This window comes from Terrabacter sp. Soil810 (assembly GCF_001429645.1).
Taxonomy (GTDB): domain Bacteria; phylum Actinomycetota; class Actinomycetes; order Actinomycetales; family Dermatophilaceae; genus Terrabacter.
In genome coordinates, this window is record NZ_LMSW01000001.1 from 115,344 (window position 1) to 172,517 (window position 57,174).

Genomic DNA, 57,174 nt, shown 5'->3' on the forward strand with positions numbered 1-57,174 from the left:
CAACCGTCGAGTGGCCACGTACGGCCCATCGCCATCCTGATCGTCGAGAGCCCGCCGGCGCCGTGCCGGACGTGGCCTCTCGACGATCGGAAGGCGGCGTGTCGTGGCCTGTCGACGTTCGGGACGCGGCGTGTCGTGGCCTCTCGACGGTGGGAGTCAGGGTCAGGGGCGCTTGAGACTGCGGCTGCGACCGCGGAACTCGGCGATGATCTGACCGTCTGACTCCCTCTTCACCGTCACGTCCGTGATGCCGCTGCGCCCGAACGCCGAGCGCACGTGCCCCTCGGCGACGAGCACGTCACCGAGCCGCCCCGGGGCGGTGAAGGAGATGTCGGCCCCGGCCGCCACCGTGAGGCTCCCCCGCGAGTTGCAGGCGAGCGCGAAGCACGAGTCGGCCAGGGTGAAGATGTAGCCGCCGTGGCAGATGGCGTGACCGTTGACCATGTCGTCGCGGATCGCCATCCGCACGACGGCATGGTCCTGATCGAGGACGACGGCCTCCATGCCGAGCCGGCGCGAGGCCTCGTCGTCGGCCCACATCTGCCGGGCGAAGGCGACCCCCGCCTCCGGGTCCGCCCGGTCGTGGGCCCCGCCACCGGGCAGTTGGGTCTCGCTCACGAGATGCTCCCGTCGGTCAGGGCCGGGCTCGGGCGGTAGCGGCCGCCCGGGTAGGCCTCGTCGAGCTCGGCGACCTGCCGGGCGACGACGTCGAAGCCGATCTCGCGGCCCCAGGCGATGGGGCCCTTCGGGTAGCGGGTGCCGAGGCGCATCGCGGTGTCGACGTCGTCGGCGCTCGCCTCGCCGCGCGCGACGAGGTCGACGGCCTCGTTGACGAGCATCGCGAGAGTCCGCGCGAGCGGGTCGGTCGCGATCGGTCCGCCGACGAGGCGCTCGGCGAGCCCGAGGTCGGGCTCCGCCCCCGTCACCGAGCCGTCGGCGGCATACGCGTAGACCCCCGAGCCCGTCTTCCGGCCGAGCCGCCCGGCCTCGACGAGGTCGCGCTGGAAGGCCGTCGGCGCGTAACGCTCGTCGCGGCCCGTCTGCTCCCACACCGACGTGCCGACCGCGAGGTTGACGTCCTGCCCGATGAAGTCGGTGAGCTCGAGCGGCCCCATCGGGAAGCCGCCCTTCTCGCGGAGCGCCCAGTCGACGGTGGCCGCGTCGGCGACGCCGCTCTCGACGATGCGCTGCGCCTCTCCGTAGAAGGGTCGAGCGACGCGGTTGACGATGAAGCCCGGGGTCGAGCTGCACCGCACCGGGGTCTTGCCCCAGGCCGACATGAGCGCGGTGACGTGCTCGACGTAGGCCCGGGCGGTGCGCGAGCCGTGCACGACCTCGACGAGCTTCATGACGGGCGGCGGGTTGAAGAAGTGCAGCCCGAGCGTGCGCTCGGGGTCGGAGACGTCGGCGGCGATGTCGTCGATGTCGATGCTCGACGTGTTGGTCGCGAGCACCGTCGTCGGCGGCTGGCGGTCGGCGAGGTCGGCGAAGATCCGACGCTTGAGGTCGAGGTCCTCCGGCACGGCCTCGATGACGAGACCGCACTCGGGCAGCTCGTCGAGCGACTCGACGGGGGTGATCCGGGCCAGCACTGCGGCCGCGTCGTCGGCGGACAGCCGTCCCTTGTCGACGAGGCGCGACAGGGCGGCGCCGACCTTCTCGACGGCGCTTGCCGCCGCGCCCGGCACCGCGTCGACGAGGGTCACGTCGTGGCCGGCGGTCGCCGCGACCTGGGCGATGCCGGCCCCCATTGCTCCTGCCCCGATGACTCCGACGGGGCCGAACGCCGACTCGTCAGCATGGTCTTCAGTGGCCTCGGTGGTGTCCGTGTCCATGCCCGCCATCCTGCCGCGTCGCCCACCCGGTGTGCGCGGCGGGCGGTCGCGGGCCGCGCGTGACGGCATACGGCCGCACTGTCGGCCGGGACTAGCATCGACCCGTGACTGCACCGGCAACGACGCCCACCCACCCCCTGCTCGACGCGCACGCGGGAGTCCTCGACGAGATCCGTCAGGCCCTGGCGAGCCGCAGCTGGTACTCCCGCTATCCCGAGTCGCCCAGCCCTCGCGTCTACGGCGAGTCCGCCGCCGCCGAGGGGCTGGCCGCCCACGAGGCGCACCTGGGCGGGGCGTATGCCGCCCTGTCGGGCCAGCCGACCGACGGCACCTTCGTGGGCAGCGAGGTGTCGCCCTACGGGCCGACGCTCGGCATCACCTACCCGGCGCTCGACGTCGACGCCGGTCTCGCGGCGGCCCGCGCAGCGATGCCGGCGTGGCGTGACGCGGGTCCGCAGGTGCGGGCCGCGGTCTGCGTCGAGATCGTCGACCGCATCAACAAGCGCAGCTTCGAGATCGCCAACGCCGTCATGCACACGTCCGGCCAGCCGTTCGTCATGTCGTTCCAGGCCGGTGGGCCGCATGCGCAGGACCGCGCCGTCGAGGCGGTCGCGGCCGGGCTCGTCGAGCAGGAGCGCGTGCCCGCGTCGGTCGTCTGGGAGAAGCCCGGTCGCGACCGCGAGGGCAACCCCGCGGCGACGCGGATGCAGAAGGACTACCGCCTCGTCCCGCGCGGCGTGGCCCTCGTCATCGGCTGCAACACGTTCCCGACGTGGAACGCCTACCCCGGCATCTTCGCCTCGCTCGTCACCGGCAACCCCGTCGTCGTCAAGCCGCACCCGCGCGCCGTGCTGCCGCTCGCGATCTCGGTCGAGGTCGCCCGTGAAGTGCTCGCGGAGGCCGGTTTCGACCCGGCTCTGGTGCAGCTCGCCGCGGAGGCCGACGGCCAGGGGCTCGCCAAGACCCTCGCAGAGCGAGACGAGGTGGCGATCATCGACTACACCGGCGGCCCGACGTTCGGTGCCTGGCTCGAGCAGTCGGCGGCCGCGCACGGCAAGCTGGTCTACACCGAGAAGGCCGGCCTCAACTCGATCGTCGTCGACTCGACGGACGACCTGCGCGGGATGCTCGGCAACCTCGCCTTCAGCCTGACGCTCTACTCCGGCCAGATGTGCACGGCGCCGCAGAACCTCTACGTGCCCGAGAGCGGCGTCGACACCGACGAGGGGCACCTGTCCTTCGACGAGTTCGGTGACCGGCTCGCCGGTGCCGTCGGTCGGCTCACAGGCGACGACGCCAAGGCCGTCGAGCTGCTCGGCGCCACGGTCAACGACCAGGTGCGTGGCAACGCCGACTCGCTCGCGTCCATCGCCGAGGACGCCGACGGCCGCGTCGTGCTCGACTCGCGGCGCGTCACGCACCCGACGTGGTCCGATGCCGTCGTGCGCGCCCCGGGGCTCGTCGCCGTGGACGTGGCCCGTGAGGACGTCTACACGCAGGAGTGCTTCGGCCCGGTCGGCTTCCTCATCCGGACGGCCTCCACGGAGCAGTCGCTCGCGCAGCTCGCCGACACCGTGCGCGAGCACGGTGCCATGACCGCGGCCGTCTACTCGACGAGCGACACCGTGCTGGACGCGGCGCGCGACGCGGCCGCCGAGGGCGGAGTCGCCCTGTCCGAGAACCTGACCGGGCAGGTCTTCGTCAACCAGACGGCCGCCTTCTCCGACTTCCACGGCACCGGTGCCAACCCGGCGGCGAACGCGGCCTACACCGACGCCGCCTACGTCGCGAACCGCTTCCGCGTCATCACGTCGCGCCGTCACGTCTGAGGCGCCGTGGTCCTCGCTCCAGCTCAGCTCGACCGGGCGACCTTGCAACGCAAGGTGGTTCGGACTCTCGTCGGGTCGCAGATCCTCAGCGGCGTCGGCATGGCGTGCGGCATCGCCGTCGGCGCGCTCCTCGCCGAGGACCTCAGCGGCACCGAGGCGCTCGCCGGCGTCGGCACGACCGCCCAGGTGCTCGGCACCGCGCTGCTGACGATCCCCGTCGCCCGCGCGACGGCCGCCAAGGGGCGTCGGGTCGGCCTCCGGTGGGGTCTGGCCGTGGCCTTCGTGGGTGCCGCTCTCGTGATCGTGGCCGCCGTGCTGCGGTCGTTCCCGCTCTTCGTCGTCGGCATGTTCCTCTTCGGCGGCGGGACGACGGCCAACAACCAGACGAGGTATGCCGCGGCCGACCTGGCCGCCCCGGCCCGCCGGGGGCGCGACCTGTCGATCGTCGTGTGGGCCACGACGATCGGCTCGGTGGTCGGGCCGAACCTCGTCGGACCGGGCAAGGCGCTGGCTCACGCCCTCGGGCTGCCCGAGCTGGCGGGGACCTTCCTCTTCTCGCTCGTCGGCTTCGTGCTGGCCTGGCTCGTCGTCGACCGGCTGCTGCGTCCTGACCCGCTCCTCACGGCCCGTGCCCTCGACGCCGTAGCCCGCGAGGAGAGCCGGCGAGCCGCGGCCGCAGAGCGGACGGCTGAGCGGAGGGGTGAGCGGACGGCCCAGCCGACGGCTGAGGCGGGTCCTGCTCGTCGGGTCCAGCCGGTCGACGTCGTGGCCGACCCCGCGTCCGGCGGCGTGGCCGACGTGCCCAACCACGACGGGTCGATGCGCCGTGGCCTGTCCGTCGTGCGCACGAACCCTCGCGCCCTGCAGGCGATGCTCATCATGGCCCTGGGCCACCTCGTCATGGTGAGCGTCATGGTGATGACCCCGATCCACATGAAGCACGGGCACGCCGAGCTCGAGGTCATCGGCTTCGTCATCTCGATCCACATCCTCGGGATGTTCGCGCTGTCTCCGCTCGTGGGCGCGGCCGTCGACCGCTGGAGTCCTGCACCCGTCGCGATGACCGGCGGTGTGGTCCTCACGCTCGCGTCGCTGCTCGCGTCGCGCTCGCAGGCCGGCTGGTCCGGCCTGCTGCTCGTCGCGCTCTTCCTGCTCGGCGTGGGCTGGTCGTGCACGCTCGTCTCGGGCTCGACCCTGCTGACCTCGGTGGTGACGACCGACGAGCGGCCCGCGACGCAAGGCCTCGCCGACGTGCTCATGGGTCTCGCCGGGGCCGGGGGTGGCGTGGCAGCCGGCATCGTCGTCGGCTCGCTCGGCTACTCCGCTCTCGCCACCGGGTCAGCCGCCGTCGGCGTCGTGATCCTCGTCGTCGGCGCGGCGCGTGTGAGGCGCTCCGGAGTCGACATCGACTGATCAGCGTCCCCAGCGGCCCGGGACCCCTCGAGCAGGCAGCGGAGTGCGTCGTGGACGGGGCCCCGGCGGGCGACGGGCGGACTACTCGGGCCTCACCCGAGCACCGTCTCGATCAGCGTCGGCACGTCGTCGGGACGGTAGGGCGCGTCGGTCATGACCCGGGAGTAGACGATGGCGCCGGCCAGGGCGACGGCGGCGGTGCCGGGGTCGACCCTCGCGGGGAAGCTCCCGTCCGCCACGCCGTCGGCGATGGCCTGCACGAGTGCCTGCCGCCGCGTCGCGGCGTAGGCGTGGTGGAAGGCGCGCACGTGCTCGTCGTGCTCGGCTGCCTCGATCAGCGCCGGGGTGCAGCCCGTGATCGCGGGGTCCGCGAAGGCCGCGGAGAGGTGGCGGAGCAGCCGGTCGACCCGGTCGAGCGGCGACGCCGGAACGAGAGCGGCGTCGCCGGGGGGCTGGACGTTCAGGGTCTCCAGGGCGTCGGCGACCAGCGCGAGCTTGCCGGGCCAGTGGCGGTAGATGGTGCTCTTGGCCACGCCGCTGCGCTTGGCCACCGACTCGATCGTGAAGGCCCCGTAGCCGCGTGCTGCGAGCTCCGCCAGCGCCTCCCGCTTGACCAGCTCGTGGGTGCGCTCGATGCGCGGATCCGGCGCTCGAGCCGGGCGTTCGCTGGTCACGCACCCAATCGTACGCTGTCGTTTCACTGTGAAACGCAACCGTTGCACAAGTGGGCGGGGCGGCGTAGCGTCGTCTGGGTCAGGGCATTCGACCTGAGGACGGAGGCGAGAGTTATGGCCGTCGGGGTGCGCTACATCGTCGACGACGTCGCGGCCGCCGTGGAGTTCTACACCGGGCTCCTGGGGTTCGACGTCGAGATGGGTCCGTTGCCGGGTTTCGCCATTCTTGGGCGGGACGACCTGCGTCTCCTGCTCAACCAGCCCGGCGCCGGCGGGGCCGGGCACGCGGGAGAGCAGCCCGGAGCCCCACCGTCCCCGGGCGGGTGGAGCCGGTTCCAGCTCGTGACCGAGGACCTCGACGCGGAGGTCGACCGGCTGCGCGGGGCGGGCGCGACGTTCCGAGGCGCCGTGGCCGAGGGAGCCGGGGGGCGCCAGATCCTCGTGGAGGACCCGTCCGGCAACCCGGTCGAGCTGTTCGAGCCGGCCCGGAGGTGAGCGAGCGGGGCGCCGCGACCGACGTCAGACGAGCAGGGTCAGCACCAGGCCGACGAGCGGCAACGTGCCCTGGGTCAGCGCGGCGCGCAGGTAGCGCCGCCCCGTCGTGACGAGGACGGCCGCGGCGGCGACCATCGAGCCCGTGCAGAAGAGGGCGAGCGTTCGACCGGCCGTGTCGTGGTCGGTCCACCAGAGCACCAGCCCGAGCGCCGCGCCGATGCCGAGGAAGAGGTTGTAGAAGCCCTGGTTGTACGCCATCGGCCGGGTCACGTCGGCGGCCGCCTGGTCGGCGACGCCGAAGCGCTTCCACACCTCAGGCCGGGTCCAGCCGACGCTCTCCATCCAGAAGATGAAGAAGTGCAGGAGTGCGGCCAGCCCGACGAACACGCTCGCGGCGATCTTCATGATCGGATCGTAGGGCCACGTCGTGTGTCCCGGTGGCCCCATCTGTCCCATCCGTGTGACAGCGGGGCGACTCGACGGGCCAGAGGGTCAGGCGGTGATGCGCAGGGTGCTCGTGCGGTCGGGCTTGACGAGCACCTCGATGCGGTCGGCGACCCGCGACTTCAGCTCGGTGACGTGGCTGACGATGCCGACGGTGCGGCCGCCCTCGCGCAGCCCCTCGAGCGTGTGCATGACGTCGTCGAGGACGTCGGGGTCGAGCGTGCCGAAGCCCTCGTCGACGAAGAGCGTGCCGAGGTCGACGCCGCCGGACTCGGCCCGCACGACCTCGGCGAGGGCGAGGGCGAGCGACAGCGAGACGTAGAAGGTCTCGCCGCCCGACAGCGTGCCGACCTCGCGGACCTGGTTGGTGTGCATGTCGTGGACGCGCACGCCGAGGCCCGACTTGGCGTTGCCCTTCTTGGCGTCCGTGTGCTCGAGCGTGTAGCGACCGCCGGAGAAGCGCCCGAGCTCGGTGTTGGCGGCCGAGAGCACCTCGGTGAAGCGGCGGATCAGGACGTACTTCGCGAGGTCGAGGTTGAGCTGGTTGTCGCCGTTGCCCGCGACGAGCTGGCCGACCCGCACGGCGTCGGCGGTCTCGGCGATGACGGCGGCGTTGCGTGCCATCGCGTCACGGATGTCGGTGACCCGTCGCTTGGTGCGCGTCACCTGGTCCCGGAGGCTGCCGTGCTCGTTGCTCGCTGCCTCCATGTCCTTCTTGGCCGCAGCGGCGAGGGCCTCGAGCTGCTCGATGTCGTCGAAGAGGGCGTCGAGCTGCACGTCGGCGAGCTCGGGCCCGGTGAGCCCGGCGCGCACCTGGGTGCAGGCCCGCTCGAACTCGGCGATCTCGCGCGTCTTGGCGTTGATCCACTCGGCGCCGCGGTCGGCCGCCATCCACTCGGCGACGTCGGCGAAGCCGAACTGAGCCAGGTCGGCGTCGCGCGCCGCGGTGTCCTCGGCCACGGACGAGGCAGCGACGTCGCGCTGGCCGAGCGCGTCGACGAGCGCGTCGAGTCGGGCCGCGTCGGCGACGAGGGCATCGCGTCGGGCCGTGACGCTGGGGTGGCCGTCGCGCGCCTGCTCGACGACCGCCGTCTCCTCGGTGATGCGGCCGTCGAGGTCGACGACGGACTGCTCGACCCGAGCGAGGTCGGCGCCCAGCCGACCCGCCTCGGCCGAGAGCGTGTCGACGCGGTCGCGCAGCTCGGCCACGCGCGCCACCCCGGCCTCGACGTCGGCTCGGGCCTGCACCGACGCAGCGAGCTCACGCGCGGCCGCTTCGGCCTGGGATCGGGCCGTGGCCACGTCGAGCCCGTCGCAGCGTGCCGCGAGCTCGCGCACCTCGGACCGGAGGGCACCGAGCGCCTCGGCCGCTCGGCCGGACTGCTCGCGCAGCCCGACGACGCGGGACTCCTCGGCCTCGATCTGCTCGGGAGTGACCGCGTCGAGCGTCCGGTGAGCCGGTGACGGGTGCTCGACCGAGCCGCACACCGGGCACGGGTCGCCCTCGACGAGCGAGAGCCCGAGCTCGCCGGCGATGCCGTCGATGCGGGCCCGACGCAGCTCGGCCAGCGAGGTCTCGGCCGACGCCACGGTCCCGAGTGCCTCGGTCGCGGCGGACTCCGCCCGGGGCACCCGGGCGCTCGCGGCCGTGTGGGCCACCGCCGCCTCGAGCCGACCCCTGGCCCGCTCACCCTCGGCGGCGCGCCCGTCGAGCAGCGCCGCGAGCCGGCGTGCCTCGGTGAGCGCCTCCTCGTGCGTCGTGATCGTGACGGGGAGCGCCTCGAGCTCGGTCGTCACCGACGCCACCGACCGGCGTAGGCCGTCGAGCCCCTCACGCCGTCGCGCCAGCTCGGCGATGCGGCCGGCCAGGGCACTCTCGAGGGTGATGGCCCCGGTGAGGGAGCCGACGACCTCGCGGGCCTGCGCGGCGGCCTCGCGCAGCGCGGCCGGTCCGCGGTCGCGCAGGCCCGGGTCGACGCGGGCGCGGGCCTGGGCCAGGGCCGCCTCGGCGCGCTTGAGCGTCGCCTCGGACAGGGCCAGGGTGCGCACGGCACCGGCGACGGGACGTGCCTGGCGCGCCCGCGCCACCTCGTCGCCGAGCTGCTGGAAGGTCACCGCCTGCTTGCCGAGGTCGTGCTCCCGCTGCTGGAGCAGGAGCAGCCGCTCGCGGCGCTGCATGCGCAGCCGGGCGTCGCTGACCATGTCGGCCATCTGTTTGTGGGTCTCGATGGCCTCGCGGCTCGCCTTGCCCGCGTGCCGCTCGCGGGTCGTCAGCTCGTCGACGACCTGGGCCAGCTCGGCGTCGAGGGCCTCGGGCGTCGTGCGGCTCAGGGCCTCGAGCTCGTCGCGTCGCGACGTCTCGAGGCCGGCCGACACCGCGAGCGCGTGCATCGCGAGGCGGATCTCGTCGACCGCGGACTGACGGCGGGCCTGGGCGGCCCGCCCGGCCTCGACGATCTCGTCCTGGACCCGGCGGAAGAACGCCGTGCCGAAGACCTTCTCGAGGAGCTTGCCCTTGTCCTCGGACCGGGCACGCAGGAACGTCGCGAACTCGCCCTGCGGCAGGATCACGGTCTGCACGAACTGGTCGCGCGTGAGCCCGACGGCGCGGGTGATCTCGTCGTCGCAGTCGCCGATGTTGGTCGAGAGCAGCTCGCCGCCCTCGAGGTCGTCGGGTGTCTGGAGGCGCCAGAGCTTGATGGTCGGCTGCTGCACCGTGGTGCCCTCGCCGCGCGACTTGGGCCGCTCGAAGCGGGGGGTGCGCTGGACGCGGTAGAGACCCGACTGCGTCTCGAAGACGAGCACGACCACCGGCACGGTGCGCGGGTCGGCGTGGTGGGAGTGGATGCGCTCGACGTCGGCCGAGGCCTGGGCCACCTTGCCGTAGAGCGCGAAGGTGATGGCGTCGATGATGGTCGACTTGCCCGAGCCGGTGGGCCCCTCGAGCAGGAAGAGTCCGGCGCGCCCGACGGTGGTGAAGTCGATGACCTCGGTGCCGGCATACGGCCCGATGGCGGTCATGGACAGGTGGTGCAGCTGCACGTCACGCCACCTCCTGCGACTCGGCCCGGTGCTGGGCCTTCACGGCCGCCTCGAAGCCGGCCTCGAAGACGTCGACCTCGCCGCCGCTCGCCTCGGTCTTGGTGACGTAGGCGATGAAGTCGGAGCCGAGCTCACGCGGGTCGCGCTCGCTGACGACGGTCGTGCCCCCGCGGCCACGGTCGATCGCGCCCTCGGGCTCGTGGAAGACCTGCAGGGCATGCGGGAAGCGGGACTTGAGGCGGTCCATGAGGGAGTCGGGACGCACCCGGTCGGTGACCGTGACGCGCACCCACGCGTCCTCAGCGCCGGCGTAGGTAGCCGACTCGAGCAGCTCGTCGAGGCGCCCGCGCAGGGTCGCCATGGCGCGCGGCTGCACGATCTCGACCGGGGTCACGCGTGCCGGGCCGGACGTGTCGAGGTCGACCAGGAGCACGACCTTCTCGTGGTCCTGCTCCGAGAAGGAGTAGCGCAGCGGTGAGCCGGAGTAGCGCACGACCGACCCCTCGGCGGACTCCGGCGCCTGCGGGCCGTGGAGGTGTCCCAGCGCGGCGTAGTCGAGGCCGTCGAAGACCGTGCCGGCCACCCGGTCGACACCCCCGACCATGATCGAGCGCTCGGAGTCGCTCGGCTCGGCGCCCGCGACGAACGCGTGGGCCAGCACGACCGACCGGACTCCGGGCCGCTCGGCGAGGTCGGCGCGGATGCGGTCGCACGCCGCTCCGACGACGGCCTGGTGCGACCGCGGCAGCGGCTCTCCACCGCCCGCCAGTGCCACCCGCGCGTGGTCGGGGTCGAGGTAGGGGATGCCGTAGACCGCGGCCCGCACCCCGTCGCTGCCCTCGAGCTGGACCGGCAGGTCGAGCTGGCCGAGGTCGGTGACCATGCGGATGCTGTCGCGGAAGAGGCCCGCGCCGTAGCCGAGCCGGATCGCCGAGTCGTGGTTGCCCGACGTGATGACGACGGTGGTGACGGCCGACAGGCGCGAGAGGGTCCACTCGAACAGCTGCACCGACTCCACGGGAGGCACGCCGCGGTCGTAGACGTCGCCCGCGACGAGCACGGCGTCGATCGGGATGCCGTCGGGAGGGTCCTCGACGAGCTCGCAGATGCGCTCGAGCACGGCCGACTGCGCCTCGTGGAGGTTCACGCCGTGGAGCGTGCGACCGAGGTGCCAGTCGGAGGTGTGGAGCAACCGCATGCCACGACGGTAGGACGCTGCGCCCACACCCTCGCCACCGACACCCCGACGGCCCCCGCGCCCGTCGCCGAGCGGTTGTGCGTGAGCGCCCGCGACCGTCGGCGCGGACCCCTACCGTGGTCGGATGGAGCGCCCCGTCCGTCCCCACGTCGTCGTCTACAACGAGGCCAGCATCGACGGGAGGGTCGTCGGCTTCGACACCGACCCGTCCCGCTACTACCGGCTGGGCTTCCGCTGGCGCAGCGACGCGATCCTCATGGGCAGCACGACCGCCCTCGCCTTCGGGCCGCCCGAGTCCGAGACCGACCAGCAGCGCATCCTGCTGCGGCCCGAGCGCCTGCCCGTCGTGCCCGGCTTCGAGTCGCTCGTCACCGAGCCGCGCCCGCTCCTCGTCGTCCCCGACAGCCGCGGCGTCGTCCGGTGCTGGACCCACGCCCTGTCCCAGCCGTGGTACCGCGACGTCGCCGTCCTCGTCACGCGCCACACCCCGACCGACTACCTGCGCTACCTCGACCGCCGCGGCATCGAGCACGTCGACGCCACCGGACCCGCGTCCGGTCGCGTCGACCTCGCCGCAGGGCTCGCGCACCTCACGGGTTCGCACGGCGTGCGCGACGTCCGCACCGACGGCGGCGGCGCGCTCACCGGCGCCCTGCTCGCCGCCGGCCTCGTCGACGAGATCGCGGTCCTGCTCGACCCGGTCGTGTCGAGCGACCCGGGCGGCCAGCGTCTGGTCACGCTGCCCCACGCGGGGCCACCCGGCGGCATACGCCTGCGGCTCGACGACGTCGAGCGCTTCGAGGACGGCGCAATCCTGCTGCGCTACGCGACGAACGCCTGAGAGCGCGGGAGCCGCGCAGGTCGGTCCGGTATGCCGTGAGCCCGCCTCCCGAGGGGAAGCGGGCTCACGGCCGGGCCGGGTCGAGAGGGCGAGCCGGCTCAGTCGGTCTTGATGAAGCTGAGCAGCATCGACACGAAGGTGATGATGAGGCCGCCGAGGACGGCGTCCCAGAAGAAGTGCTCGACGTGGAAGGGGAGGTCGAGCTTGCCGGCCAGCCACGACGTGAGCTCGAGCATCAGGGCGTTGACGATGAAGACGAACAGGCCCAGCGTCAGGATGATGAGCGGCAGCGAGATCAGCTTGATGATCGGCTTGATGAAGGCGTTCAGGATGCCGAAGATCAGGGCCACGAGGACGACCGTCCAGATGACCTGACCCGTCGAGCCACCACCGAACGTGATGCCGGGGATGGCCCACGCGGCCACTCCCAGGGCGACGGCGTTGACCACCGTCCGAAGCGCGAAGTTGAGGAGCATGCGGTCAGTGTTCCACGGGAGCAGGCGCATCGGCGGGAAGGCCGGGGTGCTCGTCTCCGGGGATCCGCGGCTGGAACATCGCGTTGAGGCGCAGCAGGTCCGGCTCGACCATCTTGAGCGCGCCGATGGCCTCGGCGACGGGCACGCGCTCGATGCGTCCCCTCTGCAGGGCGACCATCTGGCCCCACGCACCGTCGAGCGCGGCCTCGACCGCGGCGACGCCGAAGCGGGTGCCGAGGACGCGGTCGAACGCGACCGGCGACCCGCCGCGCTGGATGTGGCCGAGCGCGGTCATCCGGCTCTCGATGCCGGTGCGGCCCTGGATCTCGCGGGCCAGGATCGAGCCGATGCCGCCGAGGATCTGGTGGCCGTACTTGTCGACCTCGGGCGCGGGGATGTCCATGGTGCCGGCCTTGGGCAGGGCGCCCTCGGCAACGACGACGATCGTCGCGAAGCGGCCCTTCTTGTGCCGGTGGACGATCCGCTCGCAGACCTCGTCGACGTCGAACGGCTCCTCGGGCACGAGGGTGATCGCGGCGCCGCCGGCCAGGCCGGACCAGATCGCGATGTGGCCGACGTGCCGGCCCATGACCTCGACGACGAGGACCCGGTGGTGGGACTCGGCCGTGGTGTGGAGCCGGTCGATGGCGTCGGTGCAGATCTGCACGGCGGTCTGGAAGCCGAACGTCATCTCCGTCAGGGAGATGTCGTTGTCGATCGTCTTGGGCACGCCGATGACGGGAAAGCCGTTCTCGTGCAAGCGGTTGACCACACCCATCGACCCCTCGCCGCCGATCCCGATGATCGCGTCGAGGCCGTGGCGGTCGTAGGCCTTGCGCACGCGCTTGAGGCCGTCCTCGTGGGCGAAGGGCTGGTCGCGGCTGGTCCCGAGGATCGTGCCGCCGAGGGGCAGGATGCCGCGGCACCGGTCGACGTCGAGGATCTCGTAGTCGTTGTCCATGACCCCGCGCCAGGCGTTGCGGAAGCCGATGACGGTGCTGTCGTACGTGACCTCGGCGGCGCGGGTCGCGCCCCGGATGACGGCGTTGAGGCCGGGACAGTCCCCGCCCCCGGTGAGGATGCCGATGCGCATGATCTGACTTTCGTGAGGCTGGGCATGAAGAAGATGTCGAGGCGGCGGTGGCGCGACGATGTGAGCCTAGCCACAGACCGGTGTCGCCGTCAGGAGAGCGTCCATGGGCCGGTCGCCCGCGTGGACACTGCCTCTACAGTTCGAGTATGAGCGAGAGCCCCGAGACTGTCAGCGAGAGCGTGACCGAGAGCGCGACGCCGGAGGAGGCGTACGCCGCCCCGAAGGCCACCGGGGCCACGGTGCGCCTGCGCGACGTGCTCGCGCAGATGCCCGACTACAAGCCGGGCAAGCCCGCGGCGGCACCCGCCGGGGTGACGGCGTACAAGCTCTCGTCCAACGAGAACCCCTACGGCCCCCTGCCGTCGGTGCTCGCGGCGATCGACGACGCGGCGGCCACGGTGAACCGCTACCCCGACATGGCGGTCACGGCCCTGACCGCGCGGCTCGCGAAGGCGCTCGACGTCCCGACCGAGTGCATCGCGACGGGCACCGGCTCGGTCGCCGTCCTCGCGCAGATCGTCAACGCCGCCTGCGACGCCGGCGACGAGGTCGTCTTCGCGTGGCGCTCCTTCGAGGCCTACCCGATCGTCACCCAGCTGGCCGGCGCGAAGCCGGTCATGGTCGGCCTCGACGAGCAGGCCCGCCACCGCCTCGACGCGATGTTCGCCGCCATCACCGGCCGCACCCGCGTCGTCCTCGTCTGCACGCCCAACAACCCGACCGGGCCGTGCGTCCACCAGGCCGAGCTCGAGGCGTTCCTCGACAAGGTCCCGAACGACGTCATCGTCGTCGTCGACGAGGCCTACGTCGAGTTCGTCCGCGACCCCGACGCCGTACGCGGTCTCGACGTGTGGCGCCACCGCCCCAACGTCGTCGTGCTGCGCACCTTCTCCAAGGCGTACGGCCTCGCCGGCCTCCGGGTGGGGTATGCCGTCGCGCACCCTCCCGTCGCCGCCGCCCTCCGCAAGACGGCCACGCCCTTCGGTGTGAACTCGGTGGCGCAGGTGGCGGCCATCGCCTCGCTCGACGCCTTCGACGAGCTGAACGCACGCGTCGAGTCGCTCGTCGCCGAGCGCGACCGGGTCGTGCAGGCCCTCGGCGACCAGGGCTGGAAGCTGCCGCAGTCCGACGCGAACTTCGTGTGGTTCCCGCTCGGCGGCGACTCGACGGCGTTCTCGCAGGCGTGCGCCGAGGCCGGGCTGACGGTGCGGCAGTACGGCGACGACGGCGTCCGGGTCACGATCGGTGAGGTGGACGCGAACTCGCGGCTCATCGAGGTCGCCGAACGCTTCGGGGCTCGCTGACCGGGTCGACCGGAGCGACAATGGCCTGAACCGCGCGGTGTCGCGCGGTGCTGCGCCGCAGTCGTCGCGGCGTCGTCGCGGGCGGAGGTCGCGGATGGGCACGGTGTGGGACTGGCTCGCCGACCGCCGGCTCGGTGGCGGGCTCGCCCTCCTCGGTGTCCTGCTCGTCGTGCCCTCGCTGTTCTCACCCACCTGGGAGATGGCGGTCGCGGACCGCGAGCACGGCTCGCTCCTGTCGCGCCAGTGGGAGTGGAGCTGGGGGCGGGTCCGGGTGACGGGCCTCGAGGGGGTCGAGCTGCGGGACCAGTGGAACCTGCTCGGCCTCGCCGTCCTCGTGGTGCTCCTCGTCGCTGCCCTGGTCGGCGTCGCCGTCTGGCTGCCCCGACGTGTCGCGTGGGGTCGCGTGGCGGGCCTCGTGACGATCGCCCTGCTCACCGGTCGAGTGCTCACCACCGTGTCCGACCGCGTGGGTCGCTCCCTCGGCGAGGTCGACCAGGGAGCGTCCGGCCTCACGGTGCGCACCGGGATGACGCAGGCGGGGTCGCTCGAGACGACTTCGTCGGTGCTGCTCGTCATCGCGCTGGCTCTCCTGGTGAGCACGGCGATCCGGTCCGCCGGGCGGCCCGTCATCGCCGGAACGGCGCCCGACCCGGTCACCGGTGGCCCCGATCGTGGGGACCGGCGCGTGCCCGTGGGCGAGCAGGTCGGGCCGCGGCCCGTGGGCGAGCAGGTCGGCCTGCGGCCGGTGGGCGAGCACCTGACCGGCCGGGCGGTGGGCCTGACGGACACCGACCGGGGGCGACGATGAGCCTGCCCGAACGCCCCGCTCCGAGGGCCGGTGGTCCGGCGCTGACGGCGCCGGTCGACGCGGCGCGGCGTCGTCGGTCGAAGGGTCGTCCGATCACCACGGGGCGCCGCATCGGTGCGGTGCTCGTCCTCGGCGGGGTGCTCGCAGCAGCGCCGACGGCGATCTGGCCCACCGACGTGATCACCTACCTAGCCCCCGGCTCCGTCGCACCGTTCCAACAGCTCGCCCTGTGGTCCTGGGGGCAGGTCGCCGATGTGGTGCCCGGGCTGCTGGCGCAGGGCATCCACTTCGGGAACCCGACGAGCCTCGTGCTGCTCGTCGTCGCGCTTCTCGCCGGCCTGACCGCGTCCGCCTGCCTCGCTCTGCGCCCCGGCTCCGACGGGGTCGTGCTGGGCGTCGCGGGCACCGCCTGGCTGTCGGCGACCGTGACCGCCAACCTCGGGCAGACGGCGGGTCGCGTCTCCAGCGGCCTCTACGGAGACAGCAACCGGATCGTCCCGACCCAGACCTCGGCCGGGGTCCTGCAGTACGTGGCCGTCGGCCTGCTGCTGGCTGCCCTCGGCGTCCTGACGGGGCGCCCTGTCGCCCGCGTGGCGGTGTCGGGCGCAGCGTCGGCACGACGTTGGGCCGGTGGGCTCGTCCACCGGTCGCGCACGCCGGTCGACGACGACGCCCCCACGGCACCCGCATCTGCCCCCCAGATCGGCATCGCCACGATGCGTGACGCCGCGCCCGGCTCGCGCCCCGGTTCGGGAGCCTGGTCCGGCGGCCCCGGCGACGGCTGGGGCGACGGTGCCCGCTCGGGGGTCGGGTTCTCGGACGACCCCGGCGCCGACCCCGACCACGTTCGGCCGCCCCGATGACCCAGAGGCGTACGGGGTTGGGGGGCGTGGCGCTCGGAGGTGCCGGCGTCCTGCTGGCAGCGTCCACGGCGGTGTGGCCGACGAAGATCGTCGCGGTCCGCGTCCCGGAGGTCGGTGACTTCACGAAGGGCTACGAGCAGCTGATCTGGTCGTGGGGACGGGAGGTGGTCTACACGTCCGACGGGGTGCTGCTCGACGCGTTCTCCGGCCCCAACCCGGTGCCGCGGCTCGTGCTGCTCGTCGTCGTCCTCGTGCTCGCAGCGGCCGGGCTAGTCGTCCGGATCGTCGTCGACGGGCGACGCGGCGAGCTGGCCGCGGCGGTCGGGACCGCGCTGGCGCTGGCGACCGTCGCCGCGTCCGTGGTGCTGCGGCTGTCGGTCGACGACCGCTCGATCGGGCTCCAGCCGGGGCTCGTCGTCGTGACGACGACGTTCGGCTGGCTCGAGGTCGTGTCGGTCGTGCTCCTCGCAGCCGCCCTGGCCGCCTTCGTCGTGCCCGTGCTGCTGCCGCGGGTAGCGGACTCGGTGACCGGCACGGTGGGCGGCGTCGCCGGGCGGCTGCGGCAGCGTCGAGCCCTGGTGGAGCCCACCCCGCCGCTCGTCGCGACGCTGATGGAGCCGGGACCGATCGGCTCGGGTCGGGCGCCCACGGTCGGCTTCAGCGACGCTCCCTCGGCTGCTGGCGCGGACGGGGGAGCGGACGGGGGAGCGCCGCCGCCGACCGAACCCGAGGGCTGAGGGGTCGGATCGGTCCGCCCGAGAAATGGGCGCGTGCTGGGCTCCCGCACTGTGGGTGGACGGGCCTACCGTCGGAGCATGGACATGAAGCTCGAGCTGGTGGCCGTGCCCGTGACTGACATCGACCGGGCCAAGGAGTTCTACGTCGACAGGGTCGGCTTCATCGCCGACCACGACCACACGGTCAGTGACGAGGTCCGCTTCGTTCAGCTGACCCCGCCCGGGTCGGCCTGCTCGATCGCGATCGGCAAGGGGCTGACCGAGATCGTCCCCGGTGGCCTCGACAACCTCCAGATGGTGGTCGCCGACGCCGACGCGATCCGGGCCGAGCTCGTCGGGCGCGGTGTCGAGGCGTCCGAGGTCGACGAGCAGCCGTGGGGGCGCTTCGTCCACTTCAGCGACCCCGACGGCAACCGTTGGTCGCTGCAGGAGCTGCCGGCGTGGTCCGCCGGAGCAGGCGGCGACGGGGTCAACCCGGAGGCGTGAGCGGGGCGGGACGCAGCACCGCCACCGGGATGATCCGACCGGCCTTCGCCTCGTACTTCGCGACGCCGGGCGCGGCAGCCAGCACGACCTCGCGCCAGACCCGGTCGCGCTCGGCTCCGACGAGCACCTCCGGCGTCACGGGCGTCGAGCTCGTGCCGATCTCGACGACCGAGCGGTCCGACCGGCGCAGGTTGCGGAACCAGTCCGGCTCGGTCGTGGCGCCGCTGCCGGTGCCCCACACCAGGTAGCCACCGTCGTGGTCGAGATAGCGCACCATGACCGACCGCGGGAGCCCGGTGCGGCGACCGGGCGAGGTCAGCATCAGCACCGTGGCCGAGCCGCCGCTGTCGAGCCGGCCCTTGAAGCGGCGATGGATCCACAGCCCGATCGCGTTGCCCGTGCGCATCATCCGGCGTCGCATCGTCGTCACGGCCGCCTCCTCGCGGACCTCAGCGCGGACCTCCCGCGGAAATCCGGCGGACCTCAGCGCGGTCCTGCTCGCAGCCGCCCTGCGGTCTGCCACCAGCGTCCCGCCGTGGACCGGTGCCGTCAACGGACCCGACGGCGCCGCGCCTGTCGGTCCTGCGGCCTACCGTCGGGGCATGCTCACCGCCGTCGCCGTGTCCGGCTACCGCTCGCTGCGCGAGGTCGTCGTGCCCCTGCACGGGCTCGACGTCGTCACCGGTGCGAACGGCAGCGGCAAGTCGAGCCTCTACCGCTCCCTGCGGCTGCTCGCGGGCTGCGGCCGCGGCGACGTCATCGGCACGCTCGCCCGTGAGGGTGGTCTCCAGTCCGCGCTCTGGGCCGGCCCGGCGACCCTGGGCGGTGCCCGCGACCGCGGCCACGCGGTGCAGGGCACGCGGCGCAAGGGGCCGATCAGCCTCCAGCTCGGCTTCGCCTCCGACGACTTCGGCTACCTCGTCGACCTCGGACTGCCGCAGCAGTCGACCGGCAGCGAGGCCGGAACGCCGTCGGCGTTCCTGCGCGACCCCGAGATCAAGCGCGAGATCGTGTGGGCCGGGCCGGTGATGCGGCCGGGCTCGGTGCTCGTGCGCCGCCGCTGGGGTGTCGTGGAGACCAGGGCCACGGCCGGCGACGACGACGGGTGGGGATCGGAGTGGGGCCCCGACGAGGGCGAAAGGGAGGAGTGGGAGTCCGATCCGGTCGAGGCTCCGGGCGCCCGTGCCGGAGGACGCCCGGCCGCCTACCGGTCGTCGGGCGGAGCCGCCGCGCCGACGGCCCGTCGCGCGGGCCGCCCCGGCTGGACCGAGCTGACCCGCTCGCTCCGGCCGTGGGAGAGCATGCTCACCGAGCTCGCCGACCCGGAGCGGGCGCCAGAGCTGCTGCGGGTGCGCCGGATGATCCGGGGCTGGCGCTTCTACGACGGGTTCCGCGCGGACGCCGAGGCCCCGGCCCGGACACCGCAGGTCGGCACCCGCACGCCGGTGCTCGCGGACGACGGCCGTGACCTCGCCGCAGCCCTGCAGACGATCCGCGAGAACGGCCGGTCCGAGCTCGACCGGGCCGTGGCCGACGCCTTCGACGGCGCGATCCTCGAGGTGACCGTCGAGGGCGGTCGGTTCGACCTGCAGCTGCACCAGCCCGGCATGCTCCGCCCGCTCGCCGGCGCCGAGCTGTCCGACGGCACCCTGCGCTACCTGCTGCTCGTCGCGGCGCTGCTGACGCCCGACCCGCCACCCCTCCTCGTCCTCAACGAGCCCGAGACCTCGCTCCACCCCGACCTGCTCCCACCCCTGGCGCGGCTCGTCCGGTCCGCGGCCGAGCGCAGCCAGGTCATGGTCGTCTCGCACTCGGACGCGCTGGTCCGCGAGCTCGGAGTCGTCGACCCCGACGACGATGACGAGACGCCGGTCGGTCTCGGCTCGCCCGCTCGCGGCATCACGCTCGCCAAGGACCTCGGCGAGACCGTCGTGCAGGGCCAGGGCCTGCTCACCACCCCGGCCTGGACGTGGGGCACCCGGCGCTGACCGCGCCGAGGAGCGTGGCCCGAGCACACGGCATACGCCGTCGGGACGCCGTGGCGGCCCTCCGACCACCCGCGTCTGCGCAGGTCAGCGCGCACGACCGTCCCGCATTGTGAGATTCGCAGGGCTCTCCGGTAAGTTCCGGGTCGAGGACCAAGCACGTGTCCGTCGTCACGAACGGCGGCCTGCGCCCCCAGAAGCCGACGAGCGGGTGACCCCCGTTTGCGGGCCGAACGAGTAGGCCGGTCTCACCGGCGAAGGAGCCCCAGTGAGCGACAAGGTTGTCGCCGAGCTGCAGGAGCCGACCCCCGCGGTCGGCGACGGTGGCCCGGACATGATCCAGCTGCTGACCCCCGAGGGTCAGCGCGTGTCCCATCCCGACTACGACAAGTACGTCGCGGACCTGACGCCCGAGGACCTGCGGAGCTTCTACCGCGACCTCGTCCTCATCCGTCGGCTCGACGCCGAGGGCTACGCCCTCCAGCGCCAGGGCGAGCTCGGTCTGTGGCCCAGCCTGCTCGGCCAGGAGGCCGCCCAGGTCGGCTCCGGTCGCGCCCTCAGGCCGCACGACTTCGTCTTCCCGACCTACCGCGAGCACGGCGTCGGCTTCGTGCGCGGCATGGACCCGCAGAGCTCGCTGCAGCTCTTCCGCGGTGTCAGCCAGGGTGGGTGGGACCCGCAGGAGAACAACTTCCACCTCTACACGATCGTCATCGGGGCCCAGGCGCTGCACGCCACCGGCTACGCGATGGGCGTGCGGATGGACGGCAACGTCGGCACCGGCGACCCCGACCGCGACACGGCCGTCATCTGCTACTTCGGCGACGGCGCCTCCTCGCAGGGCGACGTCAACGAGGCGTTCGTCTACGCCGCGAGCTTCGATGCCCCCGTGGTCTTCTTCTGCCAGAACAACCAGTGGGCCATCTCCGAGCCCGTCGAGAAGCAGACCCGCATCCCGCTCTTCCAGCGGGCCCGCGGCTTCGGCTTCCCCGGCGTCCGCGTCGACGGCAACGACATCCTCGCGACGTACGCCGTGACGCAGCACTGCCTCGACGAGGCCCGCAACGGCAACGGCCCGCTCCTCATCGAGGCCTACACCTACCGCATGGGTGCGCACACGACGGCCGACGACCCGACGAAGTACCGCGTCTCGGCCGAGGTCGAGGAGTGGAAGTTCCGCGACCCGATCCTGCGCCTCAAGACCCTCCTCGCCCACGAGGGCATGGCCGACGAGGCCTTCTTCGTCCGCATCGACGAGGAGGCCGACCAGTTCGCCGCCGAGCTGCGCGAGGGCTGCGTCACGATGGAGACGATGGCCGGCGAGACGATGTGGGACCACGTCTACGCCGAGGACCACCCGGTCATGGAGGCGGAGCGTGCCGCCTACCTCGCCTACAAGGCGAGCTTCGAGGAGGCGAACTGATGGCCGGCCAGCTCGAGAAGGTCACGCTCGGCAAGAGCATCACCAACGGCCTGCGCAAGGCCATGGAGGCCGACCCCAAGGTCGTGCTCATCGGTGAGGACATCGGCAAGCTCGGTGGTGTCTTCCGCATCACCGAGGGCCTGCAGAAGGACTTCGGCGAGGACCGCGTCATCGACAGCCCGCTCGCCGAGTCCGGCATCGTCGGCACCGCGGTCGGCATGGCGCTGCGCGGCTACCGCCCCGTCTGCGAGATCCAGTTCGACGGCTTCGTCTACCCGGCCTTCGACCAGATCGTCAGCCAGGTCGCCAAGATGCACGCCCGCGCCCTCGGGGCGGTCAAGATCCCGATGGTCATCCGCATCCCGTTCGGCGGCGGCATCGGCAGCCCGGAGCACCACTCCGAGAGCCCCGAGGCCTACTTCGCCCACACGGCGGGTCTGCGCGTCGTCACGTGCAGCAACCCCGAGGACGCCCACTGGATGATCCAGCAGGCCGTCGCCTGCGACGACCCGGTCATCTTCTTCGAGCCCAAGCGCCGCTACCACGACCGTGCCGAGTACGACACGACCGCGACCACCGCGCCGCGCGGCCTCTTCGAGGCCAACGTGCTGCGTGAGGGCACCGACGTGACGCTGCTCGGCTACGGCCCCGTCGTCAAGACGATGCTCGAGTCGGCCGCCGCCGCGGAGGCCGAGGGCACGAGCATCGAGGTCATCGACCTGCGCTCGCTCTCGCCGCTGCCGATCGACACGATCGTGGCGTCGGTGCGCAAGACCGGCCGCCTCGTCGTCGTCCAGGAGGCGAGCAGCTTCCTCGGCATGGCGTCCGAGATCTCGGCGCAGGTCACGGAGCAGTGCTTCTACGAGCTCGAGGCACCCGTCATCCGGGTCGCCGGCGCGAACATCCCCTACCCGCCGAGCCGGATGGAGGAGGAGTTCCTCCCCGACCTCGACCGCATCCTCGACGGCGTCGACCGCGCGCTCGCGTACTGAGAAGGGCTGCGACACATGGCAATCAAGACGTTCAACCTGCCCGACCCCGGTGAGGGGCTCGTCGAGGCCGAGATCGTGGAGTGGAAGGTGTCGCCCGGCGACACCGTGAAGGTCAACGACATGGTCCTCGAGATCGAGACCGCGAAGTCGCTCGTCGAGCTGCCCATCCCGTGGGCCGGCACCGTCAAGGAGCTGCTCGTCGAGGTCGGCCAGACCATCGACGTCGGCACGCCGATCATCTCCATCGACGACGGCAAGGGCGGCGACGAGGCTCCTGCAGCCGCACCGTCGATCCCGGGCGAGAAGGCGGCCGCTGCCGAGGGGGCCTCCGAGGCGATCCTCGTCGGCTACGGCGCGAAGGCCGGTGCAACGGCCCGTCGCGCGCGCAAGGGCGCTGGCGCTGCCGCTCCCGTGGCTGCCGCTCCCGTGGCTGCCGCACCGGTGGCTGCCGCTCCGGTGGCTGCCGCGCCGACCGAGACCGAGCAGGTCGCGGCGGCGGCGCCGGTCGCCGAGCCGGCGGCCCCGGCCGCTCGGGTCGAGTCGCCGGCCCCGGCCGTCACCGGCGCCGGTGCGGCCGGTGGGCGCCCCAAGGCGAAGCCGCCGGTGCGCAAGCTCGCCAAGGACCTCGGTATCGACCTCGCGTCGGTCACGCCGACCGGTGTCGACGGCATCATCACGCGCGACGACGTCACGAACCACGTCAGCGCAACTGCCATGAACGGCCTTGCGGCACAGGCCGGCTCGGCCGCGCCGGTCGCCACGACCCCGGTGGCACCGCGTACGCCGTTCGGCTCGGGGGAGCGCGAGGAGCGCACGCCCATCAAGGGCGTCCGCAAGATGACGGCGCAGGCGATGGTCGGCTCTGCCTTCACCGCGCCCCACGTCACCGAGTGGATCACCATCGACGTCACGAAGACGATGGAGCTCGTCGACCGCCTCAAGGGCAGCCGCGAGTTCACGGACGTCAAGGTCACGCCGCTGCTCGTGCTCGCGAAGGCGCTCGTCCTCGCGGTCAAGCGCAACCCGGGCATGAACGCGACGTGGGACGAGGCCGCCCAGGAGATCGTCCAGAAGAACTACGTCAACCTCGGCATCGCCGCGGCGACCCCGCGTGGCCTGATCGTCCCGAACATCAAGGACGCCCACGCCATGACGATGCTCGAGCTGGCGCAGGCCATCGGCCAGCTCACGGCGACGGCTCGTGAGGGCCGCACGCAGCCGGCGGAGATGTCCGGCGGCACGATGACGATCACCAACGTCGGCGTCTTCGGCGTCGACAGTGGCACCCCGATCATCAACCCGGGGGAGTCGGCGATCGTGTGCTTCGGCGCGATCCGCAAGCAGCCGTGGGTCGTCACGGATGCCGACGGCAACGACGAGATCGCGATCCGCCACGTCACGCAGCTCGCGGTGAGCTTCGACCACCGTCTCATCGACGGTGAGCTCGGCAGCCGCTTCCTGTCCGACCTGGCAGCCATCCTCGCCGACCCCGCCCAGGCCCTCGTCTGGGGCTGACCCGTCCAACCGTCGAAAGGCCACGATCCGGTCCCGGTTCGTGGCCTTTCGATCTGAGAGGGGGGCGTGTCGGGTCAGCCGGAGACGGCGCGCCTCATGACGGCGTCCATCGCGCGGTCGGGCAGGAGCCGGCGGGCGGTCACGATGGCACGTGCGCCCTTGCCCGCCGGGTAGCGGGCGGCCGGGTTGGCGGCCTCGAGGGCCTTGAGCACCTTCTCGGCCACGGCCTCGGGTCCCGAGCTCATCCGTGGGGTGTCGACCCGCTCGAACATGACTGCCATCCGGCGCGCCAGGTCCTCGTAGACCGTGCCGACGGACCGCTCGACCATGCTCTCGCGGGCGATGGTGTTCCACTCCGAGATGATCGGGCCGGGCTCGACGATGACGACGTCGATGCCGAACGGCGCGAGCTCGATGCGGAGGCTGTCGCTGAACCCCTCGACCGCGAACTTCGTCGCGTGGTACCACGCGCCGAGCGGCTCGTAGATCTTGCCGCCGATGCTGGAGATGTTGACGATCCGGCCGCGACGCCGGGTGCGCATGTGCGGCGTGACGAGCTGCGTCAGCCGCGCCAGCCCGAAGACGTTGACCTCGAACTGACGCCGCGCCTCCTCGATCGGGACGTGCTCGACCGGGCCGTAGGAGCCGTAGCCGGCGTTGTTGACGAGGGCGTCGACCTGCCCCTGCTCGGTGATGATCCGGTCGATGCCGGCGACCATCGACGCGTCGTCCGTGACGTCCATCGCGAAGGGGATGATGCCGCGGGACTCGAGCGCGGCCATGCGCTCGACCCGGCGGGCGACGGCATACACCGTCCACCCGGACTCGACGAGGTGGACGGCGATGGACTCGCCGATGCCGGAGGACGCGCCGGTGACGAGGGCTACCTTGCTCATCCCGACACCGTATGCGGCGTGGCCGGCACCCGAGCGCGCGGCCACCTCCCAGCGTGGCGGGCCGACCGGCATACGCCATCTCGCTCCCGACCGTCGAGAGGGCACGTCGGACGGCCCGGAGGCAGCCGAGAGGCCAGCTCTCGGCGAGGAGAACTGGCCTCTCGATGTGTCGGAGGCGGCCACTGGTGGCCTCTCGACGGGGTAGGTCGGGTGCGTCGCGCGGTCAGCGCACCGAGGCCTCGACCTGCTCGGTGACCCTGGCGTTCTGCCGGTCGACGAGGTAGGCGGCGGTGAGGTCGTCACCGACGGCGGAGAGGAGGCGGATGTCGACCGCCTCGTGGCGCTCGGCGACGGTCGGCTCGACGATCGTCAGGACCGTGCGGGCGTCGCGCTCGGCCACGGCCGTGGCGAGCTCGCGCTTGAGCGCCTCGTCGAGGATGCCGCCGGGGACCTTGGCCCGGGCCGCGACCTCGACGGCGAACCGCTCGGTCTCGGCGACGAGCGCCGTGTCCTCGGTGGTCAGCATCCGCGACGTGCGGTGCAGCAGGGCCGCACCGGCGTCGAGGTCACCCTCGCCGAGGTGCGTCACCGCCCGGGTCAGCAGCGGACGGTCGGCCCGGAGCGCCGAGTCGGCGAGCAGGCCCAGGCGCAGCCCGAGCAGCCTCTCGTGCGTACGCGTGTTGCCGGCCTCACGGCCCAGCGGCACCTTGAGCTCGTCGTCGGGCGCCGACTGCGACATCGTGTCGAGCAGCTCGATGCCGGCCTCGTCGGGCGTGTGCACGGTGTCGCGCAGCGGCACCTCCTTGATGAAGAGCGCGGCGAGCAGGGCGAGCGCGAAGGGCACGAGACCCCAGACGAACACCGTGTGGAGCGAGTCGGCGAGACCCTGCTGGACGCCCGTCGCGATCTGCGGGGGCAGCTTCGCGAGGGCCGACGGGTCGAGCACCGAGCCGGCGCTGACCTGCTGTCCGGAGGCCTGCAGCTGCTGCACCACGGAGGCGGGCAGGTGCGAGGCGATGTTGCCGGCCAGGCCGCTCGTCATGATCGTGCCGAAGACGGCCGTGCCGACGGTCGAGCCGACGTTGCGGAAGAACTGCGTCGACGCGGTCGCGACGCCGAGGTCCTTGCGCTGCGAGGAGTTCTGGATGATCAGGGTGAAGACCTGCAGCGCCATGCCGAGGCCGATGCCGAAGACGATCATCGAGAGCGTCAGCTCGGTCTGGCTCGAGCCGTAGTGCAGCTGGGTCAGCAGCCAGAAGCCGACGCCCATGATGAGGATGCCCGCGATGGTCTGGAGCTTGTAGCGGCCGGTCTTGGTGATGACGAGGCCGGAGATGATCGACAGGCCGATCATGGCGACGGACATCGGCATGAGGATGAGACCGGAGTTCGTGGCCGAGGCCCCGAGGACGCCCTGCGCATAGACCGGGAGGTAGATCATCGCGCCGAACATCATGACCGACACCATGAAGGCCGCGATGTTGGAGAGCGTGAAGAGCGGGCTCTTGAAGAGGCGGAGCGGCAGCACCGGCTCCACGGCCCTGCGCTCGATGGCGATGAAGACGCCGAGCATGATGATGCCCGCGGCGTACATGCCGATGATGGCGGGGGAGCCCCAGTCCAGCGTCGTGCCGCCGAGCGAGGTGGGCACGAGCAGCAGGATGAGGGTCATCGACAGGGCGACGATGCCGGCCTTGTCGACGACGGTCTCGCGCGGCGTGTGCTCGAGGTGGAGGAAGCGGCTGATGCCGAAGAAGGCGAAGACGCCGATGGGCAACGTGATGAAGAAGAGGTAGCGCCAGCCCCAGTTGTCGGTGACGAAGCCGCCGACGAGCGGGCCGAGGATCGAGGCGAGGCCGAAGACGCCGCCCATGAGGCCCTGGTACTTGCCGCGCTGACGCGGCGGGATGATGTCGCCGATGATCGTCTGCGACAGCGGCATCAGGGTGCCCATGCCGGCGCCCTGGATGGCGCGGGCGGCGATGAGCCACCAGAAGTTCTGCGCGAAGCCGGAGAGGATCGAGCCGGCCATGAAGACGACGAGACCACCGAGGTAGAAGCCGCGCCGGCCGTAGAGGTCGCTCATCTTGCCGACGATCGGCACGGTGATCGCGCTGACGAGCATGGCCGCGGTGGCGAGCCACGAGTAGTGGTCGATGCCGCCGAGCTCGGCGACGATGCGCGGCATGGCCGGCCCGACGATGGTCTGGCTGATCGACGCCACGAGCATGCCGAGCATGAGCGCGATGAAGATGTTGCGGGTCGGGCGGTCGAGTCCGGGCGCCTTCGTGACGGTCGTCGAGCTGGCTGTTGCGGTCGCGGTGTCCGTGGCTACCCCCTGGGTCTTCTGTGGCATGTCCTTCACGGTACGCCGAAAGTGCAGTCACTGCAAAATTGCAGTCCATGCACTGAACGTGACACCATGAGGGAATGAGCACGGACCTGCTGAACGACGAGTCGTGCGGCCTGCGCGAGCGCAAGAAGCGCGAGACCCGCCGCGCGCTCAACCTCGCCGCCCTCGACCTCGTCGAGGAGAGGGGCTTCGCCGCCGTCACCACCGAGGAGATCGCGGCCCGTGCCGGCGTCAGCGCCCGCACCTTCTTCAACTACTTCCCCTCGAAGGAGGCCGCCGTCATCGGCACGACGGCCGAGGAGCTCGAGGCGTATGCCGCCGCGCTGGAGGAGGACGTCGAGGGTGAGTCGCCGCTCGAGTCCCTGCGCCGGATCCTCGCCGGCATGCTCGCGCCGGCGTCGATCGACCGCGAGCTGCGGGCCCGCCGTCGCCGCATCCTGCTCGGCGAGCCGTCGCTCGCCCCGGCCCTCGTCGGCAACAACATCCGCATCGAGAACGCCCTCACCGCCGCCCTCGAGCGGCGTCTCGGCGTCCGGCCGGGCGTCTCCCTCGAAGCCCGGCTGACGGTCGCCGTCGCGATCGCGGCCGTGCGCGCCTGCATCGAGCACCAGCAGAACGGCGGCTCGGGCCGCCTCGAGCGCAACATCGACCAGGCCTTCGACCGGATTGCCGCCGGCCTGCGCTGAGCGGCCTCAGCGCTGAGTTGCCGCCGGCGCAGGCGTCACTGGACGTCGCGCCCGGCCTCGCGCACGGCCTCGCGCACGGGGGCGAGGTGCGGGGAGTCGTCAGTCATCCGCAGCCGCGGACGGCGCCGGGAGAGGTCGATGAAGTCGCCGACGCGCAGCCCGGCCTCCAGGGGGTGGCGGAAGCGCACCTCACGGCGCACCACGTAACGGTTGCGCCGGCCCTCGCGGTGCCGAGTGATGACGCGTGCGCCCTCGAGGTCGGACACGATCTGTTGGACGGCCCGCTCGGTGATCCCGACGCTCGACGCGACCTCCTTGAGCAGCATGTCGGGGTCGTCCGCAAGGCAGACCAGGACATGTCCGTGGTTCGAGAGGAAGGTCCATCCGTTCCTGCTCATACTTCGACGGTAGAACCGGTTCGGGCACGCGGCGCGAAAAGGCGAAGAGTGCTTCGTCACACCTGTTCGTCGAATGCGGATTTCGTCCGCTTCTGGGCCCTGTGGAGAGTCCCGGTTCGTCAATTCTGCGCATGAATGCACTGGAATGAGAACAGGCGAAGTCCACTTCCGGAATCCGTTGTGGCGCAAAAGATTTCGCACTTTCAATGCTCGGGAAGCGCCCATTGTCGTCCCCGATCCTGTCTAGCCTTTGTGAATTCGCTGATCATGCGATGTTTCACAGGCAGGTGGGGAAGAAGATGCCAAGCAGTAGTCCGAGAAGATGGTTGTCGGCGATCATTGCCAGTGCCGCGACGGTGCTGGCGTTGGGCATGCAGGCGGGGGTGGTGCCGGCCACGGTCGCGGCGGCGTCGCCACCGACGGGCTCCACGGACGCCTCGAAGGTGCCCCACTACTTCGGGCCGTGGCCGAACTGGGCCAACAGCCCGCTGACGCTGCCGACCGCGACGGTGAGCATCACCGACGGCGGCACCGGCACGGGCGCAGTCGCCGTCGCGCAGGTGAACCCCGACGGTACGATCGGAGCGATCACCCTGACGTCGCCCGGTCATGACTACTCGGCACCGACCGTCACCATCAACGCCCCGACCAGCTCGGGTGGGACGCAGGCGACGGCCACGGCGGCTGTCAAGACGAGCGGCGCGGTCGTGTCGGCATCCGTCACCGCTGCCGGAGGCGGCTACTCGGGCTTCGCCGCCTCCGTGACGGGAGACGGAACCGGCGCGACGGTCACGCCCTCAGGTGGCGTCGACGCCGTGGCAGTGACGGACGGCGGGACGGGATACACCATGCCCACCGTCCTCTTCGACCTCCCGGACGACCCGAGCGGCGCGCGGGCGACCGGTCACGTCGAGCAGGCGGACCTCGTCGGCGGCGTGGTCCAGAAGGTCATCGTTGACGACCCGGGCTCCGGTTACTCGGCCGCGCCGGGTCTCAAGATCCTCGACGGGACGCTCTCCGACCCGATAAGCGGGTCGACCCCCGCCACCGCGACCGCGACGCTCAAGCTCGTCGCGCTCGCCGTGGACGTCCCGGGCTCCGGCTACACCGCGGCGACGGTGAGTGTGACGGACCCGACCGGAACCGGCACGGGTGCCACCGGAACCCTGACGACCGACGTCGGTTCGCTCGAGTCGATCACCCTCACGGACGGCGGCAGCGGCTACCTGACCGCCGGGATCAAGAAGTTCCAGGATGTCCTGCCGGTCGCGTGCAACCCGGGCACCACCGGCGCCGGATGCCCCGCCGCCCCCCAGGCGCTGGGCGTGGACGCGGCCATGGGTCCCGCCGACAAGTTCATCCCGCTCGCTGTCCCGGAGGCAAAGACATACAACGGCAAGGTCGCCGACGAGTACGTCATCGGCCTCGTGCAGTACCGGACGAAGTTCTCCTCGGACCTTCCCGCCACCCTCGTGCGCGGTTACGTCCAGCTGTCGACCACCGCGGTGCCCGGCCAGAAGGTGGCCCTCTTCAACGAGCTGCAGAACGGTGACAAGCAGGAGATCTCCGGCTACACCGGCGTCACCGCTCCGCAGTGGCTGGGCCCGATCATCGCGGCGACGAAGGACCGCCCCGTGCGCATCGTCTTCCGCGACCTGCTGCCCACCGGCGCCGACGGCGACCTCTTCCTGCCCACCGACAGCTCGATGATGGGCTCCGGCATGGGCCCGATGGACATGGCCGCTCCCACCGACGACGCCACCGTGACCGACCAGGTCCGCAACCCCGAGTGCACCCAGGAGCCCAAGGCTTCAGCGTGCTTCAAGGACAACCGCGCCACCCTGCACCTCCACGGCGGCACGACACCGTGGATCAGCGACGGGACGCCCCACCAGTGGATCACCCCCGCCGGTGAGGACAAGTCGTGGCCGCAGGGCGTCAGCGTGCAGAACGTGCCCGACATGCTCGACAACCCGGCGGACCCCGCGTCCGTGACCTGCAAGGCGACGGACGACGGGTGCTCGACGTTCTACTACACCAACCAGCAGAGCGCGCGGATGATGTTCTACCACGACCACTCGTGGGGGATCACCCGGCTGAACGTGTATGCCGGTGAGGCTGCCGGCTACACCATCACCGACAACACGGAGAAGGCCCTGGTCAACGCCGGGCTCATCCCCACGGCCGCCGACACCCTCCCGCTCATCGTCCAGGACCGGACCGTCGTGCCCGGGGACGAGCAGCTCAAGGACTCGGTCGACGCCAACGGCAAGATCACGGCATACGGCCAGGACCCGACCTGGGACGCCACACGGTGGGGCACCAAGGGCAGCTTCTGGTATCACCACGTGTACATGCCCGCCCAGAACCCGGGTGACGCCGGTGGCATGAGCAGCTACGGACGCTGGATGTACGGCCCGTGGTTCTGGCCACCAGCCACCGGCACGACGTACGGGCCGATCGCGAACCCGTACTACGACCCGTCCTGCAACCTCGACGACCCGTCGACGTGGACGTACCGGACGGACCCGTTCTGCGAGCCGGAGCAGATCCCCGGGACGCCCAACGTCTCGGCCGGGATGGAGCAGTTCAACGACACCCCGATCGTCAACGGTGTCGCCTACCCGACCGTGACCCTGCAGCCGAAGACCTATCGGATGCGGATGCTCAACGCCGCGAACGACCGGTTCTTCAACTTCCAGTGGTACACGGCCGACCCGGACCCGGCCAACGGCAACGGGCAGAGCGAGGTCAAGCTCAAGGCCGCGGAACTCGCTGCGGCGCAGACTGACCCGGTCGTGTCGCCGACACCTGAAGGTGCGAACAACGACGCGTACGGCCCCGACTGGGTGCAGATCGCGAGCGAGGGTGGCTTCCTGCCCGCGCCGGCGGTCATCGACGGCCAGCAGCCGACGACCTGGATCACCGACCCGACGCGCTTCGACGTCGGCAACGTCGACAAGCACTCGCTGCTGCTCGCTCCGGCGGAGCGCGCCGACGTCGTCGTCGACTTCTCGAAGTTCGCGGGCAAGACCCTGATCCTCTACAACGACGCGCCCGCGGCCTTCCCGGCCCGTGTCCCGTCGTACGACTACTACACGGGCGGCCCGGACCTCAGTCCCGTAGGAGCACCGACCGTCCTGCCCGGCTACGGGCCCAACACCCGCACCGTCATGCAGGTGAAGATCGCGGCGGCGACCCCGGCGACGGCCTTCAACGTCACGGCGCTCGCCAACGCCTTCAAGCACCAGGCGAACGGCTCCGGCGTCTTTGAGTCGGGCCAGCACCCCGTCATCGTCGGGCAGGCGGCCTACAACTCGGCCTACGGCACGAGCTTCGCCGCCAGCAGCAACTGCAACGTCAAGACGGGCAACGTCCAGAAGTGCGACGGCCTCGTGCGCGTCAACGACACGGGCACGTTCGGCTTCAACACCCTCGCTGCGCCCGCCACGAAGATGACGATGGGACTCGAACCCAAGGCGATCCACGACGAGATGAACTCGTCGACGTTCGACGAGTACGGACGCATGCAGGCGAATCTCGGCGTCGAGGCGCAGCCGCCGACACCGGGTGCGCAGAACGTGACGCTGTACCCGTACACCAACCCCGCGACCGAGCTCATCGATGGCACCAACCTGCCGCCGGCGGACGTCAAGGTCACCCCGATCACCGACGCCAAGGACGGGACACAGATCTGGAGGTTCACCCACAACGGCGTGGACACGCACCCGATCCACTTCCACCTCTACGACGTCCAGGTGCTCAACCGGGTCACGTGGGACAACATCATCATCCCGCCGGACGCGAACGAGCTCGGCTGGAAGGACACCGTCCGGATGAGCCCGCTCGAGGACACCATCGTCGCCCTGCGGCCGGTGGTCCCACAGGTGCCCTTCGAGGTGCCGAACGCGGTCCGGCCGCTCAACCCGATGATGCCGCTCGGCTCGACCGCGTCCTTCAACAACGTCGACCCGCAGGGCAACCCGACCGGTGCCATCGTCAACTCGCTCGTCAACTTCGGGTGGGAGTACGTCATCCACTGCCACATCCTCAGTCACGAGGAGATGGACATGATGCGGCCCGAGTCGCTCGCCCTGTCTCCGAGGAAGGTGACGTGGCCGTCAACCGGCGCGGCAGTGGTCACGGGCAGCGGCAACAACCGTCACGTCACCCTGACCTGGAACGACAACTCGATCAACGAGACCTCGTTCCTCGTGCAGCGGACCTCTGACGGGACGACGTGGTCCGACGTGGGGACGGTCGCAGCCCCGCTGGACCAGGCCAACGTGCACCAGACGCGTACCCTGACGGACTCGACATCGAGCCCGACAGCGGCCTACCTCTACCGCATCGTCGCGCTCAACACCGTCGGCTACGGTGCCGAGTTCCCGAGCCTCTCGGCGAAGTCGACGTCGGCCACTCTGGGGGTCAATGCGCCCGCGGCGACGACGAACCTGACCGCCAATCTGCAGTCCGGTCCGAGGGTCAGTCTCAGCTGGCGTGACAACGCGACGAACGAGTCCGGCTTCGTGGTCGAGAGGGCGATGAACGGAGGGGCGTTCGCCCAGATCGCAACTCCGCCCGCTCGGGCCAACACGGGCACCGTCACGATGGTCGACAACTCGGTGTCGCTCGGCAACACGTACGACTACCGGGTGAAGGCCGTCAACGTGGCCGGGACGTCCGCGCAGTCCAACACGGTGGCGGTTCCCGTGCTCGCCCCCGGGCAACCGGTGATCGCGGCGGGCACGGCGGTGCGCTCCGGATCCAACGAGCGCGTCACCCTGACGTGGGGCGACGTCCTCAACGAGACGAGCTACGTCGTCCAGTGGAGCACGTCGAGCATCTTCGCGACGGTCTCCGGCCAGTCCGCGGCCCTGCCCGGCAACGCCACCACGTACACGACGGGCAACATCGCCCGGCAGGCCTGGTTCTTCAGGGTCCGCGCCGTGAACGTCGTGGCGACGACGGACTCGGCACCGTTCGCGGTGGCACCGGCGCCGTGACACGGCTCTAGGAGATCACGCACGCACCCAGTGAGGGCCCGCGGCCGCGGGCCCTCACTGCTGTGCGGGCCCGCTGCGGACGTGTGGGTCAGCTCACGGCGACCGTGCCGGCGTGGGTGATGCACGTGCGAGCCGTGGGCCGCGCGCTCAGCCGCTCGTCGGGGATGGCCACTCCGCACACCTCGCACTGGCCGTAGCCGCCATCGGTGATGCGTTGCAGCGCGGCGTCGATCTCGGTGAGGTGTCGCTCCGCCTGCTCGATGAGAGCCCCGATCTGGGTGCGCTCGTAGGCGATCGTCGAGCCCTCGGGGTCGTGCTCGTCGTCGGCGATGTTGGCCTTCGACGCCTCGACGACGTCGGCGAACTCCCGGCGCAGCCCGGTGATGCGCTCGACCTCGTTGGCCCGGTCCACCATCAGCTCTGCCGCGCGGGCAGTCGTCTTCGTGCTCATGTCCCCATGCTCCTCCTCTTCGGTCGGACCGGCCGGACCGAGTGGTGCACCACACCCGGTCGGGACCGACGGCGCGCTCGGCCCGTTCACTCGGCCCACCCGCGCGACGCCGTCCGTTGTCCCGATGTCGCGTGGTGGCGACGCGTCCCGCGCCTTCCCTGTGGATGTGGGTCGACCCGGTATCAGGCCCGCGTCGGGGCCATCAGACACATGAGTGGGCGCCTGCACGGCGCCCGGGAGGGGGAGTCCGCCATGGGTCGCACGCGAGCACACGGCGCGGCATCCGGTCTCGTCTGGACCATCGGCCTCGCGGCGCTGACGTGGGGAGGCCTCGGGCTCACGGGAGTCCACGGGACCGCACTCAGCGGCACCGAGCGGGCGGCCGTGGCTGCCGCTGTCGACACGACGCCGCCGAGCGGACTCCGTCTCGAGGGCGGCCCGAACGCCGACGGGTGGTATGCCGCGCCGGCTCACTACCGCTGGACCGCGCAGGATCCCGACAGCGGGATCGACTGGTGCCAGGGCGGATCCGTCGATCCCGTCGACTCGGCCGTGCCCCTGACCGTCTTTGGGACGTGCGTCAACGGGATGGGCCTCTCGGCGTCCTACCTCGGCTTCTCCTACCGCTACGACGGCACTCCGCCGACCCTCGATCCGGTCGCCACCCCAGCGGTCGTGGCGCGTCACGGGGTCGTCGTCGCCGTGCCACACGCGACCGACGCGCTCTCGGGCGTCGCCCGCCAGGGCTGCAACGGCGGCCGCGCGCCGAACACCCGCCGGCTCGGGCCGCACACGGTCACGTGCTTCGTGCGGGACCGCGCCGGCAACCTGGCCACGGCCAGCGTGTCCTACCTCGTCGTCGACCGGCGGCTCCGCCAGAGCTGAGCGAGAGCTGAGCGAGAGCTGAGCGACGGCGGGCGGCACCGGACACCCGGCAGGATGGACCCATGAGCGACCCCAGCGGAGTGGTCTTCCCACTCGACCCGACGTCCGGACGCCGCAGCACGACCGCCACCGGGCGGGCCGTGGTCGCCGACGCCCTGCGGGAGGTCGATCCCGTCGGCGCGGCCTCCGCCGAGCGCGAGACCAACTGGCGGCAGGGCTACCTCCCGCACTTCCGGCGCCTCGTCGAGGCGGGGATCGCGGTCCCGGGCGCCGCGCAGACCATCGCCACGAGCGGGCTCGGCTCGCTGCACGCGCGGATGCGCTGGGCGACGCCGGACGGTGACCGACTCCTCGAGGACGCCGTCACGCCCGAGGCGAACACGACCCCCTTGGGCTCCGAGACCGTCCGGGGCGAGGGCGCGCCCGACCGCACCCTCTCGGTGCCGTATGCCGGTGAGCGCCTCTCGGGGGACGCGCTGCGCCGCCGTCTCGACCTCTGGGTCGACGCGGGGACCATCGAGCCGACGTGCGCCGAGGCGGTCGGCCTCGTCATCGACCACCCGGACTGGCTCGACCTCTCCGACCGCACGGTCGTCGTGCTCGGCGCGGCCGCCGAGATGGGTCCGCTGCGTTCGCTGCTCCGCTGGGGCGCCGACGTCGCGGCGGTCGACCTCCCGCGAAAGGACTTGTGGGACAGGCTGATCGGTGACACGAGACGGCTGGCGGGCTCGATCACGCTGCCGGTGCGTCCCGGTGACGAGCCGCTTGCCGCCCGGGCCGGTGGTGACCTCGTCCACGACCTCGCCGCCGTCACCCAGTGGGTCTCGGCCCTGGACGGCCCGCTGGCGATCGGCAACTACGTCTACGCCGACGGTGAGACCAACGTCCGGGTCTCGATGGCGGTCGACGCCCTGACCCGCCATGTCGTCGACGCGAAGGGACGCGACGACGTCGCGCTCGCCTTCCTCGCCACGCCGACCGACGTCTTCGCCGTGCCGGGCGCCGCCGTCGAGCGCTCCGTCGACAGCTACGCCCACCGGCGGACGTCCAAGGTGCTGCGGGTGCCCCTGCGCACGGTGAGCGGCGGCCGGCTGCTCCGCCGCAACTACGTGCCCGGCCAGGACCCCGGCATCAACGACAGCGTCGTGCTCCAGCAGGGACCCAACTACCTGCTCGCCAAGCGTCTCCAGCGGTGGCGCGCGACGGCATACCGCGCCGACGGCGGCCTCGTGTCGCTCAAGGTCGCGCCGCCCACCCGCACCCGATCGGTCGTCAAGAACCGTGCGCTCGCCGCCGCCTACGCCGGCGCGCACCGCTTCGGCATCGAGGTCTTCGAGCCCGGCACGGCCAACACGCTCATGGCCGCCCTCCTCGTCGCCGACCTGCGCACCGGCTCGCCGGCACAGCCGACGGCGTGGCAGGACGAGGCGTATGCCGCCGCGCACGGCGGACTGTGGACCGCAGCCTACGACCCGCGCAGCGCCCTCGGGATCGCCGCCCTCCTCGGGGTCGCGTCGGCCCGCTGACCACGTGAGGCGGGGCCCGGTCGGGTGAGGCGTTGGTCGCACTCGAGACCGGGGAGTTGGCGCATGTGCCCCGGAGGCTCGATGCTGTGTCCCATGGGTGAGCGAGTGGCGCAGCAGCCACGCGTGGACGACCGGTCGCCGGAGCGCGGGCTCGGCGGCACCCTCGGCGCGCCCCGCACCCTCATCCCGGCGCTGCTGGCCGCGATCGCCTACGTCGACCCCGGCAACTTCGGCGTCAACATCACCTCGGGTGCCGAGCACGGCTACGCCCTCGTGTGGGTCGTCGTCTTCGCTAGCTGCTCGGCCATGGTCATCCAGTACCTCGCCGCCAAGCTCGGCATGGCCTCCGGCAAGAGCCTCGCCGAGCACAGCGCCGAGCGCTTCCCGGGCGTCGGACGCCTGCTGCTCTGGGCTCAGGCCGAGCTCGTCGTCATCATGACCGACCTCGCCGAGGTCGTCGGCGGCGCCATCGCGCTCAAGCTCCTCTTCGGCATGCCGCTCATGGCCGGGGCCGTCTGCGTGGCCCTCTTCAGCCTCGTGGTCCTGGCCCTCAAGGTGCGCGGGCGCAGCCACTTCGACTCCGTCGTGCTCGTGCTGCTCGTCGTCATCATCGGCTCCCTGCTGTGGCAGGTCCTCGTCGCCGACGTCGACCGGGTCGCGCTGCTGCGCTCGATCGTGCCCGGCCCGCTCGACTCGTCGGCGGCCCTGCTCGCCGTCGGCATCGTCGGCGCCACGGTGATGCCGCACGCCCTCCACTTCCACTCGGCCGCGTCGCGCGGACGTGACGACGGCACCGAGGCGAGCCACGTCGAGCGGCTGCGCAGTGGTCGCCGCACGGTGCGCAGCGTCGTCATCGCCATGACGATCGCGGGCGCCGCCAACATCAGCCTCGTCGTGTTCGCCGCGGCGCTCCCGTCCGAGGCGGGCGCGAGCATCGAGACGGCGTATGCCGCCCTGGCGGCCAACACGGGCCAGATCGCCGCGACGATGCTGGCCGTCGCCCTCCTCGCGTCGGGGCTCGCCTCGACCCTCGTCGGTGTGCAGACCGGTGACGTCGTCATGCAGGGCTTCGGTCGGCGACCCATCCCGCCGCTGCTGCGCCGGATGCTCGCCGTGGTGCCCACGCTCGTCATCCTGGGCCTCGGCGTCGAGCCGACCAACGCCCTCGTCTGGAGCCAGGTCGTCCTCTCGTTCGCGCTGCCGGGGACGCTGATCCCCCTCCTGATCTTCACGCGCGACCGCCGGATCATGGGCGTCCTCGTCAACCACCGCCTCACCACGGCGGTCGCCGTGCTCATCACCGCCGTCATCGTCGGCCTCTGCGCATACCTCGTCGCCTCGAGCCTCTGACCCCTGCCCCACCCGTCGAGTGCGGCAGGGTCAGGTGCGCGACGGGGTGTCGCGAACGGCACCGGACCGGACGGCATACGGCCTCGGGTCGGGCGCACGACCGTGTGGGAGAGTGGCGCTCGAACCGCTGCGACGTCGCGTGAGGAAGGTGAGCATGTCGGCCCGTCTCGTCCCTCCGGGTGCCCGCGAGCTGCCCGCGCTGACCGAGCTCCGTCTCGAGGTGCGCGCCTTCCTCGCCGAGCAGGTCGCCGCCGGCGCGTTCGTGCCGCACGTCGACACGTGGCTGACCCGCTGGGACCGTGACTTCACCCGCGAGCTCGGTCGGCGCGGCTGGCTCGGCATGGTCATCCCGACGGAGTACGGCGGCCAGGGGCGCACGTACCTCGAGCGGTTCGTCGTCACGGAGGAGCTGCTCGTCGTCGGTGCACCGGTCGCGGCGCACTGGATCGCCGAGCGCCAGATCGGCCCGTCGCTGCTGCGCTACGGCACCGAGGAGCAGAAGGAGGCGTTCCTGCCCGGGATCAGCCGGGGCGAGGTGGTCTTCGGCATCGGCATGAGCGAGCCCGACTCGGGGTCCGACCTCGCCAGCGTCCGCACCCGCGCCGAGCGGGTCGACGGCGGCTGGCGCCTCACCGGCACCAAGGTGTGGACCTCGGGCGCCCACGAGGCCGACGCGTTCTTCGCGCTCGCCCGGTCGGCGCCGCTCGACCCGGCCCACCGGCACGACGGGCTGAGCCAGTTCATCGTCGACCTCCGCGCGCCGGGTGTCACGATCCGCCCGATCATCTCGATGGGCGGCGACCACCACTTCAACGAGGTCCACCTCGACGGCGTCCTCATCCCCGACGACCGCGTGCTCGGCGAGATCGGCGACGGCTGGTCGCAGGTGACCTCCGAGCTCGCCCACGAGCGCAGCGGCCCCGAGCGCGTGCTCTCGACCTTCCAGCTCCTCGCTGCCGCCGCCCAGGCCATGGACGACGGACGCCTTCCCACGGACCCCGGGCTCGGACGCCACGTCGCACGTCTCGCGGCCCTGCACCACATGTCGTTCGCCGTGTCGACCGCGCTCGAGAACCACGCGGACGCCGACACCGCCGCCGCCGTCGTCAAGGTGCTCGGCACGACGGGCGAGGGCGACATCGCCGACTACGTCGACACCCTGACCGCGACCGGCTGGGCCCTCGACGAGGAGCTCGACACGCTCCTGCACGCGGCGATCCTCCAGCGGCCGGGCTTCACGCTCCGCGGCGGCACCAACGAGATCCTCCGCGGCGTCATCGCCCGCGGGCTGGGGATGCGCTGATGGCCACCGACCCGCGCGAGCTCGCCGCGCCGACCACCCCCGACCCCGACCTCGTCGCCGTCCTCACCGAGCTCTTCGCCGACTACCGCGCCACGCGCGCCACGCCCACTGCCGTCGTCGACCTCGACCGCGGCCTGTGGCGGCGGCTCGAGGGCCTCGGCCTGACCCGCCTCACGGGCAGCGAGTCCGCCGGAGGCAGCGGCGGCGGCTGGGTCGATGCCGCAGCCCTGCTCGGTCTCGCCGCCGCGGCGGCCGCGCCCGTGCCGCTCGCCGAGCACGACGTGCTCGGCGGCTGGCTCCTCGAGGCGGCCGGCCTTCCCAACGACGGCGGACTGCGGACCGTATGCCGTCCCGACCCGTCCGGGGTCGCCCTCAACGTCACGTGGGCGCGCGACGCGAGCAGCATCGTGGCGCTCTGGGAGGACCGCGACGAGTGGCGGGTCGCGGATGTGGCGATCGACCGGGTCGGCATCGAGGAGCGTCGCAACCTGGCCGGGGAGCCCTGTGACACGGTCGAGTTCGACCTCGACGACCTCGAGGGTGGCACCGTCGTCGCGCACGCGATCGGCGAGCAGTTCCACCTGCGAGGCGCCCTGGCGCGCTCGGCCCAGGTCGTCGGCGCCATGGAACGCGTCGTCGAGGTGGTCCTCGAGCACGTCCGCGCCCGCGAGCAGTTCGGCCGACCGATCGGGCGCTTCCAGGCCGTGCAGCACCTCGTGTCCGACATCGCCTGCGAGACGGCCCTCGCCCGGGCCGCCACCGACGCAGCCGTCGCCCGAGCGGCCGCGTCCGACTGGCGCGACCCCGGGATGCTCTTCGCCGTCGGTGTCGCGAAGTCGTGCGTCGGGCACGCCGCGTCGGTCGTCGTCCGCGGGTCGCACCAGGCGCTCGGGGCGATCGGCACGACCCTCGAGCACGAGCTGCACACCCTGACCCGCCCGATCCTCGCCCGGCGCAGCGAGTACGGCTCGCTCCAGGACTGGGACGAGACCCTCACGGCGCTCGCCTCGTCCGCCGGCCACGACCGCCTCTGGACCCTCATCACGACCGGCCGCGCCACACCCAGGAGGTCCGACGCATGACCGAGATCCGCTACGACGTGACCGACGGTGTCGCGCTCATCACCCTCGACGCCCCCGAGCGGCGCAACGCCCTCTCCGTCGAGATGGCGCGCGAGCTCATCGACGCCGCCCACACGGCCGAGGCCGACGACGAGGTCGGCGCCGTCGTCGTCACCGGCGGCGCCCACTTCTGCGCGGGAGCCGTCCGCAGCGTCCTCGCCGACACCGGCCGCGACCCCGTCGAGGACGAGGCCTACCGCAACCTCGAGACCGTCTATGCCGCGTTCACGACGATCGGCTCCATCGCGGTCCCGACCGTCGCCGCCGTGCGCGGCGCCGCCGTGGGCGCCGGGCTCAACCTGGCACTCGCCACCGACCTGCGCATCGTGTCGCGCACGGCCCGTCTGCTCCCCGGCTTCGCACAGATCGGCATCCACCCCGGCGGCGGCCACTTCACGCTGATCAACCGGGTCGCCGGGCGCGAGGCGGCCGCGGCCCTCGGGCTCTTCGGTGACGAGGTCGACGGCGACCGCGCGGTCGCGCTGGGTCTCGCGTGGGCGGCATACGACGACGGCGACGTGCAGGAGCGCGCGACGGCGCTCGCCGGCCGCGTCGCGAAGGACCCCGCGCTCGCCCGCCGGATGGTCGCGAGCTTCCGCCGTGAGACGGCCCCCGGGGGCCTTCCCTGGGACGTCGCCGTCGAGCTCGAGCGCTCGCCGCAGATGTGGTCGCTGCGCCGCAAGCACGGGGTGTGAGGCGCGCCTCACCACGAATCGGGCATTTCGGCTCGTCGGGGGCCGTGGTGCAAGGATGGGGAAGTTGGCCGTCCCCCACCGCGAAGGAGCACCTGTGCTGGCGTCCTACCGACCTCTCTTCGAGGTACCGGGGGCACGCGTCTTCATCACCGGCGGGCTGATCGCCCGCACGGCGGGCTCGATGTTCGGCGTGTCGGTCGTGGCCATGGTCGCGGCGCGCACCGGTTCCTATGAGCTCGCCGGCGCCGTCGTGGCGGCCGGCATGGTCTCCTTGGCGCTCTTCGCCCCGTTCATCGGTCGCCTGGTCGACCGCTACGGGCAGCGACGTATCGCGATCCCGTTCTTCCTGTGGTCCGGCTTCTGGGCCGTCATGACGATCCTCACGTCCCTGCGCGGCTGGCCGACGTGGTTGCTCTTCATCACCTTCCCGCTCTGCGGGGCCATCCCCAACCTCGGCACGATGGCTCGGGCGCGCTGGTCGCACATCTTCGCCCACGACGCCCGGCACCTGCACTCGGCCATGTCGTTCGAGCAGGTCATGGAGGAGGTCACCTTCGTCATCGGGCCGGTGCTCGCCATCTGGCTCTCGACGACGCTGTTCCCTGAGGCGGGGTTCGTCTTCGCGACGGCGGCCTACACCGTCGGCGTCCTCGTCTTCATCTCGGCCCGCTCCACCGAGCCTCCGGTCGTGCCGCACCACGAACGCCCCGACGAGCATGCCTACCGAGTGCCCGGTCTCATCCCGCTCGCCTTCATCATGGTGATGACCGGCGCGATCTTCGGCGTCAACGAGGTCGTGACGCTCGCCGTCTCGCAGGAGGCGGGCGCCGCGAGCGCCGCCGGCGCCATCCTCGCATTGTATGCCGTGGGGTCGGCGTCCGCGGGACTCGTCTTCGGACACGTCTCGCACGGTCGCAACCTCGGCAAGCTGCTCATCGCCGGCACCCTCGGCATGGCGGTCCTCGAGATCCCGGTGCTCTTCGCCGAGAACCTCTGGGCGCTGGCCGGACTCATGCTGGTCGCCGGCATGGCCACGGCGCCGACGCTCATCACCACGATGAACCTCATCGAGCGGATCACGCCGAAGGCGCAGCTCAACGAGGGCATGACCATCGTGCTGACCGGCCTCATCATCGGCATCGCAGCGGGGTCGGCCGTCTCGGGCGCCGTCGTCGACCGGGTCGGCGCGCAGCACGGCTACTGGGTCGCGATCATCGCGGGCGGCTTCGCCTTCGTCATGGCGCTGGGCACCCGCGCGTTCCTCACCCGCCGCGAGCTGCACAACCTCCGCTGAGCCGGCCCCACGGCATACGCCCCCCGCCCAAACCCGTCGGAAGGCCACGTGTGGCCGCCCGCGACACGTCGAAAGGCCACGTGTGGCCGCCTGCCCCACGTCGAAAGGCCACCTCCCGGGGTCGGGAGGTGGCCTTTCGACTGCCATCAGGGGGCCGTTCGTGGCCTCTCGACGGTGAGGGGGTGGGGCTGCGTCAGTGGCCGGCGGGGGCCACGACGACGTCCTCGTCCTTCGGAGCCGCCTGACCGGGCTTGGGGCCCAGGTCGATGTTCGGCAGGAAGAGCGTCGCGATGAACGCGAGGACGAGCACACCGGCAGCGACGACGAAGACGACCGACATCGCGTCGGAGAAGCCGACGAGGAACGGCTTGGCGAGCGCCGGGTCGAGCTGGTTGATGAACGAGCTGTCCGACAGGGCCGAGCCGCCAACGCCCGCACCCGAGCCGCCGGACTGCTGCGCGGCCTGGAGCTGCTCGATGAACGCCTTGTTGGCGGCGGGGTCGCCCCCGGTCGGGTTCCGCAGAGCCGCCTGGAACTCCGGGGTCGGGGCGATCGCCGCGAACGCCTCGGAGATCTTGGTGCCGGCCTGCGAGAAGAGGATCGACAGGAAGACCGCGGTGCCGAGCGTGCCGCCGATCTGGCGGGTGAAGGTCGCGGACGACGTGGCGACGCCCATGTCGCGGCGGTCGACGGCGTTCTGCACGGCGAGGGTCAGCGGCTGGAAGTTGAAGCCGAGGCCGATGCCGAAGAAGAACATCACGATCATCGTCTTCCAGAGCGGGGTGTCCGCGCCGACGAAGTGGAAGGCGTAGAGCGACAGGACGAGGATCGCCGCACCCATGATCGGGAAGTGGCGGTAGCGCCCGGTCCGGGAGATCAGCTGACCCGAGACGATCGAGCCGGCCATGATCCCGAGGGTCATCGGGAGCAGCTGGAGGCCTGCCTGGGTCGGCGACGAGCCCTTGACGATCTGCAGGTAGAGCGGGATGGCGGCGAGACCGCCGAACATGCCCATGCCGATGAAGACCGAGGCGACCGACGACGACGCGACGGTGCGGTTCGTGAAGAGGCGCAGCGGGATGAGCGCCTCCTCACCCATGGACCGCTCGAAGAGGAAGAAGGCGACGAGACCGGCGAGGCCGATGGCGTAGCAGGTGATGGAGGTCGGCGAGCCCCAGCCCCACGCGCGGCCCTGCTCGGCCACGATGAGCAGCGGCACGAGGGCGACCGAGAGGCTCAGGGCACCCCAGTAGTCGATGCGGTGGTCGAGGCGCGTGTGCCTCAGGTGCAGCGTGCGCGTCACGACGATGAGGGCGGCGACGGCGATCGGCACGTTGACGAGGAAGACCCAGCGCCAGCCGGTGACGCCGAGGATCGTCTCCTGGCCGGCGAAGAAGCCGCCGATGACCGGGCCGAGCACGCTCGAAGTGCCGAAGACGGCGAGGAAGTAGCCCTGGTACTTGGCGCGCTCACGCGGCGCCACGATGTCGCCGATGATGGCGAGGGCCAGCGAGAAGAGGCCGCCGGCGCCGATGCCCTGGACGGCACGGAAGGCCGCGAGCGACGGGATCGACCACGACAGCGTGCAGAGCATCGAGCCGATCGTGAAGATGGTGATCGCGAAGATGAAGAGCTTCTTGCGCCCGTAGATGTCGCCGAGCTTGCCGTACAGCGGCGTCGTGATCGTGGCGGTGATGAGGTATGCCGTCGTGACCCACGCCTGGCCGGCGAGGTCGTTGAGGTCGTCGGCGATGACACGCATGGCGCTCGCGACGATCGTCTGGTCGAGCGCGGCGAGGAACATCCCCATCATGAGGCCGACGAGGATGGTGACGATCTCCTTGTGGGAGAGCACCGGTCGAGCGTCGGGGCCTGCGCCGGCGGGAGCGTCCGCGGTCGCGTCGACGCGCGGCGGTTCGGCGGTGGTGTCGGACATGTCAGTCCTCTTTCTGGGTCTTGGCTCTGGTGGAGTCGAAGGGCATCGGGGGCGGCGCTGCACCCCGGGCCCGGAGGTTGGCATCGAGCGCGTCGCCGAGCTCGCGCAGGCGGTGGACGAACTCCTCGGTGGCGGGACCGTCCCACTCGGACAGCAGGCCCTGGAACCACGTGGCGCGGCTGTCCTGGATGCGACCGAGTGACGAACGGCCGTGCTCGGTCAGGGAGACGACCCACGCCCGCCCGTCGCGGGGGTCCGCGCTCTTCTCGAGCAGTCCCGCCGCGACGAGCGTGCTGACCTGACGGCTGACGGTGGAGACGTCGTTGTGCAGCGCCGTCGCGAGCTCCGAGATGCGCACGGTCCCCTGTCCCGCGACGACGAAGAGCACGGGGTATGCCGTGACGTCCACGCCGTCCTCGAGGCGGGGGGCGGTGTGCTTGGCCGCGACGAGGAGCTTCTGGACGCGCAGGAGCCCGAGGAAGACGTCGTTCGCCTCGTCCTTGCTCACAGCCATCGCGCGCTCCTTGGTCCCCAACTACTTGCTTGCAGCACGCAAGTATTTGTCCGGCGGTCCGTCGTTGTCAACTCAACTGTCTAATGTTTGTCCAGCCCTCGGATCCATCTCGCCACGGACGCGGCTCATGTGGTTGTCTGTGGTCTCGCGCCCCGGGGAGGTGCGAGGATGACTGACGCGCCCAGACCGTCCAGCAGTGTGCGGAGCCGTAGGGCCAGATGTGCAGGAGTGCCATGACGAGCGACGTTCCCGTCGATCCGACGATCAACGACGCCTTCCGACAGATGTCGGCCCTGATCTATGCCGGCGCCGACGCCGGATCGATCCACCAGTCGCTCGTCGACGCCGCTCACCGGCTCGTCGAGGGCTGCGACCGTGCGTCGCTGCTCGTGCGCACGCGTGACCGCTACGTCACGGCTGCCAGCACCGACGACATCGCCCGACGCATCGACCAGATCGAGCTCGAGATCGGCGAGGGCCCCTGCGTCGACGCCATCGTCTCCGAGGCCTACCAGCACGACGCCGACCTCACCGACGCCAAGACCCCTTGGCCGCGCTTCACGGAGCGCATCGTCGCCGAGACCCCCGTGCGTTCGGCCATCGGCTACCGCCTGCTCCTCGAGGGCGACAAGGTCGGCGCCCTCAACCTCTTCTCGGACACCCCCGGCGGCCTGACGTCGAAGTCGGCCGACGTCGGCGCGGTCATCGCCTCGTTCGCCTCGGTGGCGCTCATGGCCATCCGGGCTCGCGAGGAGGCAGCGACCCTCCGTCAGGGCCTCACGAGCAACCGCGAGATCGGCAAGGCGGTCGGCCTGCTCATGGCCGCGCACCACATCAGCGGCCAGGAGGCCTTCGAGCTGCTGCGCAGCACGTCGCAGGAGCTCAACATGAAGCTGGCCCAGGTGGCCTCGCAGGTCATCGAGGGCCAGGAGTCGCAGTTCGGGCACGCCGGTGGCGGGGCGACGGCCGGCTCCCCGGTCTGACCGAAGTCCTCCGCGTCCGTCAGGCCCTCCGGGTCCGCCAGGCCTTCCGGGCCGGCACTCGCGCGTCGGGAACGACGAGTGGCCCCGACGCACCTCACGGGCATCGGGACCACTCAGGCAAGCGGCGGTGGGTCAGGCCGAGGCCACGCCCTCCGCGGACAGCTGGCGACGCAGCTCGTCCAGCGTGCGCCGGAGCAGGCGACTGACCTGCATCGCGCTGAGCCCCATGGACTCGGCGATCTCGGCCTGGGTCATGTCGCCCCCGAACCGGAGCTCGACGAGCCGCTGGTCGCGGGCCGGCAGGCGCTCGAGCGCGGTGCGCACGACGATGCCCTCGTCGAGCGCCGGGTCGGACCCGGAGTCGCCGCGGGCGTCGAGCAGGTCGAGGACGGGTCGACCGCCGTCGGCCGTCGTGGCGTCGAGGGAGGCGGGGCGCAGGTTGGTAGCCGCGACCTGGGCCTCCTTGACGGCCTCGAGGGTGATGTCGAGCTCGTGGGCGAGCTCGCCGGCGTCCGGGTCGTGGCCGAGCCGCTGCTCGAGCCGTGACCGGGTGTCGGTGACGAGCTGACGTCGTTCCTGCAGCTCGCGGGGCGGCCGGACGAGCCACCCGTGGTCACGGAAGTGACGACGGAGCTCCCCGGTGATGGTGGGTGTGGCGTAGGCGCCGAACTCGGTCGGCTTGGACAGGTCGAACCGCTTGACGGCCTTGAGCAGCGCGAGGAACGCGACCTGCTCGAGGTCCTCTCGGTCGAGGCCCTTGCCCGAGTAACGATGGGCGAGAGAACGGGCGAGCGGCATGTGCAGCACGGTCACGGTCTCGAGGGCGGTGGCGCGCTCGGACGCGGAGTCCGACGTGCGCAGGGTATGGATCAGCTCTCTGGTTCGCGCATCCTTGCGCGGACCCGCGGACGGGTCGGTCATTTCAAACTCCGATGGATCGGATCCCCGATGCGGCACTGGCTTGACCGACTCCTAGTGACGCTAGGCCGTTGGCCACATATACACAAGGTGGACTTCGGCCCCTCAGAGGGGCTCCGAGGTGTATACGCGGGCGCGAGCAGCGCTCAGTGGGTGACGACCACGAGAGCCTCGAGAACCTTCCGGGCGATCTCCTCGTCACCGGTGACGGTGTAGTGGATCTCGTCGACGCCGCGACGTCCGGCGGCCCTGCGGGTCAGGGCGTCGGTCGTGAGGTGGATCGACGTGACATCGAGCTGCTCCTCGCCCTCGGGTCGGTCGATGCCGCTGAAAAGCGCTTCCCCGTAAGGCCGCCCGTCGTTCCCGGTGATGATGCGCACCCCGCCACGGGCAACGACGGGACCGCTGACGTCGAGCACGACGGCGTGTCCGGCGCCGACGCCGGCGACCCGGGACGCGATGCGCGGGAGGGCGGCGAGGATGTCGGCGGTGAAGACCGCGGCGCTCGCGGAGTCGAGGTTGCCGGGTCGGTCGAGGGCGGCCCGGAGGTCCTGCTCGTGCACCCAGGCGTCGACGATCCGGCGGTGCAGGTGGTCGCCGAACGTCGTCTCGGGGCCGAAGAAGCCGCCGATCACGGTGTCGATGTCGGCGTCGGACGCGCGCAGGTCGGCCACGCGCTGCGGGTGGAACTCGGCCAGCTCGGCCACGACCTCACGGCCGGAGAGGCTGCGTCGGGCCTCGACGTCGACCTCGACGAAGCGGGCGAAGTCGCTGTGGACATGCGGGTAGTCCGGCACCTCGACCTGGGGGCGTGGCATGCCGGCGAAGGACTTCTCAGCCCCGACGACGTGGGCGATCTGGTCCTTGACGGTCCAGCCGGGGCACTCGGTCTGGAGCTCGAAGTCCTCGTCTCGGCAGGAGTGCCCGAGGTCGATGATCGACTGCACGGAGTGGTCGAACGCGTCGATCAGTCCGTTGCGGTCGTCGGGGGCGGCCGGGTGCATGGGCATGTCATCAGACTACTTACCCTTGAGGCATGCCAACCCTGCAGCGAGACGGTCTCGCCGGTCCGCGGACGGGTCCCCGCGTGTGGGCCGAGCGTGGCTCCGGCGTGTTCAATGCGCTGGTCCTCGCCGCCGTCGTCGTCGTCGCGCTGCTGGCGAGCGTCGTCGCCGCGCGCTACACCGGTGCGGCCGACCCGCTGCCGGGCGGCCTGTCCGACGCCGGCCCGGTCGTGCGCTGGTCGCTGCCGCTCGTCCGGGTCGTCCACGACGTCGCCGCCTCCCTCGCGATCGGCTCGCTGCTGCTCGCCGCGACGATGATCCCGGGCCGTACGCGTGCCGAGAGCGCCGCGCCCGACGAGCCGCGCCGCGCCGCCGCCTTGCGTGTCGCCACGGCCGCGGCGTTCGTCTGGGCGGTCGCCGGCGCCGTCGGGGTCGTCTTCACGTTCGCCGACGCCGCGGGCATGCCGCTCAGCGACCCGCTCTTCGGCCAGAACCTCACCGGGTCGATCTGGTCGATCGAGCCGCTCCGGGTGGGGCTCATCAGCACGGTCGTGGCGTTCGTCGTCGCGTCCGTCGCCGCCGTGGCGCGCTCCCGCGCGGTGGCGCTGGCGCTCACCGTGCTCTCGGCGTTCGCCCTCCTCGTCCTCGGCCTCGCCGGCCACGCGGGTGGCTCGGCCGACCACGAGACGGCCGTCAACGCGATCGCCGCGCACCTGCTGAGTGCGGCCGTGTGGGTGGGTGGGCTGCTCGCTCTCGTCGTCCTGCGCCGACCCCTCGGTGACGCGCTCGGCGTCGTCGCCCGCCGCTACTCGAGGGTCGCCCTGTGGTGCTTCGTCACCCTCGGTGTCTCCGGCGTCATGTCGGCGACCACCCGGCTCGGGTCGTGGTCCGACCTGGCCACGCCGTACGGCGTCCTCGTCCTCGTCAAGGTGCTCGCCTTCGTGGCCCTCGGCGTCGCCGGTGCGTGGCACCGTCGCATCACGCTCGACCGCATCGACGCGACCGGCGCCACCAGCTCAGGGGCCACCGGCTCCGGCTCGACCGGCGGCCCCCGGGGCCGGCTCTTCGTCCGTCTCGCGGTCGCCGAGTCGCTCGTCATGGCGCTCGCGTTCGGGGTCGCGACCGCGCTCGCGCGCAGCGAGCCCCCCGTCCCCGAGACCGTGGCCGACCCGAGCGCTGCGCTCTCGCTGACCGGCTATCCCGTGCCGCCCGCGCCGACCGCGCTGTCGTGGCTCACCGCCTGGCGGGTCGAGTGGCTCTTCCTCGCCACGGGGCTGCTCGCCATCGGGCTCTACGTCGCCGGTGTCGTCCGTCTCCGCCGCCGGGGGGACGCCTGGCCGGTGCTGCGCACGCTGAGCTGGGTCGTCGGCTGGCTGCTCTTCGTCTATGCCACCAACGGTGTGCTCGGCATCTACGGCCGGGTCGCCTTCTCGTGGCACATGACCCTGCACATGCTCGAGGCGATGGTCGTCCCGATCTTCCTCGTCCTCGGTGCGCCGGTGACCCTGGCGCTGCGCACCGTGCGGCCGCGTCGCGACGGCACGCTCGGCCCCCGCGAGATGCTCCTCGCGCTCGTCCACTCCCGCTTCCTCGCCGTCGTCGGCAACCCCGTCTTCGCGGCCGTGCTCTTCTTCATGAGCCTCGTCGTCTTCTACTGGACGGGCCTGTTCCAGCTGGCCCTGCAGACGCACACGGGGCACCTGCTCATGACCGCCCACTTCGTCCTCACGGGCTACCTCTTCGCGTGGGTGCTCGTCGGGGTCGACCCCGGTCCCAAGCGCTGGAGCCCGGCGCTGCGCCTCGTCGTCCTCTTCGCGACGATCTCGTTCCACGCCTTCTTCGGCGTCGCGATGATCAGCGGCACGACGCTCCTCGGCGGCGACTTCTTCCCGACGGTGGCCATTCCCTGGGTGACCGACGCCCTTGCCGACCAGCGCTACGGCGGCGGCGTCGCGTGGGCCATCGGCGAGCTGCCGAGCCTCGTGCTCGCGCTCACGGTCGCGATGCAGTGGTTCCGCACCGACAGTGCGGAGTCCGTGCGGCAGGACCGCCGGGCCGACCGTGACGGCGATGCCGAGCTGAAGGCGTACAACGAGCGGCTGGCCGCGCTCGCGCGGCGCGACGAGGGCTCCCAGCGCTGACCCGGTGCGTCCGAACCCTGCTACTACGGGCTGTAGTATTTGGGTCGGAGGAGGGAACATGCCGCAGCGAACGTCGAACCCCCGGTGCCCGATCAGGCTCGGTGAGCCGTGCACCCTGTGCTTCCCGGGGGCGAGCGGACCGCAGGACTGCGGCCTCGTCTACCTCGTCCGGAGCGACCCGGAGCTCCGCGAGGAGCTCGCGGCCCGACGCCGCGAGCGCCACGCGGCGCAGCTCAGCGCACCGGCTGCTGCAGCTCCGTGACCCACGCGTCGGCGTCGTCCGTCGGCGTCTCGAGGTAGACCTCCCGACAGGGGCCGTATGCCGTGAGCCCCGTCGCGTCGACCTGCGTCGCGAGTGCCTGCCAGGTGTCCCCGATCGTCGCCACGGACCCGCGGTGGATCACCGTGACGGCCTGCTCGACGGCCGGCAGGTCGGCCACCTCGGCGCCCTCGACGTCGACGGCCTCGAGGGTGGTCGGCACCCCGACACCCCACGTCGTGCCCTCGGTGTCGCCGTCGTACCAGGCGATCGACGGCGTGCGTGGCGGCACACCGGCCGCCGCGAGGCCCCCGAGGAGCCGGTCGAACGCCGGCCCGATCGTCATCCCCAGCTCGCTCACGTCGGCGACGCGACCCGTCACCTGCGCCAGCCGGACGCCCGGCAGCTCCTTCTTCACGTACTCCAATTCGGACATCGTGCCCTCCTTCTCGATGGTTCGGAGTCTCGCCTCGATGGCCTGCAGGCGACCGCGGTCGGCGGCCATCTGGTCCTCGATCTGGGCCCGACGCAGGGTCAGCATCCCGCGCAGCTCCTCGGCCGAGACCTGGGCGTCGAGGACGGTCCCCACCTGTTCGAGGGTGAGGCCGAGGGCCTTGAGCGCACACAGGCGGTTGAGTCGCGGCAGCTGCGTCGCCGCATACCTGCGGTAGCCGGTCAACGGGTCCACGTGGGCCGGGACGAGCAGGCCGAGGGAGTCGTAGTGGCGCAGCATGCGCACCGTCACTCCCGCCAGGCGGGCGAACTCTCCGATGATCAACATGATGACCATGGTCTACGGCCTGACACGGTGTGAGGGTCAACACCTCGGGTCCCCGGGGTGCCCGCGTGACGGAACCGCGGGCCCGGCACCCCCGTGACCGTGTGAGAGTTGGACCATGAAGGTTGCGCTCATCCAGCTGGCCTACGGCGACGGCGAGTCGGTCGCCGACCGCACCGCCCGCGTCGCGGATCTCGTGCGAGCCCAGGCCGGCCACGACCTCGTCGTCCTCCCCGAGCTGTGGCCGGCCGGTGGCTTCGACTACACCGCGTGGGACGAGCGGGCCGAGGCCGTCGACGGGCCCGTCGCGCAGGTGCTCGCTGCCGCCGCCCGCGGCGCCCGTGTCACGCTGCACGGGGGCTCGATCGTCGAGCGGGCCGAGCCCGCCGAGCCCGGCGGCCGAGGGCTCTGGAACACGAGTCTCGTCTTCTCGCCCGACGGCGAGCTCGTCGCGACCTACCGCAAGATCCACCGTTTCGGCTTCGGCGAGGGTGAGCCGAGCCTGATGGACGCCGGCGAGGACCTCGTCGTCGTCGACGTGCCCGTGGCGGGCGGCGGGGCCGTGCCGGTGGGGCTCTCCACCTGCTACGACCTGCGCTTCCCCGAGCTCTACCGACGCCTCCTCGACCGCGGCGCCGAGGTCTTCGTCATCCCGGCCGCGTGGCCGCGCAAGCGGGTCGCCCACTGGACCCTGCTCGGCCAGGCGCGAGCCGTCGAGGACCAGTGCGTCGTGCTCCAGTGCAACACCGCTGGGACCCATGCCCGGCACGAGATGGGCGGTCACTCGCAGGTCGTCGACGCCACCGGGAAGGTTCTGGCCGCCGCGGGGCTTGACGAGGAGGTGCTGAGCATCGAGATCGACACCGCGGCGACGCCGGAGTGGCGCCGCACCTTCCCCGTCCTGTCCGACCGGAGGCTCGCGTGAGCGCCGGCGTCGACGCCGGCACGCTCCGCTCGCGCGTCAGGGTCAGGGCCCCCGAGCTCGTGGGCCGCGGCTGGCTCAACACCGGTGGCCGGTCGCTGTCCCTCGCCGACCTGCGCGGGCGCGTCACCGTCCTCGACTTCTGGACCTTCTGCTGCGTCAACTGCCTCCACGTCCTCGACGAGCTGCGGCCGGTCGAGGCACAGTTCCCCGACGCCCTGACGATCATCGGCGTGCACTCGCCGAAGTTCGAGCACGAGGCCGAGGCCGATGCGCTGGCCGCCGCCGTGGAGCGGTATGCCGTCCACCACCCGGTGCTCGACGACCCCGAGCTCGTGACGTGGAAGGCGTACGCGGCACGGGCGTGGCCCACCCTCGTCGTCCTCGACCCGGAGGGCTACGTCGTCGCGTCGATGTCCGGTGAGGGGCACGGTCCCGGTCTCGCCTCGCTCGTGGCCGAGCTCATCGAGGAGCACCGGGCCAAGGGCACGCTCCAGCCGGGCGACGACCCCTACGTCCCGCCGCCGGCCCCCGACACCGCGCTCCGCTTCCCCGGCAAGGCGGTCGCCCTGCCGAACGGCTCGTTCGTCGTCAGCGACACGGCCGACCACCAGGTCGTGCACCTCGAGGACGACCTCGAGACCGAGCGGGCCCGGTGGGGTGGCGACGGTCAGCTCAACGAGCCGCAAGGCGTCGTCCTCGCGACCACCGACGTGGCCGAGCGGCTGGGCGTCGATCTGCTCGTCGCCGACTCGGTCAACCATCAGGTCAAGGGAATCCGCTTCTCCGACGGCTCGGTCCACGTCGTCGCCGGCACCGGGTCGCAGCTCCGAGAGCGCACCGGTGGCGGTCCCGCCCTCGAGCAGCCGCTCTCGACGCCCTGGGACCTCGCGTGGCTCGGCGACCGGCTCCTCATCGCGATGGCCGGCACCCACCAGCTGTGGGCGTGGACGCCGGGCAGCACCCTCGAGGACGGGCGCGTCGAGGTCGTCGGCGGCACGTCCAACGAGGGTCTCGTCGACGGGCCGGCGACCGAGGCCTGGTTCGCGCAGCCCTCCGGGCTCGCCACCTCCGCCTCCGGCGACCGCGTGTGGGTGGCCGACTCCGAGACCTCCGCCCTGCGATCAGTGACGACGACGCCCGAGGGGGCCCTCGTCGTCGAGACCCACGTCGGCACAGGCCTGTTCGACTTCGGTCACCGCGACGGCGATGCCGTCGAGGCGCTGCTCCAGCACCCGCTGGGCGTCACCGAGCTGCCTGACGGCTCTGTCGCGGTCAGCGACACCTACAACGGCGCGATCCGCCGCTTCGACCCGGCGACCGGCCAGGTGTCGACCCTCGCGCAGGGGCTCGCCGAGCCGAGCGACGCCGTCGTCGAGCACGACCCCGAGACCGGCGAGGTGCGCCTCGTCGTCGTCGAGTCCGCAGCCCATCGACTGACCCGGGTCGCCCTGCCCGAGGCCGCCCAGCGCGTCGACGGACCCGCCCACCGCACCCAGCGTCCCGCGACGCCGCTCCCCGCCGGGGAGGTCGCGCTCGAGGTGACGTTCGTGCCGCCGACCGGGCAGAAGCTCGACCTGCGGTGGGGCGACCCGACGCGTCTCGACGTGTCTGCGACGCCCGACGCCCTCCTCGTCTCGGGAGCCGGTCGCGCCGAGGGCCTGACGCGGACTCTCGTGCTGCGCGACGGCCTCGGGTCGGGCACGCTGCACATCTCGGTGCAGGCAGCCGCGTGCGACGGCGACCCCGAGACCGGCGAGGTGCCCGAGCACGCCGCGTGCCACCTCTTCCAGCAGGACTGGGGGATCCCGGTCATCCTCGACCCGACCGCCGATGCCACACTGGCTCTCGACCTGCGCGGGGTCCAGGCCGGGAACTAGCCGGTTCGACCCGTCCGGCAGGTCGTGACGAGACCAGCGGACGACAAGGCGGCACACGTGGCACGGCAGGCATCTGGTGGCAGCGGACGTTCCGTCCTCTCGGCGGTGTGTGGGCTGCTGGCCATCGTGCTGCTGCCCGTGTCGCTCGTCGGCTTCTGGGCGTCGGTCATGCTGACGCGCACCGACGTCTTCGTCGACGAGCTGCGGCCGGTCGTGACCAAGCCCCAGGTCCAGGAGGCCCTCACCGATGGCGTCGTCCAGGGCGTCCTCGGTGCGGTCCAGCTCCAGCCGGCGATCGAGAAGGCGCTCGAGGCGCCGATCCGGACGCAGGCCGCGGCGCTGGTCGCGAGCCCTCAGGTGACCGCCGCCTGGACCACGGGCATCCGGGCGCTCCACACGCAGTTCATCGCCGTCATGGAGGGCCGGGCCGACACGAAGCTCGACGACCAGGGACGCGTCTCCGTGCGCCTGACGATCCCCGTCCCGGCCCTGACGTCGACGCTCGAGCAGGCAGGAGTGCCGGACGCGGGGTCGATCGCGCCGGTCGTGACGATCCCCCTCGTCAGGGCCACCGACCTTCAGAAGGCGCAGGCGGCATACCGCATCGCCGACGCGTGGGGCCCGTGGGGACCGCTCGTCGTGGGCGCCCTGGCGCTGCTGTCGATCGCCCTCGCCCGGCGCTGGCGCACCGCGACGACGCTCGTCGCCATCGGCTGGATCGCGACCTCCCTCGCGCTCGCCCTCGTGGTCATGGTGTCGCGCGAGCCGCTCATGCGCCGCGTCGACCCCGAGGTGGCCCGCACGATCGCCGACGCCGCCTACGGCCTCGCCGCGCGGAACCTCTACTACGAGATCGCGATCGCCGTGGGCGTCGGCGTGCTCATGCTCGTCGTCTCCGCCGTGACGCTCGCGTTCGGTCGGCGCCGGGCCCGCTGACCGAGGCCGCGGCCGTCCTGTGACTCGTCGCGCTCCGGCGGGTATGTGGCGCCCAGGCACGCGTCCAGGCGTGCCCCCAGCCAAGGAGACCTCATGGGTATCGGACTCGGGATCTTCCTGCTCGTCGTCGGAGCGATCTTCTGCTTCACCAACATCGACTCCAGCGTCCTCAACATGAGCAGCAGCACGGGCAACACCATCGGCATCATCCTCATGGTCGCCGGCGCCCTCGCCATCATCCTCGCGCTCGTCCTCAACGCCCAGCGCGCCCGCACGCAGCACACGGTCGTGACCGAGCGCCGTGGAGCGCCCGACGTCGTCGAGCGCCGGGTCGACGGCGACGAGGTCGTCGAGCGCCGCGTCGAGCACCGCGACGAGACCATCTAGAACCGTCGGAGGGCCACGAACCGGGCCCCCAACCGTCGAAAGGCCACGAACCGGAGCCCGGTTCGTGGCCTTTCGACGGTGGGAGGCGGGGCGCGGGGAGCTGAGCCGCGGACGGCGGCCTGAGCAGGAGAACTCACCTGCCGGGGCCACCGTTCGTGCTTCGATGAGACGTGAGCCAGACCCGATCCGGCGCGGCGCCCCGCACGGCGGCCGAGATCGATGCCGCGACGCCTGCCGACCGGGACCGCTGGGTCGACACCCTCCGCGTCGGCTCGCTCCTCGTCGTGGTCCTCGGGCACTGGCTCATGGTCGCGATCACGACGGACGGGCAGATCACCAACGCGCTCGCGGTGGTGCCGGCCCTCCAGCCGTTGACCTGGCTGCTCCAGGTCATGCCGCTCTTCTTCCTCGTCGGTGGCGTGGCCCACGCGCACACGCTCGAGTCGCTCGAACGGCGGCGGCCGCAGAACCGGGGGAGGTATGCCGCGTTCTTCCGGGCGCGCGCCACGCGCCTGCTGAGCCCCACCCTCGCCTTCCTCGCCGTCTGGGTCGCCATCGGGATCGTCGCCGACCTGTCCGGTCTGACGTCGAGGCCCGGCGACGCCGGCCGCATCGCACGCGACGCGCTCGTGATGGTGCCCCAGCTGCTGTGGTTCGTCGGGATCTACCTCGGGGCCTGCGCCTTCGCGCCGCTCATGCGTGACGTGCACCGGCGCTGGGGCCTCGGCGTCGTCGTCGTGCTCGTCGCACTGGCGTGCGCCGTCGACGCCGTGCGGTTCGGCGGCGGACGCGAGCTCGTCGGCAACCTCAACTTCGCGTTCGTCTGGCTGGCCCTGCACCAGCTCGGGTTCGCCTGGCGTGACGGGCTGCTCACGACCGGCCGCGGGTGGGTGATGGCCGTGTTGGGCTTCGGGGCGATGGGCGCGGCCGTCGCGTTCGGGCCCTACCCCACGTCGATGGTGGGCCTGCCCGGCGAGTCCGTCTCCAACATGGCGCCCCCCACGGCAGCCCTTCTCGCCCAGGGCATCGGCATCTGCGGCCTGGCGGTGGTGCTGCGGCCGGTCATGGCTCGCGTGCTCGCGCGACCCCGCGCCTGGCGGATGGTCGTCGTGGCCGGCCCGTTCGCCATGACCGCCTTCCTCTGGCACCTCACGGCGCTCATGGTGGTGCTCCTCGCGATGCGGGCCCTGGGCATCGCCCAGCCGGCTGTCGCGTCGTGGCAGTGGTGGTTGACGCGGCCGATCCTCTTCGCCGTGCTCGCAGTCGTCACCGCACTTCTCGTCGCGGTGTTCGTGCGCTTCGACCGCGGACCGCGCTCGGTGGACGTGGCGTTCGACGAGCAGCGCGGCTGGGTCGACCCCGTCGCCGCCGTGTCGGCGGGCGTGCTCTTCCTCGGGATCCTCATGGTGTCGATCGTCGGGGTCGACGTGCTGGGCAACCGGCCCGTCTTCTTCCTCGTCGGCGACGTCACCCCGATCGTCGGCTTCGCCGTCCTCGCCGCCGGACTGCTCCTGCTGCGCGCGACCCGCCCGCGACCACCCCGCACCTGACCCGCCCCCACCTCCTCGTCGAGTGAGCCCCCCGCCCCACTCAAGTGCGCGCCCCGTCCCACGGAAACTCGATGGCACGCCCTCCGCGCGGCCCCCTACCGTCGAGCCATGGAGACGACGCTCATCGACGTGCACGACGACGCGGTCTGCGCCCGTGCGTACGACGTCATCATCGCGAGCAAGGGTCACGAGCGGCCGTGGCACGAACCGCCCTCGTTGGTCGAGACGCTGGTCGAGTGGCGCCACGTCGACGAGGCCGAGCGCATGGAGATCTGGGGCGCCCACGACGGCGGAGAGCTCGTCGGGGTGGCGACGCTGTGGCTGCCGCTGACGGACAACACGACGATGACCTGGTTCGACGTCCAGGTCGACCCGGCCCACCGCGGTCGCGGCGCGGGCTCGGCGCTCGTCGAGCGGCTGGTCGCGAGGGCCCGCGAGGCGGGTCGGGTCACGATGGTCGTCGACTTCCTGGTGCCTCCCGCCTCCGAGGGCCACGGCTACCGACGCTTCGCCGAGCGGCACGGCTTCCACCTCAGCAACACCGAGATCATGCGCCACCTCCGGCTGCCCGTCGACGAGGAGCTCCTGGCCCGTCACGGCGAGCACGCCCGCCCGCGCTGGGAGGGCACCTATCGCCTCGAGACCCACGTCGGGGGAGTGCCCGAGCACCTCCAGCAGTCGCTCTGCGCCGTCATGAACCAGCTCGCCGTCGACGCGCCCACGGGTGACATCGAGTTCGAGGAGGAGTCGCTGACACCCGCCCGCTACCGCGAGTACCTCGAGGTCGCCAGGGCTCAGGGGCGCGTACGCCTCACGACCGTGGCGGTCCACGAGGACAGCGGCGACGTCGTGGCCTACACCGACCTCCTGCTGCCCTCGGGGGCGCCGGGCGTCGCCTGGCAGTGGGGGACCCTGGTCCACCGCGACCATCGGGGACGCCGGCTCGGGATGGCCCTCAAGGTCGAGAACCTTCGACGCCTGCAGGCCGACCACCCCGAGCGGCGGCGGATCGTGACCGGCAACGACGACACGAACTCGTGGATGGTCTCGATCAACGAGGACCTCGGCTTCCGGATCGTCGAGCTGTGCCCCGCCTACCAGCGGTCGCTCGCCTGACCGTCACCCGCCGGCCCACCGCCTCGACCCCTGAGTCGGGGCCGGTGGCCGGCGCCCCTCTCGTCGTTGGTGTAGCGCGGGACGAGCGCGTCGGCTCAGGTCTGCACGCGGGGCAACCATTCAGACGTCACTAACCGGTTAGCGACACCGATCTGGTTGGCATGCGGACCCGTCGATCGCCTTGATCGTCTCCTGTACACGTACGACGTCGACGGACGGGAGCTCCCGGTCCGCATCGCGGGCAACCCGACGCTCGAGCTCGTCAACACCCCCGCGGGCTGGTCGGCCGCCACCGCAGAGCAGGTCGACTACCTCGACGACTACGACGACCTCGTCGTGTGGGCCCGGGAGTGCGGCCTCGTCGACGAGGTGGCCGCCGCTCGCCTCCGGCGTACCGCCCGACGCGACCGGCTCGCCGCCGGCGCCGTCCTCC

General features: G+C 71.9%; 50 protein-coding genes and 1 pseudogene (1 of these 51 cut by a window edge). 32 read left to right on the forward strand and 19 right to left on the reverse strand.

What is annotated here, in order from left to right:
* Positions 1–162: 162 nt before the first annotated feature.
* Positions 163–618: a hydroxyphenylacetyl-CoA thioesterase PaaI gene (gene paaI / locus ASG96_RS00495; RefSeq protein WP_200958601.1), complete on the reverse strand. Its 456-nt coding sequence runs from the start codon at positions 616–618 to the stop codon at positions 163–165.
* A complete protein-coding gene (locus ASG96_RS00500; protein WP_056755867.1) occupies positions 615–1,835 on the reverse strand; it encodes a 3-hydroxyacyl-CoA dehydrogenase NAD-binding domain-containing protein in 1,221 nt (406 codons plus the stop codon). Before ASG96_RS00500 ends, paaI begins: the two co-directional genes overlap by 4 nt.
* Positions 1,836–1,939: 104 nt before the next feature.
* Between ASG96_RS00500 and paaN the strand changes: the two genes are divergently transcribed.
* The gene (gene paaN, locus ASG96_RS00505; RefSeq protein ID WP_057585929.1) at positions 1,940–3,664 is read left to right on the forward strand and encodes a phenylacetic acid degradation protein PaaN; all 1,725 of its coding nucleotides are present in this window, start codon (positions 1,940–1,942) and stop codon (positions 3,662–3,664) included.
* A gap of 54 nt (positions 3,665–3,718) precedes the next feature.
* On the forward strand, positions 3,719–5,077 hold the full coding sequence (locus ASG96_RS00510; RefSeq protein WP_235506560.1) for an MFS transporter: 1,359 nt from the start codon (positions 3,719–3,721) through the stop codon (positions 5,075–5,077).
* A gap of 92 nt (positions 5,078–5,169) precedes the next feature.
* On the opposite strand, the gene ASG96_RS00515 is transcribed toward ASG96_RS00510, so the two are convergent.
* Positions 5,170–5,751, reverse strand: a complete 582-nt coding sequence (locus ASG96_RS00515; protein WP_056755875.1) for a TetR/AcrR family transcriptional regulator — start codon at positions 5,749–5,751, stop codon at positions 5,170–5,172.
* A 114-nt stretch (positions 5,752–5,865) separates the two neighbouring features.
* Between ASG96_RS00515 and ASG96_RS00520 the strand changes: the two genes are divergently transcribed.
* A complete protein-coding gene (locus ASG96_RS00520) occupies positions 5,866–6,246 on the forward strand; it encodes a VOC family protein (protein WP_056755877.1) in 381 nt (126 codons plus the stop codon).
* 24 nt (positions 6,247–6,270) lie between these two features.
* On the opposite strand, the gene ASG96_RS00525 is transcribed toward ASG96_RS00520, so the two are convergent.
* From ASG96_RS00525 to ASG96_RS00535, 3 genes are all read right to left on the reverse strand, one after another.
* Positions 6,271–6,651 (reverse strand): DUF1304 domain-containing protein, encoded by a 381-nt coding sequence (locus tag ASG96_RS00525; RefSeq protein WP_056755880.1) that lies wholly within the window; start codon positions 6,649–6,651, stop codon positions 6,271–6,273.
* An 87-nt stretch (positions 6,652–6,738) separates the two neighbouring features.
* Positions 6,739–9,732, reverse strand: a complete 2,994-nt coding sequence (locus tag ASG96_RS00530) for an AAA family ATPase (RefSeq protein WP_057585931.1) — start codon at positions 9,730–9,732, stop codon at positions 6,739–6,741.
* Position 9,733: 1 nt separating this feature from the next.
* Entirely contained in the window at positions 9,734–10,930 is a 1,197-nt protein-coding gene (locus tag ASG96_RS00535; RefSeq protein ID WP_057585933.1) for an exonuclease SbcCD subunit D, read from the reverse strand.
* Between the two features lie 124 nt (positions 10,931–11,054).
* On the opposite strand from ASG96_RS00535, the gene ASG96_RS00540 reads away from it, so the two are divergent.
* On the forward strand, positions 11,055–11,771 hold the full coding sequence (locus ASG96_RS00540; RefSeq protein ID WP_057585935.1) for a dihydrofolate reductase family protein: 717 nt from the start codon (positions 11,055–11,057) through the stop codon (positions 11,769–11,771).
* A 98-nt stretch (positions 11,772–11,869) separates the two neighbouring features.
* On the opposite strand, the gene ASG96_RS00545 is transcribed toward ASG96_RS00540, so the two are convergent.
* Entirely contained in the window at positions 11,870–12,247 is a 378-nt protein-coding gene (locus ASG96_RS00545; RefSeq protein WP_056756425.1) for a phage holin family protein, read from the reverse strand.
* A 4-nt stretch (positions 12,248–12,251) separates the two neighbouring features.
* The gene (locus ASG96_RS00550) at positions 12,252–13,340 is read right to left on the reverse strand and encodes a 6-phosphofructokinase (protein ID WP_057585937.1); all 1,089 of its coding nucleotides are present in this window, start codon (positions 13,338–13,340) and stop codon (positions 12,252–12,254) included.
* Between the two features lie 146 nt (positions 13,341–13,486).
* On the opposite strand from ASG96_RS00550, the gene hisC reads away from it, so the two are divergent.
* From hisC to ASG96_RS00575, 5 genes are all read left to right on the forward strand, one after another.
* Positions 13,487–14,644 (forward strand): histidinol-phosphate transaminase, encoded by a 1,158-nt coding sequence (gene hisC, locus ASG96_RS00555; RefSeq protein ID WP_082591541.1) that lies wholly within the window; start codon positions 13,487–13,489, stop codon positions 14,642–14,644.
* A gap of 94 nt (positions 14,645–14,738) precedes the next feature.
* Positions 14,739–15,452: a hypothetical protein gene (locus ASG96_RS00560; protein ID WP_057585939.1), complete on the forward strand. Its 714-nt coding sequence runs from the start codon at positions 14,739–14,741 to the stop codon at positions 15,450–15,452.
* A complete protein-coding gene (locus tag ASG96_RS00565) occupies positions 15,449–16,315 on the forward strand; it encodes a hypothetical protein (RefSeq protein ID WP_057585942.1) in 867 nt (288 codons plus the stop codon). Before ASG96_RS00560 ends, ASG96_RS00565 begins: the two co-directional genes overlap by 4 nt.
* A gap of 26 nt (positions 16,316–16,341) precedes the next feature.
* Positions 16,342–17,052, forward strand: a complete 711-nt coding sequence (locus ASG96_RS00570) for a hypothetical protein (RefSeq protein ID WP_056755902.1) — start codon at positions 16,342–16,344, stop codon at positions 17,050–17,052.
* Between the two features lie 78 nt (positions 17,053–17,130).
* Complete coding sequence (locus ASG96_RS00575) at positions 17,131–17,538, forward strand: glyoxalase superfamily protein (protein WP_057585944.1); 408 nt, start codon at positions 17,131–17,133, stop codon at positions 17,536–17,538.
* Here ASG96_RS00575 and ASG96_RS00580 read toward each other — a convergent pair.
* Positions 17,522–17,860, reverse strand: a complete 339-nt coding sequence (locus ASG96_RS00580) for a nitroreductase family deazaflavin-dependent oxidoreductase (protein WP_369793599.1) — start codon at positions 17,858–17,860, stop codon at positions 17,522–17,524. The genes ASG96_RS00575 and ASG96_RS00580 overlap by 17 nt on opposite strands.
* 280 nt (positions 17,861–18,140) lie before the next feature.
* Between ASG96_RS00580 and ASG96_RS00585 the strand changes: the two genes are divergently transcribed.
* From ASG96_RS00585 to ASG96_RS00600, 4 genes are all read left to right on the forward strand, one after another.
* Complete coding sequence (locus ASG96_RS00585; RefSeq protein ID WP_057586683.1) at positions 18,141–19,526, forward strand: AAA family ATPase; 1,386 nt, start codon at positions 18,141–18,143, stop codon at positions 19,524–19,526.
* Between the two features lie 265 nt (positions 19,527–19,791).
* Positions 19,792–20,946: a pyruvate dehydrogenase (acetyl-transferring) E1 component subunit alpha gene (gene pdhA, locus ASG96_RS00590; RefSeq protein ID WP_056755923.1), complete on the forward strand. Its 1,155-nt coding sequence runs from the start codon at positions 19,792–19,794 to the stop codon at positions 20,944–20,946.
* The gene (locus ASG96_RS00595) at positions 20,946–21,938 is read left to right on the forward strand and encodes an alpha-ketoacid dehydrogenase subunit beta (protein ID WP_056755926.1); all 993 of its coding nucleotides are present in this window, start codon (positions 20,946–20,948) and stop codon (positions 21,936–21,938) included. The genes pdhA and ASG96_RS00595 overlap by 1 nt, the downstream gene beginning before the upstream one ends.
* Before the next feature lie 15 nt (positions 21,939–21,953).
* Positions 21,954–23,453 (forward strand): dihydrolipoamide acetyltransferase family protein, encoded by a 1,500-nt coding sequence (locus tag ASG96_RS00600; protein WP_057585948.1) that lies wholly within the window; start codon positions 21,954–21,956, stop codon positions 23,451–23,453.
* Between the two features lie 74 nt (positions 23,454–23,527).
* Here the strand turns inward: ASG96_RS00600 and ASG96_RS00605 are convergent, their stop codons facing one another.
* Together ASG96_RS00605 and ASG96_RS00610 are read right to left on the reverse strand one after the other, a co-directional pair.
* Positions 23,528–24,349, reverse strand: a complete 822-nt coding sequence (locus ASG96_RS00605; RefSeq protein WP_056756431.1) for an oxidoreductase — start codon at positions 24,347–24,349, stop codon at positions 23,528–23,530.
* 223 nt (positions 24,350–24,572) lie between these two features.
* A complete protein-coding gene (locus tag ASG96_RS00610) occupies positions 24,573–26,705 on the reverse strand; it encodes an MDR family MFS transporter (protein WP_057586686.1) in 2,133 nt (710 codons plus the stop codon).
* Between the two features lie 74 nt (positions 26,706–26,779).
* On the opposite strand from ASG96_RS00610, the gene ASG96_RS00615 reads away from it, so the two are divergent.
* Positions 26,780–27,388 (forward strand): TetR/AcrR family transcriptional regulator, encoded by a 609-nt coding sequence (locus tag ASG96_RS00615; protein ID WP_057585950.1) that lies wholly within the window; start codon positions 26,780–26,782, stop codon positions 27,386–27,388.
* Between the two features lie 35 nt (positions 27,389–27,423).
* Here ASG96_RS00615 and ASG96_RS00620 read toward each other — a convergent pair whose 3' ends face one another.
* Both ASG96_RS00620 and ASG96_RS23925 read right to left on the reverse strand, forming a co-directional pair.
* Positions 27,424–27,786 (reverse strand): AsnC family transcriptional regulator, encoded by a 363-nt coding sequence (locus ASG96_RS00620; protein ID WP_200958603.1) that lies wholly within the window; start codon positions 27,784–27,786, stop codon positions 27,424–27,426.
* A gap of 277 nt (positions 27,787–28,063) precedes the next feature.
* A complete protein-coding gene (locus ASG96_RS23925; RefSeq protein WP_235509007.1) occupies positions 28,064–28,216 on the reverse strand; it encodes a hypothetical protein in 153 nt (50 codons plus the stop codon).
* 13 nt (positions 28,217–28,229) lie between these two features.
* On the opposite strand from ASG96_RS23925, the gene ASG96_RS00625 reads away from it, so the two are divergent.
* On the forward strand, positions 28,230–32,792 hold the full coding sequence (locus ASG96_RS00625; RefSeq protein WP_235509008.1) for a multicopper oxidase domain-containing protein: 4,563 nt from the start codon (positions 28,230–28,232) through the stop codon (positions 32,790–32,792).
* An 88-nt stretch (positions 32,793–32,880) separates the two neighbouring features.
* On the opposite strand, the gene ASG96_RS00630 is transcribed toward ASG96_RS00625, so the two are convergent.
* Positions 32,881–33,243, reverse strand: a complete 363-nt coding sequence (locus ASG96_RS00630) for a TraR/DksA C4-type zinc finger protein (protein ID WP_057585952.1) — start codon at positions 33,241–33,243, stop codon at positions 32,881–32,883.
* Positions 33,244–33,495: 252 nt separating this feature from the next.
* Here ASG96_RS00630 and ASG96_RS00635 point away from each other — a divergent pair, with 252 nt between their 5' ends.
* From ASG96_RS00635 to ASG96_RS00665, 7 genes are all read left to right on the forward strand, one after another.
* A complete protein-coding gene (locus ASG96_RS00635; RefSeq protein WP_057585954.1) occupies positions 33,496–34,128 on the forward strand; it encodes a hypothetical protein in 633 nt (210 codons plus the stop codon).
* A gap of 62 nt (positions 34,129–34,190) precedes the next feature.
* A complete protein-coding gene (locus tag ASG96_RS00640; RefSeq protein WP_057585956.1) occupies positions 34,191–35,654 on the forward strand; it encodes a hypothetical protein in 1,464 nt (487 codons plus the stop codon).
* Positions 35,655–35,747: 93 nt separating this feature from the next.
* Positions 35,748–37,004 carry an Nramp family divalent metal transporter gene (locus ASG96_RS00645; protein ID WP_235506564.1) on the forward strand — a complete coding sequence of 419 codons (1,257 nt, stop codon included), beginning with the start codon at positions 35,748–35,750 and terminating at the stop codon, positions 37,002–37,004.
* A gap of 154 nt (positions 37,005–37,158) precedes the next feature.
* On the forward strand, positions 37,159–38,307 hold the full coding sequence (locus ASG96_RS00650) for an acyl-CoA dehydrogenase family protein (RefSeq protein ID WP_057586690.1): 1,149 nt from the start codon (positions 37,159–37,161) through the stop codon (positions 38,305–38,307).
* Entirely contained in the window at positions 38,307–39,389 is a 1,083-nt protein-coding gene (locus tag ASG96_RS00655; RefSeq protein WP_056755946.1) for an acyl-CoA dehydrogenase family protein, read from the forward strand. The genes ASG96_RS00650 and ASG96_RS00655 overlap by 1 nt, the downstream gene beginning before the upstream one ends.
* A complete protein-coding gene (locus ASG96_RS00660) occupies positions 39,386–40,123 on the forward strand; it encodes an enoyl-CoA hydratase-related protein (protein ID WP_056755948.1) in 738 nt (245 codons plus the stop codon). Before ASG96_RS00655 ends, ASG96_RS00660 begins: the two co-directional genes overlap by 4 nt.
* Before the next feature lie 64 nt (positions 40,124–40,187).
* Entirely contained in the window at positions 40,188–41,417 is a 1,230-nt protein-coding gene (locus ASG96_RS00665) for an MFS transporter (protein WP_235509009.1), read from the forward strand.
* Between the two features lie 193 nt (positions 41,418–41,610).
* Here the strand turns inward: ASG96_RS00665 and ASG96_RS00670 are convergent, their stop codons facing one another.
* Both ASG96_RS00670 and ASG96_RS00675 read right to left on the reverse strand, forming a co-directional pair.
* A complete protein-coding gene (locus ASG96_RS00670; protein ID WP_056755953.1) occupies positions 41,611–43,353 on the reverse strand; it encodes an MDR family MFS transporter in 1,743 nt (580 codons plus the stop codon).
* A gap of 1 nt (position 43,354) precedes the next feature.
* Entirely contained in the window at positions 43,355–43,867 is a 513-nt protein-coding gene (locus ASG96_RS00675) for a MarR family winged helix-turn-helix transcriptional regulator (RefSeq protein ID WP_056755957.1), read from the reverse strand.
* Positions 43,868–44,100: 233 nt separating this feature from the next.
* On the opposite strand from ASG96_RS00675, the gene ASG96_RS00680 reads away from it, so the two are divergent.
* Entirely contained in the window at positions 44,101–44,850 is a 750-nt protein-coding gene (locus tag ASG96_RS00680) for a GAF and ANTAR domain-containing protein (RefSeq protein ID WP_056755960.1), read from the forward strand.
* A 132-nt stretch (positions 44,851–44,982) separates the two neighbouring features.
* Here ASG96_RS00680 and ASG96_RS00685 read toward each other — a convergent pair whose 3' ends face one another.
* Positions 44,983–45,771: a sigma-70 family RNA polymerase sigma factor gene (locus ASG96_RS00685; RefSeq protein WP_056755966.1), complete on the reverse strand. Its 789-nt coding sequence runs from the start codon at positions 45,769–45,771 to the stop codon at positions 44,983–44,985.
* A gap of 143 nt (positions 45,772–45,914) precedes the next feature.
* Complete coding sequence (locus ASG96_RS00690) at positions 45,915–46,778, reverse strand: maleylpyruvate isomerase family mycothiol-dependent enzyme (protein WP_235509010.1); 864 nt, start codon at positions 46,776–46,778, stop codon at positions 45,915–45,917.
* 26 nt (positions 46,779–46,804) lie between these two features.
* Here ASG96_RS00690 and ASG96_RS00695 point away from each other — a divergent pair, with 26 nt between their 5' ends.
* Together ASG96_RS00695 and ASG96_RS00700 are read left to right on the forward strand one after the other, a co-directional pair.
* On the forward strand, positions 46,805–48,913 hold the full coding sequence (locus tag ASG96_RS00695; RefSeq protein WP_057585960.1) for a cytochrome c oxidase assembly protein: 2,109 nt from the start codon (positions 46,805–46,807) through the stop codon (positions 48,911–48,913).
* 58 nt (positions 48,914–48,971) lie between these two features.
* A complete protein-coding gene (locus ASG96_RS00700) occupies positions 48,972–49,175 on the forward strand; it encodes a DUF6767 domain-containing protein (RefSeq protein ID WP_056755974.1) in 204 nt (67 codons plus the stop codon).
* On the opposite strand, the gene ASG96_RS00705 is transcribed toward ASG96_RS00700, so the two are convergent.
* Positions 49,147–49,953, reverse strand: coding sequence for a MerR family transcriptional regulator (locus tag ASG96_RS00705; protein WP_056756441.1), 807 nt, complete (start codon positions 49,951–49,953; stop codon positions 49,147–49,149). The genes ASG96_RS00700 and ASG96_RS00705 overlap by 29 nt on opposite strands.
* Before the next feature lie 115 nt (positions 49,954–50,068).
* Here ASG96_RS00705 and ASG96_RS00710 point away from each other — a divergent pair, with 115 nt between their 5' ends.
* From ASG96_RS00710 to ASG96_RS24575, 7 genes and pseudogenes are all read left to right on the forward strand, one after another.
* Complete coding sequence (locus tag ASG96_RS00710; RefSeq protein WP_056755977.1) at positions 50,069–50,875, forward strand: carbon-nitrogen family hydrolase; 807 nt, start codon at positions 50,069–50,071, stop codon at positions 50,873–50,875.
* Complete coding sequence (locus ASG96_RS00715) at positions 50,872–52,752, forward strand: NHL domain-containing thioredoxin family protein (RefSeq protein ID WP_057585962.1); 1,881 nt, start codon at positions 50,872–50,874, stop codon at positions 52,750–52,752. Before ASG96_RS00710 ends, ASG96_RS00715 begins: the two co-directional genes overlap by 4 nt.
* 57 nt (positions 52,753–52,809) lie before the next feature.
* Positions 52,810–53,688 carry a hypothetical protein gene (locus ASG96_RS00720; RefSeq protein ID WP_157610580.1) on the forward strand — a complete coding sequence of 293 codons (879 nt, stop codon included), beginning with the start codon at positions 52,810–52,812 and terminating at the stop codon, positions 53,686–53,688.
* A 93-nt stretch (positions 53,689–53,781) separates the two neighbouring features.
* A complete protein-coding gene (locus ASG96_RS00725) occupies positions 53,782–54,075 on the forward strand; it encodes a DUF6458 family protein (RefSeq protein WP_056755988.1) in 294 nt (97 codons plus the stop codon).
* A gap of 170 nt (positions 54,076–54,245) precedes the next feature.
* On the forward strand, positions 54,246–55,625 hold the full coding sequence (locus ASG96_RS00730) for an acyltransferase (RefSeq protein WP_057585966.1): 1,380 nt from the start codon (positions 54,246–54,248) through the stop codon (positions 55,623–55,625).
* Between the two features lie 108 nt (positions 55,626–55,733).
* Positions 55,734–56,741: a GNAT family N-acetyltransferase gene (locus tag ASG96_RS00735; protein ID WP_057585968.1), complete on the forward strand. Its 1,008-nt coding sequence runs from the start codon at positions 55,734–55,736 to the stop codon at positions 56,739–56,741.
* Positions 56,742–56,897: 156 nt separating this feature from the next.
* Positions 56,898–57,174: pseudogene (locus ASG96_RS24575) on the forward strand (ABATE domain-containing protein) (its annotated part continues 206 nt past the right edge of the window); the annotation flags it as partial.

Coding starts and splice junctions, on each gene's coding strand:
- ASG96_RS00500 (WP_056755867.1), bottom strand. CDS start 1,835: ATGGACACGGACACCACCGAGGCCACTGAAGACCATGCTGACGAGTCG.
- ASG96_RS00520 (WP_056755877.1), top strand. CDS start 5,866: ATGGCCGTCGGGGTGCGCTACATCGTCGACGACGTCGCGGCCGCCGTG.
- ASG96_RS00525 (WP_056755880.1), bottom strand. CDS start 6,651: ATGAAGATCGCCGCGAGCGTGTTCGTCGGGCTGGCCGCACTCCTGCAC.
- ASG96_RS00535 (WP_057585933.1), bottom strand. CDS start 10,930: ATGCGGTTGCTCCACACCTCCGACTGGCACCTCGGTCGCACGCTCCAC.
- ASG96_RS00540 (WP_057585935.1), top strand. CDS start 11,055: ATGGAGCGCCCCGTCCGTCCCCACGTCGTCGTCTACAACGAGGCCAGC.
- ASG96_RS00545 (WP_056756425.1), bottom strand. CDS start 12,247: ATGCTCCTCAACTTCGCGCTTCGGACGGTGGTCAACGCCGTCGCCCTG.
- ASG96_RS00550 (WP_057585937.1), bottom strand. CDS start 13,340: ATGCGCATCGGCATCCTCACCGGGGGCGGGGACTGTCCCGGCCTCAAC.
- hisC (WP_082591541.1), top strand. CDS start 13,487: ATGAGCGAGAGCCCCGAGACTGTCAGCGAGAGCGTGACCGAGAGCGCG.
- ASG96_RS00560 (WP_057585939.1), top strand. CDS start 14,739: ATGGGCACGGTGTGGGACTGGCTCGCCGACCGCCGGCTCGGTGGCGGG.
- ASG96_RS00565 (WP_057585942.1), top strand. CDS start 15,449: ATGAGCCTGCCCGAACGCCCCGCTCCGAGGGCCGGTGGTCCGGCGCTG.
- ASG96_RS00575 (WP_057585944.1), top strand. CDS start 17,131: ATGGACATGAAGCTCGAGCTGGTGGCCGTGCCCGTGACTGACATCGAC.
- ASG96_RS00580 (WP_369793599.1), bottom strand. CDS start 17,860: ATGCTGACCTCGCCCGGTCGCCGCACCGGGCTCCCGCGGTCGGTCATG.
- ASG96_RS00585 (WP_057586683.1), top strand. CDS start 18,141: ATGCTCACCGCCGTCGCCGTGTCCGGCTACCGCTCGCTGCGCGAGGTC.
- ASG96_RS00595 (WP_056755926.1), top strand. CDS start 20,946: ATGGCCGGCCAGCTCGAGAAGGTCACGCTCGGCAAGAGCATCACCAAC.
- ASG96_RS00600 (WP_057585948.1), top strand. CDS start 21,954: ATGGCAATCAAGACGTTCAACCTGCCCGACCCCGGTGAGGGGCTCGTC.
- ASG96_RS00605 (WP_056756431.1), bottom strand. CDS start 24,349: ATGAGCAAGGTAGCCCTCGTCACCGGCGCGTCCTCCGGCATCGGCGAG.
- ASG96_RS00610 (WP_057586686.1), bottom strand. CDS start 26,705: ATGCCACAGAAGACCCAGGGGGTAGCCACGGACACCGCGACCGCAACA.
- ASG96_RS00615 (WP_057585950.1), top strand. CDS start 26,780: ATGAGCACGGACCTGCTGAACGACGAGTCGTGCGGCCTGCGCGAGCGC.
- ASG96_RS00620 (WP_200958603.1), bottom strand. CDS start 27,786: ATGAGCAGGAACGGATGGACCTTCCTCTCGAACCACGGACATGTCCTG.
- ASG96_RS00630 (WP_057585952.1), bottom strand. CDS start 33,243: ATGAGCACGAAGACGACTGCCCGCGCGGCAGAGCTGATGGTGGACCGG.
- ASG96_RS00635 (WP_057585954.1), top strand. CDS start 33,496: ATGGGTCGCACGCGAGCACACGGCGCGGCATCCGGTCTCGTCTGGACC.
- ASG96_RS00640 (WP_057585956.1), top strand. CDS start 34,191: ATGAGCGACCCCAGCGGAGTGGTCTTCCCACTCGACCCGACGTCCGGA.
- ASG96_RS00645 (WP_235506564.1), top strand. CDS start 35,748: ATGGGTGAGCGAGTGGCGCAGCAGCCACGCGTGGACGACCGGTCGCCG.
- ASG96_RS00650 (WP_057586690.1), top strand. CDS start 37,159: ATGTCGGCCCGTCTCGTCCCTCCGGGTGCCCGCGAGCTGCCCGCGCTG.
- ASG96_RS00655 (WP_056755946.1), top strand. CDS start 38,307: ATGGCCACCGACCCGCGCGAGCTCGCCGCGCCGACCACCCCCGACCCC.
- ASG96_RS00660 (WP_056755948.1), top strand. CDS start 39,386: ATGACCGAGATCCGCTACGACGTGACCGACGGTGTCGCGCTCATCACC.
- ASG96_RS00670 (WP_056755953.1), bottom strand. CDS start 43,353: ATGTCCGACACCACCGCCGAACCGCCGCGCGTCGACGCGACCGCGGAC.
- ASG96_RS00675 (WP_056755957.1), bottom strand. CDS start 43,867: ATGGCTGTGAGCAAGGACGAGGCGAACGACGTCTTCCTCGGGCTCCTG.
- ASG96_RS00680 (WP_056755960.1), top strand. CDS start 44,101: ATGACGAGCGACGTTCCCGTCGATCCGACGATCAACGACGCCTTCCGA.
- ASG96_RS00685 (WP_056755966.1), bottom strand. CDS start 45,771: ATGACCGACCCGTCCGCGGGTCCGCGCAAGGATGCGCGAACCAGAGAG.
- ASG96_RS00690 (WP_235509010.1), bottom strand. CDS start 46,778: ATGCCCATGCACCCGGCCGCCCCCGACGACCGCAACGGACTGATCGAC.
- ASG96_RS00695 (WP_057585960.1), top strand. CDS start 46,805: ATGCCAACCCTGCAGCGAGACGGTCTCGCCGGTCCGCGGACGGGTCCC.
- ASG96_RS00700 (WP_056755974.1), top strand. CDS start 48,972: ATGCCGCAGCGAACGTCGAACCCCCGGTGCCCGATCAGGCTCGGTGAG.
- ASG96_RS00705 (WP_056756441.1), bottom strand. CDS start 49,953: ATGTTGATCATCGGAGAGTTCGCCCGCCTGGCGGGAGTGACGGTGCGC.
- ASG96_RS00710 (WP_056755977.1), top strand. CDS start 50,069: ATGAAGGTTGCGCTCATCCAGCTGGCCTACGGCGACGGCGAGTCGGTC.
- ASG96_RS00725 (WP_056755988.1), top strand. CDS start 53,782: ATGGGTATCGGACTCGGGATCTTCCTGCTCGTCGTCGGAGCGATCTTC.
- ASG96_RS00735 (WP_057585968.1), top strand. CDS start 55,734: ATGGAGACGACGCTCATCGACGTGCACGACGACGCGGTCTGCGCCCGT.